Annotated in this window: 65 protein-coding genes (1 of these 65 running past the window's edge); 27 read left to right on the forward strand and 38 right to left on the reverse strand. The window is 32.0% G+C overall.

Going from position 1 to position 57,671, the window contains the following annotated elements; genetic code table 11:
- Positions 1-68: 68 nt before the first annotated feature.
- The 5 genes from GBO31_RS08460 (at position 69) to GBO31_RS08480 (ending at position 3,025) form a co-directional block, all read left to right on the forward strand.
- Entirely contained in the window at positions 69-242 is a 174-nt protein-coding gene (locus tag GBO31_RS08460) for a hypothetical protein (RefSeq protein ID WP_219007901.1), read from the forward strand.
- Between the two features lie 46 nt (positions 243-288).
- Positions 289-447, forward strand: coding sequence for a hypothetical protein (locus tag GBO31_RS08465; RefSeq protein WP_219007902.1), 159 nt, complete (start codon positions 289-291; stop codon positions 445-447).
- 215 nt (positions 448-662) lie between these two features.
- Positions 663-1,574, forward strand: coding sequence for a helix-turn-helix domain-containing protein (locus tag GBO31_RS08470; protein WP_246615815.1), 912 nt, complete (start codon positions 663-665; stop codon positions 1,572-1,574).
- Between the two features lie 96 nt (positions 1,575-1,670).
- A complete protein-coding gene (locus GBO31_RS08475) occupies positions 1,671-2,384 on the forward strand; it encodes a pirin family protein (RefSeq protein ID WP_219007903.1) in 714 nt (237 codons plus the stop codon).
- An 11-nt stretch (positions 2,385-2,395) separates the two neighbouring features.
- Positions 2,396-3,025: an NAD(P)H-dependent oxidoreductase gene (locus GBO31_RS08480; protein ID WP_219007904.1), complete on the forward strand. Its 630-nt coding sequence runs from the start codon at positions 2,396-2,398 to the stop codon at positions 3,023-3,025.
- A gap of 612 nt (positions 3,026-3,637) precedes the next feature.
- Here GBO31_RS08480 and rimO read toward each other — a convergent pair.
- Positions 3,638-4,939, reverse strand: coding sequence for a 30S ribosomal protein S12 methylthiotransferase RimO (gene rimO, locus GBO31_RS08485; RefSeq protein WP_219007905.1), 1,302 nt, complete (start codon positions 4,937-4,939; stop codon positions 3,638-3,640).
- Positions 4,940-5,104: 165 nt separating this feature from the next.
- Between rimO and GBO31_RS08490 the strand changes: the two genes are divergently transcribed.
- On the forward strand, positions 5,105-6,208 hold the full coding sequence (locus tag GBO31_RS08490) for a serine hydrolase domain-containing protein (protein WP_246615816.1): 1,104 nt from the start codon (positions 5,105-5,107) through the stop codon (positions 6,206-6,208).
- On the opposite strand, the gene GBO31_RS08495 is transcribed toward GBO31_RS08490, so the two are convergent.
- The 5 genes from GBO31_RS08495 to rpmB form a co-directional block, all read right to left on the reverse strand.
- Positions 6,205-7,869 carry an amidase family protein gene (locus tag GBO31_RS08495; RefSeq protein ID WP_219007906.1) on the reverse strand — a complete coding sequence of 555 codons (1,665 nt, stop codon included), beginning with the start codon at positions 7,867-7,869 and terminating at the stop codon, positions 6,205-6,207. The two genes, GBO31_RS08490 and GBO31_RS08495, sit on opposite strands and share 4 nt — an antisense overlap.
- 100 nt (positions 7,870-7,969) lie before the next feature.
- Positions 7,970-8,923: a signal recognition particle-docking protein FtsY gene (gene ftsY, locus GBO31_RS08500; protein WP_219007907.1), complete on the reverse strand. Its 954-nt coding sequence runs from the start codon at positions 8,921-8,923 to the stop codon at positions 7,970-7,972.
- 125 nt (positions 8,924-9,048) lie between these two features.
- Positions 9,049-9,201 (reverse strand): DUF4295 domain-containing protein, encoded by a 153-nt coding sequence (locus GBO31_RS08505; protein WP_219007908.1) that lies wholly within the window; start codon positions 9,199-9,201, stop codon positions 9,049-9,051.
- 4 nt (positions 9,202-9,205) lie between these two features.
- Positions 9,206-9,388 (reverse strand): 50S ribosomal protein L33, encoded by a 183-nt coding sequence (rpmG, locus tag GBO31_RS08510; RefSeq protein ID WP_069675060.1) that lies wholly within the window; start codon positions 9,386-9,388, stop codon positions 9,206-9,208.
- Positions 9,389-9,412: 24 nt separating this feature from the next.
- Positions 9,413-9,652, reverse strand: coding sequence for a 50S ribosomal protein L28 (gene rpmB, locus GBO31_RS08515; RefSeq protein WP_118461811.1), 240 nt, complete (start codon positions 9,650-9,652; stop codon positions 9,413-9,415).
- Positions 9,653-10,087: 435 nt separating this feature from the next.
- Between rpmB and GBO31_RS08520 the strand changes: the two genes are divergently transcribed.
- From GBO31_RS08520 to GBO31_RS08530, 3 genes are all read left to right on the forward strand, one after another.
- Positions 10,088-10,495 carry a hypothetical protein gene (locus GBO31_RS08520; protein WP_219007909.1) on the forward strand — a complete coding sequence of 136 codons (408 nt, stop codon included), beginning with the start codon at positions 10,088-10,090 and terminating at the stop codon, positions 10,493-10,495.
- Positions 10,496-10,587: 92 nt separating this feature from the next.
- Positions 10,588-10,992 carry a hypothetical protein gene (locus GBO31_RS08525; RefSeq protein ID WP_219007910.1) on the forward strand — a complete coding sequence of 135 codons (405 nt, stop codon included), beginning with the start codon at positions 10,588-10,590 and terminating at the stop codon, positions 10,990-10,992.
- Positions 10,993-11,179: 187 nt separating this feature from the next.
- A complete protein-coding gene (locus tag GBO31_RS08530) occupies positions 11,180-11,584 on the forward strand; it encodes a hypothetical protein (RefSeq protein ID WP_219007911.1) in 405 nt (134 codons plus the stop codon).
- A gap of 2 nt (positions 11,585-11,586) precedes the next feature.
- On the opposite strand, the gene GBO31_RS08535 is transcribed toward GBO31_RS08530, so the two are convergent.
- Both GBO31_RS08535 and GBO31_RS08540 read right to left on the reverse strand, forming a co-directional pair.
- Positions 11,587-12,828, reverse strand: a complete 1,242-nt coding sequence (locus GBO31_RS08535; RefSeq protein ID WP_219007912.1) for a CinA family nicotinamide mononucleotide deamidase-related protein — start codon at positions 12,826-12,828, stop codon at positions 11,587-11,589.
- A 2-nt stretch (positions 12,829-12,830) separates the two neighbouring features.
- Positions 12,831-13,169 carry an Hpt domain-containing protein gene (locus GBO31_RS08540; protein ID WP_219007913.1) on the reverse strand — a complete coding sequence of 113 codons (339 nt, stop codon included), beginning with the start codon at positions 13,167-13,169 and terminating at the stop codon, positions 12,831-12,833.
- A 316-nt stretch (positions 13,170-13,485) separates the two neighbouring features.
- Here GBO31_RS08540 and GBO31_RS08545 point away from each other — a divergent pair, with 316 nt between their 5' ends.
- Both GBO31_RS08545 and GBO31_RS08550 read left to right on the forward strand, forming a co-directional pair.
- A complete protein-coding gene (locus GBO31_RS08545) occupies positions 13,486-15,846 on the forward strand; it encodes a TonB-dependent receptor (protein ID WP_219007914.1) in 2,361 nt (786 codons plus the stop codon).
- Positions 15,847-15,848: 2 nt separating this feature from the next.
- Entirely contained in the window at positions 15,849-16,322 is a 474-nt protein-coding gene (locus GBO31_RS08550) for a thioredoxin family protein (protein WP_219007915.1), read from the forward strand.
- 12 nt (positions 16,323-16,334) lie between these two features.
- On the opposite strand, the gene GBO31_RS08555 is transcribed toward GBO31_RS08550, so the two are convergent.
- From GBO31_RS08555 to GBO31_RS08565, 3 genes are all read right to left on the reverse strand, one after another.
- Entirely contained in the window at positions 16,335-16,946 is a 612-nt protein-coding gene (locus GBO31_RS08555) for a fumarylacetoacetate hydrolase family protein (RefSeq protein WP_219007916.1), read from the reverse strand.
- Between the two features lie 14 nt (positions 16,947-16,960).
- Positions 16,961-17,740, reverse strand: a complete 780-nt coding sequence (locus GBO31_RS08560; protein WP_219007917.1) for a 3'-5' exonuclease — start codon at positions 17,738-17,740, stop codon at positions 16,961-16,963.
- 80 nt (positions 17,741-17,820) lie between these two features.
- Entirely contained in the window at positions 17,821-18,504 is a 684-nt protein-coding gene (locus tag GBO31_RS08565; RefSeq protein WP_219007918.1) for a metal-dependent transcriptional regulator, read from the reverse strand.
- Positions 18,505-18,677: 173 nt separating this feature from the next.
- Between GBO31_RS08565 and GBO31_RS08570 the strand changes: the two genes are divergently transcribed.
- The 5 genes from GBO31_RS08570 to GBO31_RS08590 all read left to right on the forward strand — a co-directional run bounded on the left by GBO31_RS08570 (position 18,678) and on the right by GBO31_RS08590 (position 23,092).
- Positions 18,678-19,595, forward strand: a complete 918-nt coding sequence (locus tag GBO31_RS08570) for a metal ABC transporter solute-binding protein, Zn/Mn family (RefSeq protein WP_219007919.1) — start codon at positions 18,678-18,680, stop codon at positions 19,593-19,595.
- A complete protein-coding gene (locus GBO31_RS08575) occupies positions 19,595-20,332 on the forward strand; it encodes a metal ABC transporter ATP-binding protein (protein ID WP_219007920.1) in 738 nt (245 codons plus the stop codon). The genes GBO31_RS08570 and GBO31_RS08575 overlap by 1 nt, the downstream gene beginning before the upstream one ends.
- A 32-nt stretch (positions 20,333-20,364) precedes the next feature.
- Positions 20,365-21,495 carry a metal ABC transporter permease gene (locus tag GBO31_RS08580; RefSeq protein ID WP_219007921.1) on the forward strand — a complete coding sequence of 377 codons (1,131 nt, stop codon included), beginning with the start codon at positions 20,365-20,367 and terminating at the stop codon, positions 21,493-21,495.
- Complete coding sequence (locus tag GBO31_RS08585) at positions 21,488-22,651, forward strand: metal ABC transporter permease (RefSeq protein ID WP_219008001.1); 1,164 nt, start codon at positions 21,488-21,490, stop codon at positions 22,649-22,651. Before GBO31_RS08580 ends, GBO31_RS08585 begins: the two co-directional genes overlap by 8 nt.
- A 78-nt stretch (positions 22,652-22,729) precedes the next feature.
- Positions 22,730-23,092: a hypothetical protein gene (locus GBO31_RS08590; protein ID WP_219007922.1), complete on the forward strand. Its 363-nt coding sequence runs from the start codon at positions 22,730-22,732 to the stop codon at positions 23,090-23,092.
- Positions 23,093-23,137: 45 nt separating this feature from the next.
- Here GBO31_RS08590 and GBO31_RS08595 read toward each other — a convergent pair whose 3' ends face one another.
- From GBO31_RS08595 to recR, 8 genes are all read right to left on the reverse strand, one after another.
- Positions 23,138-23,845, reverse strand: coding sequence for a metallophosphoesterase family protein (locus GBO31_RS08595; protein WP_219007923.1), 708 nt, complete (start codon positions 23,843-23,845; stop codon positions 23,138-23,140).
- A 66-nt stretch (positions 23,846-23,911) separates the two neighbouring features.
- Positions 23,912-24,880: a hypothetical protein gene (locus tag GBO31_RS08600; protein WP_219007924.1), complete on the reverse strand. Its 969-nt coding sequence runs from the start codon at positions 24,878-24,880 to the stop codon at positions 23,912-23,914.
- 80 nt (positions 24,881-24,960) lie between these two features.
- Positions 24,961-25,464: a hypothetical protein gene (locus tag GBO31_RS08605; protein WP_219007925.1), complete on the reverse strand. Its 504-nt coding sequence runs from the start codon at positions 25,462-25,464 to the stop codon at positions 24,961-24,963.
- A 129-nt stretch (positions 25,465-25,593) separates the two neighbouring features.
- Positions 25,594-26,388: a hypothetical protein gene (locus GBO31_RS08610; RefSeq protein WP_219007926.1), complete on the reverse strand. Its 795-nt coding sequence runs from the start codon at positions 26,386-26,388 to the stop codon at positions 25,594-25,596.
- Positions 26,389-26,577: 189 nt separating this feature from the next.
- Positions 26,578-27,681, reverse strand: a complete 1,104-nt coding sequence (locus tag GBO31_RS08615) for a T9SS type A sorting domain-containing protein (protein WP_219007927.1) — start codon at positions 27,679-27,681, stop codon at positions 26,578-26,580.
- A gap of 122 nt (positions 27,682-27,803) precedes the next feature.
- Positions 27,804-29,147: a dihydrolipoamide acetyltransferase family protein gene (locus GBO31_RS08620; RefSeq protein ID WP_219007928.1), complete on the reverse strand. Its 1,344-nt coding sequence runs from the start codon at positions 29,145-29,147 to the stop codon at positions 27,804-27,806.
- A 90-nt stretch (positions 29,148-29,237) separates the two neighbouring features.
- Complete coding sequence (locus tag GBO31_RS08625) at positions 29,238-30,383, reverse strand: glycosyltransferase family 2 protein (RefSeq protein ID WP_343211295.1); 1,146 nt, start codon at positions 30,381-30,383, stop codon at positions 29,238-29,240.
- Between the two features lie 11 nt (positions 30,384-30,394).
- The gene (gene recR, locus GBO31_RS08630) at positions 30,395-31,015 is read right to left on the reverse strand and encodes a recombination mediator RecR (RefSeq protein WP_219007929.1); all 621 of its coding nucleotides are present in this window, start codon (positions 31,013-31,015) and stop codon (positions 30,395-30,397) included.
- Positions 31,016-31,231: 216 nt separating this feature from the next.
- Between recR and GBO31_RS08635 the strand changes: the two genes are divergently transcribed.
- The 4 genes from GBO31_RS08635 to secA all read left to right on the forward strand — a co-directional run bounded on the left by GBO31_RS08635 (position 31,232) and on the right by secA (position 35,995).
- Complete coding sequence (locus GBO31_RS08635) at positions 31,232-31,396, forward strand: hypothetical protein (RefSeq protein ID WP_219007930.1); 165 nt, start codon at positions 31,232-31,234, stop codon at positions 31,394-31,396.
- 70 nt (positions 31,397-31,466) lie between these two features.
- Complete coding sequence (locus tag GBO31_RS08640; RefSeq protein WP_219007931.1) at positions 31,467-32,042, forward strand: cob(I)yrinic acid a,c-diamide adenosyltransferase; 576 nt, start codon at positions 31,467-31,469, stop codon at positions 32,040-32,042.
- Positions 32,043-32,184: 142 nt separating this feature from the next.
- Positions 32,185-32,406, forward strand: a complete 222-nt coding sequence (locus tag GBO31_RS08645) for a DUF2795 domain-containing protein (protein ID WP_006989959.1) — start codon at positions 32,185-32,187, stop codon at positions 32,404-32,406.
- A 232-nt stretch (positions 32,407-32,638) separates the two neighbouring features.
- On the forward strand, positions 32,639-35,995 hold the full coding sequence (gene secA, locus GBO31_RS08650) for a preprotein translocase subunit SecA (protein WP_219007932.1): 3,357 nt from the start codon (positions 32,639-32,641) through the stop codon (positions 35,993-35,995).
- Positions 35,996-36,064: 69 nt separating this feature from the next.
- Here the strand turns inward: secA and GBO31_RS08655 are convergent, their stop codons facing one another.
- From GBO31_RS08655 to GBO31_RS08665, 3 genes are read right to left on the reverse strand one after another with little or no spacing between them, the layout of a single operon-like run.
- Positions 36,065-36,916, reverse strand: coding sequence for a PIG-L deacetylase family protein (locus tag GBO31_RS08655; protein WP_219007933.1), 852 nt, complete (start codon positions 36,914-36,916; stop codon positions 36,065-36,067).
- Complete coding sequence (locus GBO31_RS08660) at positions 36,909-37,517, reverse strand: hypothetical protein (RefSeq protein ID WP_219007934.1); 609 nt, start codon at positions 37,515-37,517, stop codon at positions 36,909-36,911. The genes GBO31_RS08655 and GBO31_RS08660 overlap by 8 nt, the downstream gene beginning before the upstream one ends.
- Positions 37,514-37,852, reverse strand: coding sequence for a PadR family transcriptional regulator (locus GBO31_RS08665; RefSeq protein WP_219007935.1), 339 nt, complete (start codon positions 37,850-37,852; stop codon positions 37,514-37,516). The genes GBO31_RS08660 and GBO31_RS08665 overlap by 4 nt, the downstream gene beginning before the upstream one ends.
- A 122-nt stretch (positions 37,853-37,974) precedes the next feature.
- On the opposite strand from GBO31_RS08665, the gene GBO31_RS08670 reads away from it, so the two are divergent.
- Complete coding sequence (locus GBO31_RS08670; protein ID WP_219007936.1) at positions 37,975-38,553, forward strand: DUF4377 domain-containing protein; 579 nt, start codon at positions 37,975-37,977, stop codon at positions 38,551-38,553.
- Between the two features lie 107 nt (positions 38,554-38,660).
- On the opposite strand, the gene GBO31_RS08675 is transcribed toward GBO31_RS08670, so the two are convergent.
- From GBO31_RS08675 to GBO31_RS08695, 5 genes are all read right to left on the reverse strand, one after another.
- Positions 38,661-39,299 carry a hypothetical protein gene (locus GBO31_RS08675; protein ID WP_219007937.1) on the reverse strand — a complete coding sequence of 213 codons (639 nt, stop codon included), beginning with the start codon at positions 39,297-39,299 and terminating at the stop codon, positions 38,661-38,663.
- Between the two features lie 357 nt (positions 39,300-39,656).
- Positions 39,657-40,346: a peptidoglycan DD-metalloendopeptidase family protein gene (locus tag GBO31_RS08680; RefSeq protein ID WP_219007938.1), complete on the reverse strand. Its 690-nt coding sequence runs from the start codon at positions 40,344-40,346 to the stop codon at positions 39,657-39,659.
- A complete protein-coding gene (locus GBO31_RS08685; RefSeq protein ID WP_219007939.1) occupies positions 40,346-41,674 on the reverse strand; it encodes a flavin-containing monooxygenase in 1,329 nt (442 codons plus the stop codon). The genes GBO31_RS08680 and GBO31_RS08685 overlap by 1 nt, the downstream gene beginning before the upstream one ends.
- Before the next feature lie 83 nt (positions 41,675-41,757).
- The gene (locus GBO31_RS08690) at positions 41,758-42,177 is read right to left on the reverse strand and encodes a hypothetical protein (RefSeq protein ID WP_219007940.1); all 420 of its coding nucleotides are present in this window, start codon (positions 42,175-42,177) and stop codon (positions 41,758-41,760) included.
- Complete coding sequence (locus GBO31_RS08695; RefSeq protein ID WP_219007941.1) at positions 42,134-42,721, reverse strand: RNA polymerase sigma factor; 588 nt, start codon at positions 42,719-42,721, stop codon at positions 42,134-42,136. Before GBO31_RS08695 ends, GBO31_RS08690 begins: the two co-directional genes overlap by 44 nt.
- A gap of 153 nt (positions 42,722-42,874) precedes the next feature.
- Here GBO31_RS08695 and GBO31_RS08700 point away from each other — a divergent pair, with 153 nt between their 5' ends.
- Positions 42,875-43,234, forward strand: a complete 360-nt coding sequence (locus GBO31_RS08700) for a DUF6249 domain-containing protein (protein ID WP_219007942.1) — start codon at positions 42,875-42,877, stop codon at positions 43,232-43,234.
- Between the two features lie 82 nt (positions 43,235-43,316).
- Here the strand turns inward: GBO31_RS08700 and GBO31_RS08705 are convergent, their stop codons facing one another.
- The 5 genes from GBO31_RS08705 to GBO31_RS08725 form a co-directional block, all read right to left on the reverse strand.
- Positions 43,317-43,949, reverse strand: a complete 633-nt coding sequence (locus GBO31_RS08705; RefSeq protein ID WP_219007943.1) for a hypothetical protein — start codon at positions 43,947-43,949, stop codon at positions 43,317-43,319.
- A gap of 364 nt (positions 43,950-44,313) precedes the next feature.
- Positions 44,314-44,613, reverse strand: coding sequence for a hypothetical protein (locus GBO31_RS08710; protein WP_219007944.1), 300 nt, complete (start codon positions 44,611-44,613; stop codon positions 44,314-44,316).
- 263 nt (positions 44,614-44,876) lie between these two features.
- Entirely contained in the window at positions 44,877-46,256 is a 1,380-nt protein-coding gene (locus GBO31_RS08715; protein ID WP_219007945.1) for a hypothetical protein, read from the reverse strand.
- Complete coding sequence (locus GBO31_RS08720) at positions 46,228-46,842, reverse strand: hypothetical protein (protein WP_219007946.1); 615 nt, start codon at positions 46,840-46,842, stop codon at positions 46,228-46,230. Before GBO31_RS08720 ends, GBO31_RS08715 begins: the two co-directional genes overlap by 29 nt.
- Complete coding sequence (locus tag GBO31_RS08725; RefSeq protein ID WP_219007947.1) at positions 46,826-47,317, reverse strand: RNA polymerase sigma factor; 492 nt, start codon at positions 47,315-47,317, stop codon at positions 46,826-46,828. The genes GBO31_RS08720 and GBO31_RS08725 overlap by 17 nt, the downstream gene beginning before the upstream one ends.
- 290 nt (positions 47,318-47,607) lie before the next feature.
- On the opposite strand from GBO31_RS08725, the gene GBO31_RS08730 reads away from it, so the two are divergent.
- Positions 47,608-47,832 carry a hypothetical protein gene (locus tag GBO31_RS08730; protein ID WP_219007948.1) on the forward strand — a complete coding sequence of 75 codons (225 nt, stop codon included), beginning with the start codon at positions 47,608-47,610 and terminating at the stop codon, positions 47,830-47,832.
- Positions 47,833-47,836: 4 nt separating this feature from the next.
- Here the strand turns inward: GBO31_RS08730 and GBO31_RS08735 are convergent, their stop codons facing one another.
- On the reverse strand, positions 47,837-49,456 hold the full coding sequence (locus GBO31_RS08735; RefSeq protein WP_246615817.1) for a phytoene desaturase family protein: 1,620 nt from the start codon (positions 49,454-49,456) through the stop codon (positions 47,837-47,839).
- A gap of 63 nt (positions 49,457-49,519) precedes the next feature.
- Here GBO31_RS08735 and GBO31_RS08740 point away from each other — a divergent pair, with 63 nt between their 5' ends.
- Positions 49,520-50,083, forward strand: a complete 564-nt coding sequence (locus GBO31_RS08740) for a DUF2911 domain-containing protein (protein WP_219007949.1) — start codon at positions 49,520-49,522, stop codon at positions 50,081-50,083.
- Between the two features lie 76 nt (positions 50,084-50,159).
- Positions 50,160-51,221, forward strand: coding sequence for a methylmalonyl Co-A mutase-associated GTPase MeaB (gene meaB, locus GBO31_RS08745; RefSeq protein ID WP_219007950.1), 1,062 nt, complete (start codon positions 50,160-50,162; stop codon positions 51,219-51,221).
- Positions 51,222-51,252: 31 nt separating this feature from the next.
- On the opposite strand, the gene GBO31_RS08750 is transcribed toward meaB, so the two are convergent.
- Positions 51,253-51,543 (reverse strand): hypothetical protein, encoded by a 291-nt coding sequence (locus GBO31_RS08750; RefSeq protein ID WP_219007951.1) that lies wholly within the window; start codon positions 51,541-51,543, stop codon positions 51,253-51,255.
- Between the two features lie 276 nt (positions 51,544-51,819).
- Between GBO31_RS08750 and GBO31_RS08755 the strand changes: the two genes are divergently transcribed.
- Together GBO31_RS08755 and GBO31_RS08760 are read left to right on the forward strand one after the other, a co-directional pair.
- On the forward strand, positions 51,820-53,331 hold the full coding sequence (locus tag GBO31_RS08755; protein ID WP_219007952.1) for a BCCT family transporter: 1,512 nt from the start codon (positions 51,820-51,822) through the stop codon (positions 53,329-53,331).
- Between the two features lie 104 nt (positions 53,332-53,435).
- Entirely contained in the window at positions 53,436-54,362 is a 927-nt protein-coding gene (locus GBO31_RS08760) for an expansin EXLX1 family cellulose-binding protein (RefSeq protein ID WP_219007953.1), read from the forward strand.
- A 23-nt stretch (positions 54,363-54,385) separates the two neighbouring features.
- Here GBO31_RS08760 and GBO31_RS08765 read toward each other — a convergent pair whose 3' ends face one another.
- The 4 genes from GBO31_RS08765 to GBO31_RS08780 form a co-directional block, all read right to left on the reverse strand.
- A complete protein-coding gene (locus tag GBO31_RS08765) occupies positions 54,386-54,955 on the reverse strand; it encodes a phosphatase PAP2 family protein (RefSeq protein ID WP_219007954.1) in 570 nt (189 codons plus the stop codon).
- A 42-nt stretch (positions 54,956-54,997) separates the two neighbouring features.
- Positions 54,998-55,225: a hypothetical protein gene (locus GBO31_RS08770; RefSeq protein WP_219007955.1), complete on the reverse strand. Its 228-nt coding sequence runs from the start codon at positions 55,223-55,225 to the stop codon at positions 54,998-55,000.
- A gap of 115 nt (positions 55,226-55,340) precedes the next feature.
- Entirely contained in the window at positions 55,341-56,417 is a 1,077-nt protein-coding gene (locus tag GBO31_RS08775; RefSeq protein WP_219007956.1) for an OmpA family protein, read from the reverse strand.
- A gap of 150 nt (positions 56,418-56,567) precedes the next feature.
- On the reverse strand, positions 56,568-57,671 hold the 3' portion of the coding sequence (locus tag GBO31_RS08780) for an MATE family efflux transporter (protein ID WP_219007957.1). The gene runs 276 nt beyond the window's last position; the window shows 1,104 of its 1,380 coding nt (coding positions 277-1,380); its start codon lies off the right edge, out of view; the stop codon is at positions 56,568-56,570.

The following is a 57,671-nucleotide window of genomic DNA, read 5'->3' on the forward strand; positions in this document are numbered from 1 at the left end:
TACATTTGCCCCGGTTTTTAAAAAAGCAGATAACAACATATCACAAAACATAAATAACTTTTATTAAAATGATCAAAAAATTCCCATTTCTAGTTATGATAGCTTTAGCTACATTATCATGCGAAAGCTCATCTGTTGAAGACGAAGTATTCAATGCAGAAAATGAAATTGAAGTTTCTGAAAATGAAGATATCGAGATCATCGATATTCACAATGATAACAGACACGGATTAGGAAACTAACAACCGAATAAAATAAACCAAAATAAAATACAAAAAATCAGAAAACATGAAAAAATTATCAATCTTAGTAGTATTAGCTTCAATGTTTGTTGCTTGTGAAAACGAATCTTTTGAAGATGCTGTATTTAACGAAGATATAACTGTAGATACAGAAGAAACTAATGATAATGAAGGAGAAGACGAAATCATAGTTGGAGACGAATAATCCATAGATTCTCATTTTATCAATTTAGAATTATCCAAAAAAACAAAAAGTAGTTATACTTTTGATTGGGAAAGCAGTAAAAGCTTTCCCTTTTTTTATTCCCAAACCAAAACAAGTATTATACGGGACAAAACTCTTCTTCAAAGATTATCCTAAATATTACATAAGTATAAAGGAAAAGAAAAGTAAAACACCTATCTTCAATCTTAGAAATTTTGAATTTAAGGGTAAGATCACTAAATATTTTTTCTAATTACAAATTGGATTCCATAAAAACATATCAACTTACAGATGCTGAAAATCATCAAGTGACTTTTGATATTAGAAAAATGGAAGATATTTACGATAAAAAAAATGGTATCCCAGATCTTCCTCACAGACACGATTTTTATATTGTTATATTGGTTGCAAAAGCAAAAGGATCTCACATTATTGATTTCAATGAATTTACATTAGAAGAACATCAAGTCTTTTTTTTAAGTCCAGGTCAAGTTCATCAAATTATTGAAGAAAAAAAATCCTTTGGATGGGTTCTTACTTTTTCAAGGCAATTTATGTTAAAAAACAATATAGATTATCGTTTCATCGAGGATATTAATTTATTTCAGGATTATGGGTATACACCTCCACTTCAGTTAAATGAAATTCAATTTAACACACTAAACACCTATAGTACAGAAATTTTTGAAACCTATCACTCGACATCTAAATTTAGGATAGAAGCTATTGGAGCATTGATAAAATTATTTTTAATATTTAGCAATAATATTTGTACTATTCACTCAAAAGATCCTCAACAGCTACAAGCTGGCTCATTGATTCTCACCGCATATAAAGATTTAGTAGAGCATCATTTTTCTGAATGGCATAAAGTACAGCAGTATGCTGAGGCTTTGCATGTAACTCCAGATCACCTTAATAGAACCATAAAAGCACTCATTGGAAAAACAGCAAAAGAATACCTCCAATCCAGAATTATTATTGCAGCAAAAAGATTATTAACGTTTTCAGAGAAAACTGCAAAAGAGATTGGATATGATCTTGGTTTTTCAGAACCCGCCAATTTTAGTAATTTTTTCAAGAAATGTACCGGTCAGTCACCAACAAACTTTAAAAAAAATATATAAGGTCGGATTTTTATAACCTTCTCACGTATTCTCATATTTTAAATACATCATTAATAGATGAAATTTGTATGGAATAAAAAAACGAAAGGATATATTATGAAAACAATCATGCATACATCAGAAACAAGAGGAACTGCTAATTTAGGATGGTTAAACTCTTATCATTCCTTCAGTTTCGGAAATTATTATAATCCTGAAAGAATGAGTTTTGGTGCATTAAGAGTACTTAATGATGATACTGTATCTGCCGGAATGGGATTTGGAAAACATCCTCATGATAATATGGAAATCATTTCTATTCCTTTAGAAGGAGATCTAGAACACAAAGATAGCATGGGAAATACTACTGTAATTAAACAAGGTGACATACAAGTCATGAGTGCCGGGACAGGAGTTTTTCATAGTGAGTATAACAAAAATTCTGATAAAGAAGTGAAATTCCTTCAGATTTGGGTTATCCCAAATAAAAAGAACGTTACTCCAAGATATGATCAAATTACCATAGACGATGATAATTTGGAAAACAACTTATATCAAATTCTGTCTCCGAATAAAGATGATAATGGGATTTGGATATACCAAGATGCTTGGTTTCATATGGGACAATTTGAGAAAGGACATACACAACATTACTCTGTTAAAAACAAAAACAATGGTGTTTACATTTTTGTTTTAGAAGGAAATGTTACGGTTGAAAATAATGAATTGAAAAAAAGAGATGGATTAGGCATTTGGGATACCAATGAAATTAAAATAGAATCAAACAGTACTTCCAAAATATTAGTTATGGAAGTACCTATCACTCAATAAATCATACATCTATGCAACTATTACAAAATTTAGAGTGGCGATATGCTACCAAAAAATTTGATTCCGAAAAAAAAATTTCGAACTCTGATCTTGAAAGTATTAAAACAGCAATTTCATTAGCTGCTACTTCTTATGGTTTACAAGCTTACAAGGTGTTAATTATAGAAGATCCGGAAATTCGTAAAAAGTTACAACCAGAATCCTGGGGACAATCACAGATTGTAGATGCATCACAACTTGTTGTCTTTTGTAATTATACAAAAGTGGATGAAAAAGTAATCGATGATTACCTAAAATTAAAAGCAGATATACAGGAATTAAACTTTGATGATCTAAAAGGGTATGGAGATTTTATGAAATCAAAACTTACCGAATTACCTGATGATGTTGTCAAGGCATGGACGGCGAAACAAACATATATAGGATTAGGCAATCTCTTAGCAGCTTGTGCAGAACTAAAGATTGATGCCTGTCCTATGGAAGGCTTTGAACCAGAAGGATATGACAATATTTTAAACTTATCAGAAAAAGGATTATCAGCTGCAGTAATTGCTACTATTGGATATCGCTCTGAGGAAGATATGACACAACATAGCAAAAAGGTAAGAAAACCAATGGATGAACTATTTGAAACTATTTAGGATTTAAATCCGTTTCATAAATATAAAAAAGGAGATTTGGCATTTAACTTCAAATCTCCTTTTATTAATTATAAGATTTATTAGAATCGAAAAAAATAATTACGTAAATATTAACCTTCAATATTATCAAATTGTTAATTGTACTCTATTTTTAAGGAAAAAGCATACTGTTTTTTTTGCAAAGAAATTCTAAAAATAATGTACTGAAATCAAAACTTCCTTTGTTTTATTAACAATATTCCACCGCTGATAATCAATAAGTTGCAAAAAACTCAGCTCATGAATTTTAGAATTCATTTAAACATTCTTGTTACCATCTGAAATACAATATTTTATACTTCTTTTTTAAATATTTTTGCGGTCGAAATAAAATTAGAAATACAGCGTTTAATATAAAACTTTGTTACGTAATAAGATAAACATATAAAGTTCTCTTTTACATTTGAATTAGCCAAAAAAAATATAAAGAGTATTTACGCAATAAAATCGAGGAACTAGGTCGTCCTCGATTTTTTTTTAACTAGGCTATTAGCCCTATATTATAGATGATAATGATACACTCAATAAAGTAAGAGAAATAAATTTTGTAGCACTGTACAATTTCATAGAATCTTAAACTACTTCACCATATAAATCAAAATCTTCAGCTTCGTATATTTTTACATTGGTATACTCACCTGTTTTTAAATAAAACTTAGAAGCATCTATCAAGACTTCATTATCAACATCTGGAGAGTCAAATTCGGTTCTACCTATAAAATATTTTCCTTCTTTTCTATCTATAACCACCTTAAATTCCTGTCCAATCTTTGCTTGGTTAAGTTCCCAAGATATTTGAGACTGGATCTCCATAATTTCATTAGCGCGATCCATTTTTACTTCTTCAGGCACATCATCTTCTAAATTATATGCATGTGTATTTTCTTCATGAGAATAGGTAAAGCATCCTAAACGTTCAAAACGCATTTCTTTTACCCAATCTCTTAATGTCTCAAAATCTTCTTGAGTTTCACCTGGATATCCGACAATTAAGGTTGTTCTAATTGCCATTTCGGGTACTGCTTCTCTAAATTCTTTTAGGAGTTTTGTAGTTTTAGCTTTAGTAGTACCTCTTCGCATAGATTTCAGAATTGGATCTGCAATATGTTGCAAAGGAATATCGATATAATTACAGATTTTAGGTTCTTGTCGCATCACTTCTAAAACTTCCATAGGAAAACCAGTTGGGAACGCATAGTGTAAACGTATCCACTCTATTCCTTCTACTTTAACCAATTCCCGAAGTAGATCTGCTAATTTTCTTTCTTTATAAAGATCTAATCCATAGTATGTCAAATCCTGTGCGATTAATACTAATTCTTTTACTCCATCAGCAGCCAACTTCTCAGCTTCGACAACTAATTCTTCAATAGGAGTCGATTTATGCTTTCCTCTCATTAAAGGAATTGCACAAAAAGAACACGGACGATCGCATCCTTCTGCAATTTTTAGATATGCATAGTTTTTAGGAGTAGTAGTCAATCTTTCTCCTATCAATTCATGTTTATAATCTGCTCCTAACGCCTTTAATAATCCTGGAAGTTCAGTTGTTCCAAAATATTGATCCACATCCGGAATTTCTTCCTCCAAATCAGGCTTATATCTTTCTGACAAACAACCTGTCACAAAAACTTTATCTACAATACCCTGATCTTTCTTTTGCACATACTCTAAAATAGTATTCACAGATTCTTCTTTGGCATTTGCAATAAAACCACATGTATTAATTACAACAACATTTCCTTCTTCTTCATGAACAACTTCCTTATTATTTGCTTTAAGTTGCCCCATCAGAACTTCGCTGTCGTAAACGTTTTTACTACATCCTAATGTAACTACATTGATTTTATTTTTCTTTAAAGTCTTTGTTCTCATATCGTTTAGATCAGTCTACCTGGTTCTATTAAGGGTCTGCAAAGATACAATGAATAACTAAAGTTTAGCCTATAAATGCAAACAACTCTTTATTGAAAATCATAAATACTTTAAACCTTTTGTATATTGTATAGTCTAAATCTACAGATATAACCCAAATAAGCTATGCAAAAAGAGATGTTCCCTATACTATTACTATTGCTTTTCGGCATGTTTTCATGTTCTAATGATTCAGAAGAAGTTATTGTTGAAGAGCCAGAGCCAGATTCAGATCAAAATTCTTTATATTTTCCTCCTATAGATTCAGAAGAATGGGAGACCTTATCTATTGCAGATCTAAGTTGGAATTCTACTGCTGAAACTGAACTTTATAATTTTCTTGAGGAGAAAAACACGAAGGCCTTTATCATATTAAAAGATGGTAAAATAGTTATTGAAAAGTACTTTAATGGTTCAAATGTTTCAGATAATAACCCTTGGTATTCTGCAGGTAAAACTCTAATGTCATTTATGATAGGTATAGCACAGCAAGAAGAACTATTAAATATCAACCAACCCTCCAATACATATTTAGGAACACAATGGGCAGATATCACTATCAATCAGGAAAATGCTATAACAGTAAAAAATCATCTAAGCATGACTACTGGTTTGGATTACAATGTAGCTAATCAGAACTGTACTGATTTTGAGTGCCTGACGTATCTAAATACACCGAACTCCTTTTGGTACTATCATAACGGAGCATACACTCTATTATCAGATATCATCACAGGAGCTACAGGAATGGAGTATACGGATTATTTTGATGTTAAAATCAAAAATAAAATCGGAATGAACGGCGCTTGGCTGAGTCTTGGATATGCCAATGTATATTACAGCACTGCACGAAGTATGGCTCGTTTTGGTTTACTTAATCTTAATAGAGGAAGTTGGGATGACACCCCAATTCTTATAGATCAAAATTATTTTACAGAAATGACAACTAGTTCTCAAAATCTTAATCCAGCTTACGGATATTTATGGTGGCTTAATGGAGAAACTAGTTTTCGAGCTCCTTCATTTGAAACAGAATTCCAAGGAGAACTTATGCCTGATRCTCCAGATGACCTTATTGCAGGTCTAGGGAAGGACGATCAAAAGTTATACATCGTTCCTAGTCAAAATCTAGTAATAGTTAGAATGGGAGAGGATACTGGCGAAGCTTTGTTAGGTCCTTCTAGTTTTGATAATGATTTATGGATTAAGATGAATGAACTGATGAATTAGTTATAGTTTGACGGTGCTTGGCGTTTTTTAGAAACTTGTTCATAAGCAAAAGCCAATTCTAATAATTTAGTTTCAGAAAATGATTTTGCAATAAAAGTCAAGCCTTTAGGTTCTCCTTTGTCTGTATACCCCATAGGAACTGTAATTGCCGGATATTTTGCTACTGCTGCATATCCAGCATGGTAATTATTAATGGATAAAATAGCGTCCAAATCGTGCGCATCTAAATGAATATCAAAATAATTCCTAGAAATTGTTTGCAAATCTCCCTTAATCTTATCTAATTCTTTAACCGTAGTACTATCGATTACTACACCTTCTAATAATGCTTGCCCATAGGGCATTCTTACTAAAGAATCTTGAAGGTTGAACGCTATAATATCTTCAATACTTCTAGTTGTTACATCATCATTAGTATGAGAAGCTAAATATCGTGGTAGATCATGTTTCATATCAACATTAAGTATTGTCAAAAAACCAGGAAGTCTAGTAGTCTTTGGCTCTAATTCAAAGATTTCTGCTCCAGAACTTCTAATATTTTCAACCGCATTGGCATAGAGTGAATCTTTAAGATATTCTTTAAGCACTCCAAACTTTTTTCCTTTTAAATCTGATTTCATAATTTTCGGATACGGAATTCTTAATGAAGGAACAGATGCAATATCCTTTGCATCTTGACCTATAAGAACATTATATAAAATCACATTATCAATTACAGATTTCGTCATAGGACCTGGAGTATCTAATGTACTTGAAATAGGTACAATACCGCTCCGGCTAAAAACTCCAACTGTAGGTTTTAAGCCGACAACAGCATTCTGGCTGGAAGGGGACAATATAGAGCCGCTAGTTTCTGTTCCAATAGCTGCTACACAAAAATTCGCTGCAACAGTAACTCCACTTCCGGAGCTAGAACCTCCAGATTCAAAGATCATTCTACCGTATGGATTTAATGTTTGTCCTCCTATTGCACTATATCCTACTGGGCATCCAGAACAGAAAAAATAAGCCCACTCACTCAGATTTGCTTTTCCTAATATTAATGCCTTTTTTTTCACTAATCGATCTGTTATAAAAGCATTCTTTGCCATATTGTTCTGCAAAACAACCGCCCCTGCAGTCGTTGCCATCCCTTCTGCATTGATATTATCCTTGAGTAAAATTGGCATGCCGTAAATAGAATAGATATCTATTTTAGCTGTGTCAATTTTGTCCAATTCTCTAGCTTGTTTTACAACCTCGGGATTCAATGAAATAATTCCATTAAGTGAAAGTTTATTATCACTTTCATATTTTCGAATACGATACAAATAAAACAGCACTAATTTTTCATAGGTCAGCATACCTTGTTTAATGCTATTTTGTAGAGAAGGAATATCTTTTTCTAAAATAAGTGGTTTAACAGCATTATAATCTTCCTCTGAGAAGTAATTCAACTCTGATTCTACTACTTCCCAGATCTGATTTTTATCCAATACTTTAGAGTTAATCAGCTTTAAATGCATTCTGGGTTGCTCTAATTCCAACGTCGCTTTCAGATCTTCTGATTCATCATAAGATTGCCACACTACGGTAGGTTGTTTTGTAGCAACTTCCTGAGTAATTTCTTTTTTACAAGAAGAAAAAATTAAAATAAAAATAAGAACTGCTCTATATATCATGAGTTTCCTTGTTTATAAAATACACTCTTAAAATAACAAAAAGAGATATTGTTATTGATTACAATATCCCTTTTAACTATTTTGTAACAAGTCTACTATCTTATTTAAAGAAAGAATCTACAAATTCATATTTATTAAATACCTGAAGATCTTCAATGCCTTCACCTACTCCAATGTACTTTACAGGAATCTGGAATTGATCACTAATTCCTATTACAACACCACCCTTAGCAGTACCATCTAATTTTGTGACCGCTAACGAAGTTACCTCTGTAGCAGCAGTAAATTGTTTTGCTTGTTCGAAAGCATTTTGTCCTGTAGAACCATCCAAAACCAGCAAAACATCATGCGGTGCATCTCCAACCACTTTTTGCATTACTCGCTTTACTTTTGTCAATTCGTTCATCAGGTTTATTTTGTTATGCAATCTTCCAGCAGTATCAATAATGATCACATCTGCATCTTGATTTACTCCAGATTGTAGTGTATCGAAGGCAACAGAAGCCGGATCACTTCCCATCTCTTGTTTTACAATAGGCACATCTACCCGATCTGCCCAGACTTGTAATTGATCAATAGCCGCAGCTCTAAAAGTATCTGCTGCACCTAAAACTACTTTTAAGCCTTTTTTATTAAACTGATAAGCTAATTTTCCGATAGTAGTTGTTTTACCTACTCCATTAACTCCTACCACCATCAAAACATAAGGTTTCTTAACTTTAGGAATTTCAAAATCAGAATCTTCTCCAGAATTTGTTTCAGAAAGTAATCCTGCAATTTCTTCTCTTAAAATTTTATTTAACTCTTCTGTACCTAAATATTTATCTCTGGAAACCCTATCTTCAATTCTTTCTATAACTTTGATTGTTGTTTTTACACCAACATCACTAGTTACTAATACTTCCTCTAAATTATCTAAAACATCGTCATCTACTTTAGATTTACCTGCTACAGCTTTGCTTAATTTAGAAAAAAAACTGGTTTTAGATTTTTCTAATCCTTTATCGAGGGTTTCTTTTTTCTCTGAAGAGAATATTTTTTTAAATAAACTCATGTATTGTTCTCAAAATGCTAATAAGTTAAAAAATATGACCTTGTCATTAACTTTTATAAATATAAAAAGAAAGAGCCATTCCAATTAAATTGAAACGGCTTCTTTTTAAAATATTTTCTTGCAAATTACTTTTTCTTAAAAAAGTCATTTACTGCATCAGGTGCCATAATTGACTCTACGAAAGTATAAGCTCCTGTTTTTGGAGATTTAACCATTTTTATAGCCTTAGTTAATCTCTTAGATCCTGTCTGTAACGATGCTACTGATTTCTTTGCCATTTTATTATTTTATTTCTTTATGAACAGTCATTCTCTTTAGAATAGGGTTAAATTTCTTTATTTCCATTCTATCAGGAGTATTCTTTTTATTCTTTGTAGTTATATATCTTGACGTACCTGGCTGACCAGAAGCTTTATGCTCTGTACATTCTAAGATTACCTGAACTCTATTACCTTTCTTTGCCATTATAGTATTTTTTTAAAAGCTGAATTACTTTGTTAAGAAACCTTTAGCTCTTGCTTCTTTTAAAACAGCAGCAATACCGTTTTTATTTATATTTTTCAAAGCTGCAGTAGACACTTTAAGTGTTACCCATCTATCCTCTTCTGGAATATAAAAACGCTTCTTAATTAAATTCGCGTTGAATTTACGTTTTGTTTTATTCATAGCGTGAGAAACATTATTCCCCACCATTGCTTTTTTACCTGTAAGCTCGCAAACTCTTGACATCTCTTCTTAATTTTGGTATTATTTCAAAACAGGGTGCAAATTAACGAATTATTTACCGAACCACCAATAATAGTTTTGTGTTTTTTTCTCTTTTTTTAAAATTAATTATCAATATCCTTTAAACCTATCGCTTACCATATAATTTATCTTTCAAAAATAGCATAAAACCAGGTACTACAACTAATTCAATTTAGCAAAAATCAAAAACGGGTGTTTTTACGTATATAGTAAATCCTTAATAGCTATTACTTTTACACCAGTTAGTTTTCATAACTGTAACTAACTACTTGATATGGGGTAATTGAGTAGTAAACAAGCGGATCTAAGGATCCGCTTTTTTTATATCTTTTAATTGATAAGAAATACAAACAACTAAAAATAAGTTTTTTTTGATCTTGTGTTGTATATTTAGTTATCCATTTGATTTAGATAATTATGCACGATTCTTTGAAAAATAGACTTCTTCAAAAACATATTGTTAATGGTGTTGGAGTTTTTTACTACTATGATAGTTTTATGATTTCAGAAATTGATGAAGGTGTTAAAGTAGAACTAGATATCGTATTAAAAATATCTGATGAATTCACAAAAAAATATTACTCATTCGACAATCCGTTCGTGTATATTGCAAATAGAATAAATTCGTATTCCTTACAACCAACGGTACATTTTGAAGCTAAAAAACAGCTGCCCTATGTAAAAGGATATGCAGTAGTTACCTATGATGCTATTAATACAAAAATAGCAACCCTTGAACAATCCTTTCTTGAAGTACCAACAAAAGTTTTTGACAATTTGGAAGATGCCATATTTTGGAGTGATCAACTTCTTTTAGATAAATAATAGTTATTAAACTAGTTGGTCAGAACAAAAGTTGTCTTTTTCCTACAAAAAAAGTATATTCAGATTGTAATTGGAAAACTCAACAATAAAACATGACGTACGATTTTAACAAAGAGCTTATTCATAAGCATGAGCTTGATATTGGTCTATTTTATTTTTACAAGAACCATATCATATCAGAAATAAAAGAAGGTGTTACCTTAACATTTGAAAATTGTTCAGGCCTATTTCAACTGATTCATTCATATTATGGAACCACAGTTCCTTTTGTATATATCTCAAATAGAAAAAACTCTTTTTCTTTTGTTCCCACTGGACATTTTAAGTCATCTAAGCTTTTTCCTAACTTTATAGGATATGGAGTTGTAACCTATAACGCCATCAACACAAAAATAGCTACCCTTGAACAATCCTTTTTAGATAATGAAACAGCTATTTTTAATGATCTGGAAGACGCTTTACGCTGGAAAGACTCCCTTATTAAGCCATTGATCTAAAAAGTATTGTAGCAGCAATTAAAAATTTCATCACTAGTAGCTCATCCTCCATCCTTAATATTAATATTTTCATAATCTATGGTAACTATAAGGTTTGAAATTCTTAAAGACATCACAAAATATTGATAAGCAGGTAATTAAACCCAAAACATCACGACAAACTTGCAACTAACAAAAAAACAAAGTCATGGAAATTCAGTCCAAAGATGTTTTGATAGAAAGGCTCGACCATCCACTAGGAACCTATTTCTTTTATGAAGAATATATTATTGCAGAAATAAAGGAAGGTGTAACAATTACACTAGGAAAACTTCAAGATTTAATCCCTATTATAAGAAAACATTATGGCGATGGAAAACCATTTACATATATCTCCAATAGAATAAATTCACATTCAATTATACCAACTGATTATTTAGAATGTCCTTTTACTTATATGGAAAACTTCAAAGGATATGCAGTAGTTATTTATAATGAAGTGAACGAAATATCAACAGAAATAGAAAAGTACTTTGCTAAAAAACCCTTTTACAATTTCAGCAACCTAAAAGATGCCATAAATTGGAGTAAAAAAGAAAATTTAAAAAAATAGAATTATTCCAACTCTTTTAATACCAATTCTAAAGCCTTATTCACTGCTTTTCCAATAGTACGTTCTCTAAGATTACTAAAAACAAATTTCTCAGAAAAAGTACGATTAGGAGTTGAAATAGCAATAAAAACTGTACCTACCTCAACATCACCATCACCTTTGGATGGCCCTGCATTTCCCGTAGTTGCAATACCATAATCCGCTTTAAATTTATTTTTAACACCAATCGCCATAGCTTCTGCAACTTCATGACTAGTCACCGTAAATTTTTCAATTAAAGTTTCACTTACCCCTAAGACATCAGATTTGGAATCTGTTGCATAGGTAACCGCAGCCCCTTTAAAAAAAGCTGAAGCACCCGCACCTGCAGTTAAAGACTGTGCAATTTTACCACCAGTACAACTTTCAGCAACTGCTAGAAATTTACCTTTTTCCACAAGCTTTTTACCAATAAGAGTCTCTATAGATTCTTCGCTTTCGTAGCCAACGATAATATCTCCTATTAGCTTATTCAAACCTTTGATATTGTCTTCTATAGTATCTAAAAGCAATTGCTCATTCGTACCACGAGCCGAAAGACGAAGTCGTACTCTACCTAAATTAGGAAGATAAGCTAGTTTGATAAAAGACGGTAAAGCTTCTTCCCATTGTTCAATTTTCTCTGCTATAGCACTTTCCCCTAAACCATAAGTGAGTACGGTTTTATGTATAATATAAGGTCTATCAAATTTTTCCTGAAGCATTGGCAGCACACGATCCTTCATTAAATTTTTCATCTCAAAAGGAACTCCAGGCATAGATACAAATACCGTATTATCTTTTTCCAACCACATTCCAGGTGCCGTACCAAAGTTGTTCATTAGTACAGTTGATGTACTAGGAACCAATGCTTGCATTCTATTAACATCGCTAATTGGAGTATTTATATATTTAGCAAAAAGTGCTTCGACATGAAGTAAAACATCCTCATTTTGTACCAAAGTATCCTCAAAATATTCACAGATAGTATGCTTGGTTATATCATCTTTAGTAGGACCTAAACCACCAGTAACTAGCACAACATCTACCCTATTTTTTGCTTCTTCAAATGCATTAAGAATATGCTGTTTATCATCCTGTATCGAAGTGATTTGATAAACATCTATACCTATTTTATTTAGTTCTTTTCCTATAAAAGCGGAATTAGAATCTATTATTTGACCGATGAGAATTTCATCACCAATCGTAATTATTTCTGCAAGCATAGTTATTGAAAATCAGCTTTCAGATCATTAATAGCTTTATTTACAGTAGCAACGATATGACTCAATATGGATTCAATTTCGGATTTTTCCATACCCGACTTAGACCAAGCCTCGACTTGTTTAATTTCTTTTAAAAGATCGATACCAAACAACTGAAGATTAGGTTTCATTTTATGAGCAAATTGATACGCTGTAGTAGGATCATTATTCTGCACAGCTTGCCCCATACCTTCTAGATCTGGTGGTATCTCTTCTAAAAATGTTTGTACTAATACTGTTATAAACTCATCATCTCCACCGGACAATTCATTTACACTTTCTAAGCTATAACCTTTGCTCATGTATTTAAGTCTTATTGATAATAATTACTGTTCTTATTCAAAACCAGTTAACAACATATTGTTTTTCCACCACAAAACCAACTGGTATTCTCGTAAAGATAATATCTCCAATCTTTAAAGTAAAATATTTCAATGATTATTCTGAAATCAAAACAAACTAAATCTTCTTTTAGTCTTATTTACAAGGATTTTCCTTAAAAAACAATCAAATTTAAACTAAACTAAAAAACTGTTTAATATTCGTTAAATCAATTTGTTAGTCTAAGCTAACTTTTTATATTTGCCAAATCTAATAAAACATTGTTTAATTTACAATATGAAACCTTTTTTATTGTTTTTAATCTTATTAAAAACTTCCTTTGTATTAGCTCAAACAGGAAACTTGCAAGGTCAAGTTTATAACGACAAAACCCCATTACCTTTTGTAACTATAGAAATATCTGGTGCTTCGTTTACAACTACCGTTTATTCAGATCAAAATGGTTCTTTCGAAATAAAACAAATTCCATTTGGTAATTACGCTATAAAAACTAGTCTTCTTGGGTATCAAACCTTAACTGAAAGCATTTCTATAACATCTAATAATCAAACTAAAAATATCACACTAACAGAAGACCGGTTAAACCTTGATCAAGTTGTAGTAAGTGCTACCAGAAATCGGGTAAATAGAAAAAAAGCTCCTGTTGTTGTGAATGTTTTAAGCCCTAAACTTTTGGAAGCTACACAATCTATATCTATATCAGAAGGATTGAATTTCTCTCCTGGTGTTAGGGTCGAGAACAATTGTCAAAATTGTGGATTTACTCAGGTAAGATTGAATGGTTTAGATGGTAGTTACACGCAAGTACTCATAAATAGCAGAGCTGTATTTAGTGCACTAAATAGCGTATATGGTCTGGAACAAATACCTACCAACATTGTTGATCGAATTGAAGTGATAAGAAGTGGAGGATCTGCCCTTTATGGCTCTAATGCTATTGCAGGAACAATAAATATTATAACCAAAGATCCCATTTTAAATACTTGGGAAGTTGGAACCTATCTTGGTCTTATCGATGGAGACACACCAGACAGATCTCTTAATTTTAATGCTTCTTTGGTTAGTGATGATTTAATGTCTGGGATTACAGTTTTTGGACTTAACAGAGATAGAGAAGAATTTGATGCTAATGAAGATGGTTTTACAGAACTAACTACGTTACAAAACACAACATTTGGCTTAAAAACATTCTTAAAGACTAGTGAAAGAAGTAAAATTGCGCTAGACCTTACCACCATACAAGAGTATCGTCGTGGTGGAGATCGTCTAGATCTTGCTCCTCACTTCACAGATATTACAGAGGAGTTAGATCATAACACTTTCATTGGAGGGATTACTTATGAATTAAAAAATAAAAAGGAAACGAATAATCTTTCTATATATAGTTCTGGTCAGTATACAGAAAGAGACAGTTATTATGGTGGATTAGGAGGATCTCGCACTAGAYAAGATAGTATCCTAGCACTGAATTCGTATGGAATAACTAAAGATATTGCATTACTTACAGGGGTTCAGTTTACTCAGAACTTGAAAAACAATGATATTATCACTACTGGTTTAGAATACAATATTAGTGACACAGAAGATATTATTGCAGGATATAACCGGCTTATAGATCAGCAAGTACATACTATAGGATCTTACCTTCAATATGAATGGAAACCTAATGACAGGTTAACCGCTTTAATCGGAACTAGATTGGATCATGTAAATGTGGATGGCGATTACAATATTGGCGGAATTTCAAGAAATGTATCTATTGAACAAACTGTTTTAAGTCCACGAGTTACAATTTCTTACAATATTCTTAATTCTTTAAAATTTCGAGGTGGTTATGCTCGTGGATTTAGAGCACCTCAAGCTTTTAATGAAGACTTACATATTTCTTCTGTGGGAGGAGAACCACAATTTGTTATTCTATCCGAGAATTTAGATACAGAATTTTCAAATGCTTTTACAGCCTCTTTAAACTACACCAAGAACTTTAATAAGATGCAAACTGATTTTCTTTTAGAAGGGTTTTATACGGATCTTAAAGACCCTTTTACTTTGGTTAGTACTGGTTCTGTATTGGAAAATGGTTCTATTCTTGAAGAAGTAAGAAATGGATCAGGAGCAAAAGTATTTGGAGCAAATTTTGAAATTGGCATATCTCCTTCTTCAAAATGGCAATTTCAATTAGGTGGAACCATCCAAAGATCTGTATATGACGAAGATCAAGTACTTTTTGAAGCTGATGGCACTGTTATTGGTGAAGAAAACGTAGTAGTGGATGAATTTGTAAGAAACCCCAATTCTTATGGCTATCTAAACACTTCTTGGATTCCAAGTAAAAAATTCAATATGGACTTAACAGGAACCTACACTAGCGGTATGATCGTTCCAAGAGTTATAAGTGACTCTGGGTTTCTTAATCTTGTAGATACCGATTCTTTTTTAGATATGAACCTAAAATTAGAGTATCATGCTGATTTTTCTGAAAGCTTTCATATGACGTTTAGCGGTGGTGTTAAAAATATTTTCAACAGCTATCAAGATGATTTTGATACAGGACCTTTACGTGATTCAGATTATATTTATGGTCCAGGAAACCCAAGAACATTTTTTATCGGAATAAAATTTGGAAACCTTCATTGATCATGAAACAATCTAGAATACTTTCTTTTCTATTCATATTACTGGCGAATTTTAGTATTTCTGCTCAAGAAAACACAGCAATTAATTGGATTCCTTTTGACCAATTAGATGATTCTCTACATGTAAAACCTAAAAAGGTACTGGTTAATTTTTATGCGGATTGGTGTTTGTATTGTAAAAAAATGGACAGAGTCGCATTTAAAAAGTCAGCTATTATACAAAAGATAAACAAAGAGTATTACGCTGTTAAAATGAATGCAGAAAGTAAAGATACCATCGTTTTTGACGGCGCAATTTTTATTAACAAAGATCAACCGACTAAAAGAAACTCAATCCACGAAATACCATTGCTTTTAGCCTCCAGAAAAAATACTCCTTTCTCCTTACCTGCTATCATATTTTTAGACGAAGAATTTAAGGTTAGAAAACGGTATTTTGAATACATGAGTCCTAAAAAATTACTTTCTGAGCTCTAGATAATAAGCATATTATTTCACTTTTACAGAAAACATTTTCTCATCCTCGATAAAACCACTCAACTGGTCATTCGTTTTTACAGATCCTACACCTGCGGGTGTGCCTGTAAAAATAATATCCCCTATTTTCAAGGTGAAAAACTGAGAAACGTATGCTATCAATTCATCTATTTTCCAAAGCATTAGTTTTGTATTTCCTTCTTGCACAATTTCTTCATTCTTTTCTAAACGAAAATTGATATCATTGACATCAGGAAATTTATCTTTAGAAAGCCATTGACCAATAACCGCCGCTCCATCAAAGGCTTTTGATTTTTCCCATGGCAAACCTTTAGCCTTTAATTGGCTTTGTAAATCTCTAGCAGTAAAATCAATCCCCAAGCCAATTTCATCATAATACTTATGAGCAAATTTTTTATCAATATATTTCCCTAGTTTTTTAATTTTTACCAAAACCTCTACTTCATGATGAATATCATTTGAAAAGTCGGGAATAAAAAAAGGCTGTTTTTTTAAAAGAATAGAAGTATCTGGTTTCAAAAAAATCACAGGATCTGTTGGTTTTTCATTCTCTAACTCTTCTATATGATCTGTGTAATTTCGACCTATGCAAATTAGCTTCATAAATTGATAGGATATTATAATTTAAGACTATTATTTAGTTTACGAAGTCTTACGGCGGTTAGTACTTTCTTTGTATACAATGGAAAATCTGCATTTTGCAACCATCCAAAATAACCAGGCTCATCTTCCRTTACTTTTTCAACTAATTTACCTTTATGCTTGCCAAAAGAAAATATTTCTCTGCCTTCTTTATCATACGCAATAAAACCTGCAAAATCCGCAAACTGTTTTCTAGCACTAAACTCCGCTAAAAACTTAGTATCATTTTCGAGCTCAGGATACTTGTCCAATTGCGCTTTCAAAACCTCATACGTAGCATTGGTATCCGCTTCAGCAGAATGCGCATCCTTCAACTCTTTATCACAATAAAATTTATATGCAGCTTCCAAAGTTCTTTTTTCCATTTTATGAAAAATGGTTTGCACATCTACAGCTACTGTATTTTTCATATCAAAATCCACATCAGCCCTTAATAGTTCTTCTGCTAATAGTGGAATATCAAAACGATTAGAATTAAAACCTCCTAAATCACATCCTTTAATCATTTCACTTACTTTACTAGCTAATTGCTTAAAAGTAGGCTCATTTGCGACCTTCTCATTAGTGATACCATGAACTTCTGTAGTTTCCGGGGGAATTGGCATTTCTGGATTAACCAGCCAAGTTTTACTTTCCTTATTACCGTTAGGAAAGATTTTTAGAATAGAAATTTCTACGATTCGATCTTTAGATATATTTACACCGGTTGTTTCCAGATCAAAAAAACAGATCGGTTTCTTTAATTTAAGCTCCATAAATTGATTGTGTACCCCAAAGATAATAGGTATAACCTATAATCTATCGTAGTCTTCTTTTTTTAACATTTATTATTACTCTAGATGACCTTTACAAAGACATTATCTGCAAACTTACGAGTAACAGTTTCTACCGTCTCATTGAATTGAATACGAATAGACTTATCAAATTCTCTCACTTCAAGAACCTTTATCTCGCTGCTTAAGGCTAAACCTATTTCCGAAACAAATCTTAAAAAATTCACAGAACCGTCATTTACTGCAACCAACCTACAAACATCCCCTTCTTTCAATGATGATAGTGTAATTTTAGGAATCACCTTGTATTCTCCACTTGAAGTAGGAATTAGCTCCCCATGAGGATCTTTCTCAGGAAAATCCATAAATCGATCCAACTCATCTATAAGTTTATATGATTTGATATGTTCTAACTGTTCGGCAACTTCGTGTACCTCATCCCAACTAAAATTTAAGTAATTGTATAAAAAGGTTTCCCAAAGTCTATGTTTTCGGATCAGCCTAACGGCAATAGCACGACCTTCATTAGTAAGTTCTAGTTTTCCGTACTTTTCGCTTACCACATAATGCTTCGCTTTCAATTTCTTGACCATATTATTAGTAGAAGCCGGAGAAACTTTGAGATATTCAGCTAATTGATTATTTCCAACCTTTTCTGAACTCTCTTCTATTAATAATTGAAAAAGAGCCTTTAAATAATCCTCTTCGCTTTTTGTTAAATTATTCAAATTTGATTTGTTAGTCATAGCTAACTTTTTTAGTTTTGCTAATATAATTAAACAAAAATACTAAACCTAACAGATAAAATAGCCTAAACCTTATTCATATTATTTTCGATATGAAATCTGTTTTACTTTTAGGAATACTATTTCGTTGTTATCTAAGAAGTAAAGCCCTAGATAAAATCAAAATTATAAAAATGAGGAAACATATTGCAATTCTTCTTGTTGCGTTATTAACTTTTTTTTCTTGCAAAAAAGAAACAAAAAAAGAGTCCGAAAAATTACAGATTGTAACGACTACAACGATGATTACGGATCTCGTTAAAAATATTGGCAAAGATCTTATTTCAGTTGAAGGTCTTATGGGATCTGGAGTTGATCCTCACTTATATAAAGCAAGTGAAGGAGATGTTAGCAAATTAGTAAATGCGGATGCTGTTTTCTATAATGGTTTGCATTTGGAGGGAAAGTTAGTAGAAGTATTTGAGAAAATGGGGACTCAAAATATCAAAACTGTTGCTCTTGGAGAAATTTTGGACAAAAGCAAATTGATTGGATCTGATTATTTTGCTTCTAACTATGACCCACATATTTGGTTTAGCATTGACAATTGGAAACAGGTAACTTCTTTTACTATTAAGAAATTAATAGAATTAGACCCAAAAAATGCAGAAGCTTTTGAAATCAATGGACAGGAATACCTTGAGCAACTCGATAAACTATCACAAACAATAAAGAAGGTGGTCGATTCATTACCCGAAGAAAAACGAATCTTAGTGACGGCACATGATGCTTTCAGTTACTTTGGGAAAGCATATAAATTTAATGTTGTAGGCTTACAAGGTTTATCTACTACTACAGAAGCAGGTGTGCAGGACGTACAAAAACTCGCTAATTTTATTATTGAAAATAAGTTAAAGGCTATTTTTATCGAAAGTTCTGTCCCTAAGCGAACCATTGAAGCATTGCAAGCTGCTGTGAAATCTAAAAATCATGATGTTACTATCGGAGGAACTCTTTATTCTGATGCTTTAGGAACTAAGGGAACAGTCGAAGGCACCTATATCGGAATGTTTGAACATAACGTAAACACTATTGTTAATGCACTAAAATAATGGAAAACAAAATTGCTGTACAAATAGATGACCTTACGGTAGCATACAATTATAAACCCGTATTATGGGATATTGATCTTGCGATACCAGAAGGTGTACTTATGGCAATTGTAGGACCTAATGGAGCAGGAAAATCAACATTAATAAAGTCAGTCTTAGATATTATAAAACCCATTGCTGGTAGCGTTAAGATATACAATAAACCTTATACAAAACAACGATCTCTAGTTGCTTATGTTCCTCAAAAAGGAAGTGTTGATTGGGACTTTCCCACAACGGCGTTGGATGTTGTAATGATGGGAACTTATGGAAGTCTAGGTTGGATCAAGCGACCTGGACAAAAACAAAAGAAAGCCGCTTTAGAAGCATTGGAAAAAGTAGGAATGCTTGCATTTAAAGGAAGACAGATTAGCCAACTTTCTGGAGGTCAACAACAACGTATTTTTTTAGCAAGAGCATTAGTTCAAAATGCATCTATCTATTTTATGGATGAACCTTTTCAAGGCGTTGATGCTACTACGGAAAAAGCAATTATAAATATCCTCAAAGAATTAAGAAAAGCTGGAAAAACAGTAATAGTAGTTCACCATGATTTACAAACTGTTCCAGAATATTTTGATTGGGTAACCTTTCTGAATGTAAAGAAAATTGCAACTGGACCTGTAAAAGATATTTTTAACGATGATAATCTTACCAAAACTTATGGTATCAATTACAAAGTAAGTGTGCAACAATAACAACTAAATAGTTTTAACTATGGATTTTTAAAATGGATGTTTTAGAATACATACAACTTGTTTTTACTGATTATACGCTAAGAACCATTACTCTTGGCACTGCAGTATTAGGAGCTATTTGTGGTATGTTAGGAAGTTTTGCTGTATTACGAAAACAAAGCTTACTAGGAGACGCCATTTCGCATGCTGCTTTACCAGGTATCGCTATCGCTTTTTTAATTATTGAGACCAAAGACAGTAGTATATTTTTAATAGGTGCATTAATTAGTGGTCTGATAGGTAGTTTTTGGATACGCGGAATTATAAAAAAGACACATCTTAAATCTGATACAGCTCTTGGGCTGATTCTTTCATTATTTTTTGGTTTTGGTATGTTACTATTAACATTCATTCAAAAGTTACCAAATGCGAATCAAGCAGGACTAGAGAATTACCTTTTTGGCCAAGCTGCAACATTGTTAGAACGCGATGTTTGGGTAATGTCTTTGGTTACCGGAATATGTTTGATCATTTTATTTCTTTTTTGGAAAGAACTTAAGTTATCACTTTTTGATGCTGATTATACCAAAACTTTAGGATTCAATACTAAGTTCTTAGATATCTTAATAACTACATTTATTGTTATAGCCATTGTTTTAGGTTTGCAAACAGTTGGAGTAGTATTAATGAGTGCAATGATCCTTGCTCCTGCAGCAGCGGCTAGACAATGGACTAATAGCTTATCTATAATGGTAATTTTAGCCGCTATTTTTGGGGCCTCTTCTGGAGTAATTGGAACTGCTATAAGTGCTAGCCACAATAATTTATCTACAGGACCGGTTATTGTTTTGGTAGCAGCAGTATTTGTATTAGTTTCTTTTATATTTTCTCCAGGTCGTGGCTTATTATTCAGAGAAATTCGATTTAGAAAAAACAGAAATGATTTGCAATTACATAAGACACTTTCTTTCATGTATAATATTGCCAAAGATCACGAAGATATCTCACACCCTCATGCTATCAAAATATTGAATAATTTCCAAGGTTTCACCAAGCGATCTTTACAAAAATTAGAAAATAAAAATCTAGTTAAAATTGATGGAAACATGTGGTCTTTGACTACTTCTGGATATGAAACGGCAGCAAATTTATATAATCAATTAACGCAAATTAATGATGAGTAGCGCACAAATTGAAATACAATTAATTGCCAGCTTGGTAGCTATTGCTTGTGCTATTCCAGGAACATTTTTAGTATTGCGAAAAATGGCGCTAATCACAGATGCTATTAGTCACTCGATTTTACCAGGAATTGTAATCGGTTTTTTTATAACTCAAGATTTATCTTCTCCTCTTTTAATACTTCTAGCTGCCTTGAGTGGGGTTTTCACTGTTATTCTAGTGGAATTTATTCAAAAAACAGGATTGGTTAAGGAAGATACCGCCATCGGATTAGTTTTTCCGGCGTTGTTTAGCATTGGAGTGATCATGATTGCCCAAAATGCAAATGATATTCATCTGGATATAGATTCAGTACTTTTAGGAGAACTGGCTTTTGCTCCTTTTGACAGATTAACAATCCAAGGAATAGATTTAGGTCCTAAATCTCTTTGGATTATTGGCACCATTCTCGTAAGTACTTGTGGGCTGCTTTTTGCTTTTTTTAAAGAGTTAAAAGTTAGTACATTCGATGCTGGGCTTGCTGCAGCCATTGGACTATCTCCAGCTATAATGCATTATGGACTCATGACTGTTGCATCTATCACAACCGTTGGGGCTTTTGATGCGGTTGGAGCAATATTGGTTATAGCATTTATGATTGCACCTGCCGCTACTGCTTATTTGCTTACAAATAATCTAAAGAAAATGATCTTGCTAGCTTGTGTTTTTGGAGTAATCGCCGCAATTTCTGGATATTGGTTGGCACATGGATTAGACGCTTCTATTTCAGGATCTATGACCACAGTATTAGGAATTATCTTTTTAGTAGTGTATTTATTCGCTCCCAATAGAGGATATTTTTCAGTATTATATCGTCAAAAACAACAAAGAATTGAAGTTTCTTTACTTACTTTTTTATTGCATTTAGGCAATCACGTAGATGATGAAAACGAAAGACATGTTAAACACTTAAATGATCATATTAACTGGCAAAAAGTGAAATCAAAATCAGTATTAGACCTAGCGCTAAAAAACAATATGATTAGTATTGAAAATGATATTGTTTCTTTAACTGAAAAAGGCCAACATTTTACAACAGAAGCAATTGATTATATCATAACCAATAAGAATTCTGAAATTGAAAAAATGAAAGATCGATTCTTCTTATTTAGGGGATAGTATTATTTTCTTGCTACAAAACAGATAATTTGATAACCTACCATTTCTAAATCTTATTATCTTTATGTAAAAAGACATATGTGGTCAACTCTTAAAACACCTATCTTCCTTTTTATTTATTTGAACAGCCTACTATTTACGGTAAGTTTCGCTCAGAAAAAATCTGTATATTTAATAGAAGTTGTACAAAAAAAACGTACCATTATTTATGTAAAAAACGATACAGATTCTGACAAAAGTGTTTTTCTAAAAATTAATCCGATTGGATATCGAAAAAGTGCTCAGAAACCTATTATCAAAAATATCCCTGCCAATAGTAAGATACAAATGACAATTCTTATTCCTTTGACAGATCAAGAATCCTCTTACACTTATAATCTCATTGTAAATGAACAATTGGAAAACATTTCTGCAAAACGAAAAAAGCAAAAACCAAATTAAATCTTGTCAAAAACCCTTATAAACAATTAAATATCAAATATTTATCTAAAATAAAACAACTTCAGTAAATAACTGATCCTTTTGTAATTCAATGATTCTATATCCAAATGAATTACTATGAACTTTTATTTCATCTAAATCCTTTTCTACTTGATAAGATACTGCTGGCGTAACATATTGATGGATATTTTTATAGATTTGATGATTGTTCATATGGTAATGACCAGAAAATATCGTAATATCATTATGATATTCCTCTAATATAGATTGGATCTTCTCTTTCCCTTTCAGAAAAAATTTCTTATCCATAAGGACTGGAATCGGTATAATCGGATGATGGATAAAAAGCAGTATCCTCTTCTGAGTAATTAATTCTTTTCCAAGCCATTCTAGTTGTTTTTGATCTACTACTTCCTTACTAGAGTCAAAAAAAATAAATTTAAAAAAATCAGTTTCCCATCTATAATAAGGAGTATCTATGTTAGGACGCAGTATCTTCTGACAAGGATAAACTATGGAAAAATCATCATGATTTCCTAAAGAAATTGACCAATCATACGGCTCTAATGATTCAAAAAACCATGGCAAAGAAGCGTTTTCTCCAATGTCTCCTCCAATAATAATTTGCTTGATGTTTCTTTTAGATATGTCATCTAAAATTTTCTCCCAGTTTTCTCTCGCATTTACTCCAACAGTTTTAGGAAACGGTTCATCTAAATGTATATCTGTAACATATGCTATTCTCTTACTCACACACCCAAATTAAGGATTTAATGATGAATAATTGTTAGAAATAGTATAACAACTATAACTTCTCCTCTAACCTACTTGTTGTATAACACTTAAAGTTTGAGAAAATACTTTTTGAAAGTCTGTTTCAGGAGTGTAATGTGTATATACCGCTGCTATTGGAGTCAAAATATTAAAATCACTTTTTTCCATATCTCCAGACATTAATGCAAAACAAGCCAATGCATCTTCATAATTTTCCGAAATTCCAAAAATCACACCTTTATATAAATTTATAAAGGATGTTGAATATGAATCTGAAAATCTATCTAATCCTTGAGTACACAATTGCATTGCCATATCATATTCTGAGGAAAGTAACTTAAATTTAATTCGATTTAAAAAAGCATTTCTACAAAAAATACCATTACAAGCCAATTCTAACATATTCATAGCTTCATCGAACTGTTCAAGATTATAATGAGAACAGGCTACTATGTTCAGCGCTTCCGGTATTTGCTTCATAAAAGGTCCTGGAACGCCAGGATCCATAGGATATTTATCAAAAAAGTCACCCAATAACGTTATAACCTTTTCATCATCATTCTCAAAAAAGGCGACCTTAGCTTTTTCATATAATGTTGGAAAAAGCTCCATTGGATTTACATCCTCACTATCTAAGTACTGTAAAAAATTATCAAGGGTTTTATAAATCATTTGAAAACCTCCAGTTTCATGATTTCCAAAATATATCGGACAGTTTTCATTCGTTATATTAACCGCAAGAAAATCCGTTTCATCATCCAAACTCGAAAAAGCAATATATTGGCACTGATCACTTTCAGAAGCTGTTTGAATCCAATCCGAATGCCTATCCATTAATTCCGATATAGTATCCAGAGAAAAGTCTAAATCAAACTCACAGCTAGGATCCCAACCAGGCAAATTAGCAATAGTATGATCCTCATAGGTTTCGATTTCTGAAAGATAAAAAGTTTTAAGACGTTCGGGAATTGAAATTTCACTCCAGGATTCTACAGTATTCAATAAGTTTGACATTTGAATTAGCTTTTACAATTAACAGCAATCAAATATCTATTGTCATAGCTTATTTCCCTACACTGTTTTCAGTGAAATATTTATTTCTTAAGGTAATCCAATTTGGTATCTAAAACTCTACCCTCTTTTTTGGCTTTTAAATCCATTGCCGCACCAATTGCTAAACCTATTGACATTCCGATAGGCATTCCAAATGACATTCCGTATACTAGACTTTTTGATTGATCAGTATTAGCCCCAAAAACAACTCCGAAAATCATTCCAACACTCATACCTAAACACATTCCTATACTCATACCAATGGTCATGTAATGCTCGCTTGAAAGTAAAGAAAGTTCTTTTCTAATATAGCTACAAAACTCCGAAAGTTTTCCTTTGAAGTATTTCTTTCTTTCTTCCCTTTTTACATCAATACTAACATCATCTAATTTATTTTGAATTCCATCCAATTGTTCTTCAGAAAGATCTCTATTTTCTAATTGAGATAATATATTTACAAACTTTTTATATATTTTTTCTTCAGACCTATCTTCAGTTTCTGTGATCAAATTTTTGAAAAATTTCGAAGCTTCATTAATATCCATAAAGTCAAAAATTAATATTATAAAATACTTTCTATTAAATTAGTACCTTTTAATAAGGTTTTGTTACATCTTAATTAGCAAAAGAGTTCTCATAAAAGATCTTTCTAGATCATTCTCCCAATAATAAAACTAGGCTGAACAGTCGCAATCATCTATTAAAACAAGCCTCCATTTATTGTCTGCAATCATAAAATACATGGTTTTAATGATATGTTTTTCTTTCAAGACATCTACTTTAATTTTCATATTATTCCGATAGTTTGCAGGAATATAAATTTGTTTAGAAGTTCCATTTACAACATCAGCATAGGTTGGTAGTTTATCTACTTTTATATAATACACTCCATCTGCATCTTTACTTTCTTCACAAAAACCACCTTCAGGAGATCGGTTTTCATAAAGAGTAAGAGGATCTACTTTGGGAAATATCGGTATATAACCTTCAAAATTATCGCATAATACGCATGCAGAACCAGGATTAAACAATCGATGAACACCTATATCTTTTTTTACAAACCGAGTTACTTTAGGCGACTTATCTCTAATAAGGTTATTGATATATTCTCCAAAAAAAGTGGTATTCATAAAGTATTTCAAAAAAGGTTCGAAATTATGCAAGGAAGCTTTTTGCTTTATTGAAGTTTGCGAACCAAAAACCCAACCTTTTTCACCTTTAAAATCAATATAATACCAGAAATCTTCTTGTCCTCTAATTATTTGCATATCTGATTTCTTGAGAACCGAACAAGTATCTCCAGTATTTAATTTCATTACAACTCTACCAGTTTTTGGAGTTTCCCGAACCCAGATATCTTTACCTTCAATTACCAATACATCTTGACCTAAAAGCACATTAGAACAGAGCACAAGCATTATAATTGCTACTAGCTGTTGTATTGATCTAATTAGGACTTTGTTTAACATTGCAGTTTCTATCTATTCATATATAACAATACAAATTTGAATAAAATACTATTTTGGCACCACACCGTTTTCCGTGAAATAAAAAACCACGATAACGAAAATCGTGGTTTTTTATATCTTATGACGAATGAGGTATACAATCTATAATTTTATATACTATTGAATATTTTAGTAAACTCAATAAGCTTGTTATCTTTTTACAAATCGCAATGTTGTTTCTTTCGTATCAGATTTCACTTTCATAAAATATAACCCTTGTGGTATGGAGCTCACATTGACACTTTCTGAAACCACATTTGAACGATTCAAGATTTTTTTTCCTTGCATCGTATAAATTTCGATCTCCTGATTTTTCGAATCAAAGTTGTCTATAAACAAATTATCTTTTACAGGGTTTGGATATATCCGTATTGGGTTTTGAACAGAAAAATCTCCTACACTTAATGTTTGATCTTGAAAAGTAACAATTACTTGAGTCCCTAAAGTACCATAAAATGTATTACCCAAATTCACTATTCCTAACATAGCTCCTGAATAACCTGACAGAACTGTTGTAAAATCTGCAATAGGAAGTACTGCATCTTTTAAATTTATTCTTCCCAATAGATGTCCTCCAGGAGCCTCTACAGAAAGATACATAAAGTCATCAACAACGTGCATTTTCTGAATAGTTCCTCCCGTAACTCCAGTGTCAATTACTAATTCTTGACTCAAACTAGATGCTGACAAATCTATCTTATATATCGCATTTCGAACACCAGAACCATCCGTATCACTAGCATAATACAATTCATTATTATAAAATGTAAGATCTCCCATATTACCAGTAGCATCAGTATAAATAGAAGTATAACTTGCTGGACCAACACTCAAATCAATAGTATGAAGAGATCCATTAGTAGCTTTATACAATATATTATTATTAATAGTTAGACCTTCCGAAATCCCTGTAGCAGAAAAGGCTTCAGACACCATTGGTACTGATGCATCAAGATCTACCTTTCTAACTTCAGTAAAACTACCTACATAAATATCATTATTTTGTTCATCATATATCATTTTCCAAGGACCTTGCGCTACCGTCCAACCGGTAGCTACAGTTTCTGGAACAGGATTACTATCAGTCAAATCTATTCTAGATACTTCTCCTGAACTAAATTCTCCGACATAAAGGTAATTATCTATTAACACTATTGATATTGGAAAATCACCAACATATACATCAGTATATACTGTTTGGGCTTTCAATAAATTGACTATGAAAATAAATGTAAAGAAAATAGTACGTTTCATTGTTCTCGTTTTTTGATGATTGCTCGGCAAATATAACAGAGAATTTTGATTATTAACAATTAAAAAACCACGACAATACATGTCGTGGTTCTATTGTATTATACTTTTAAAAAAGACTTAACTTAAAACTCTCTATTTACGTCAAAAGCTTCTAGGTAATCTTTTACTCTTTGCACAAATTGTCCTCCTAATGCTCCGTTTACCACTCTATGATCATATGAATGCGATAAGAACATTTTATAACGGATACCAATAAAGTCGCCATCAGGTGTCTCGATTACAGCTGGCACTTTACGAATTGCTCCTAATGCTAAAATAGCTACTTGAGGTTGATTGATAATAGGTGTTCCCATAATACTCCCGAAAGTACCTACATTCGTTACTGTATACGTACCACCTTGAATATCATCAGGTTTTAACGCATTATTACGCGCTCGATTGGCTAAGTCATTTACCGCCTTAGTCATACCTACTAGATTTAATTGATCTGCATTTTTTATCACTGGAACAATTAAATTACCATCAGGTAACGCAGCTGCCATACCTAAATTAATATTTTTCTTTTTAATTATGGAATCTCCAGAAACTGAAATATTAATCAATGGGAAATCTCGTATTGCCTTAGCAACAGCTTCCATGAATATAGGAGTAAAAGTCAGTTTCTCTCCTTCTCTTTTCATGAAATCACCTTTTACCTTATTTCTCCAATTCCAGATATTAGTAACATCTGCTTCTATAAAAGATTGTACATGAGCAGAAGTCTGTACGGATTCTACCATATGGTGAGAGATCAGTTTCCCCATTCTCGTCATCTCTATGATTTCATCATCTCCAGAAGCTACAACTGGTGTTGCCTTAGGTGTTTCTTTCTTTGCAATTGGTGCAGAGGTAGCTACTTTTGGAGTTGCAACTTCCGGTGCAGCAACTACTTTAGCGGTTTTTCCAGCTTTGCGATCCTCTACATATTGTAAAATGTCATTTTTCGTAACTCTTCCATCTTTTCCTGTTCCTGAGATACTTTCTAATTCGGTTAGAGATACTCCTTCTGCAGAAGCTATATTTTTAACCAAAGGAGAATAAAACTTAGAACTTTCTGCATAATCAGTCTTTGACACCACAGTTTCGGTAACTGCCGCCATATCATTTTCTATAACTGCAGCTGTTTCTGGAACAGCCTCAACTTTCTGAGTTGTATCGGCAGGAGACGCATCAACAACTCCTTCACCTTCTGTCTCAATAATAGCAATGGTTTGACCAACTTTTACTACATCATCAACTTCAAAAAGTTTTTCTACCAATACTCCTTCGACTTCACAAGGGACTTCGCTATCAACTTTGTCAGTTGCAATTTCTAATACTGCATCATCCATTTCGATAGTATCCCCAACTTCTTTTAGCCAAGTTGTTATCGTTGCTTCTGCAACACTCTCACCCATCTTCGGAAGTTTAAGCTCAAATTTTGCCATATTCTTAATCAAAGGTATTTATTAGTTATGTTTTTTGCGAAATTAATAAAATTTAAGCTCTTAGATTATTTTTCCTTTATTAAAGTTTCTTTAAAAAGCGATTACTTCTCCTTTTCCATCACTAAAATCGCTACCTAACATAAAATTACATCCTGTTGGTATGATCTTAAATGTGATGCCTAAATTCTTTAATTCTTGCATTTTTTTTATAATCTCTCCAAAGCTCATCATATCATTGTCAAAGATAAGCTCGTTATTACGATATGCCAAATCACGAGCAGATTCTACAGAAGTAAATTCCACTTCTTTTTGTAAAACACTACTAAGTCGCTGTCTAATTTCTTCATTCTCTGACACTAAATAGTAGTTCTCAGTTATTTCTTTTTCTTTTTGATGATTCTTAAAAGACTGTATTACTGAAATAAAACGAATTCCAACAGAAACAATAGCATCTAAGAACCAATTGCTTTTAAAGTGTTTACGATAAAACAATCGCATAGCGCCATAAAATCGTTTAATGTATTCTGAGTTCCGATCTGTACTCTCACCTTTATAATGAATAACAGGAATAGAGCCAATATAATAATTCTCCAGCCCCTTTCTTTTCATTTTATACGAAAGGTCAATGTCTTCTCCGTACATGAAATAGTCTTCATCAAAACCAAATACAGATTCATAAGCTGTTTTTTTGACTAAAATAAAAGCACCCACTAAGATATCCACATCACCAATAGCTGTTTCTGAAATATGATCTGCATAATAGTTTTTTACCTTCCTTAATTTGATTCCGAACAAACGTCTGAATGAAGTTAATGGAGAAGGTACATTACGTTTACTTTCAGGTAAAAAATTGCCTGTACCATCAATCAATCTAGGTCCAACCATTCCCATATGAAACAGCTTTTTTGAAGCTGCTAGAATTTTGATAAATGTATCTTCGGCCACAACGGTATCAGGATTAAGAATACAAATATATTCTCCTTTAGCCATAGCTACTCCTTGATTGTTTGCCTTAGCAAAACCTACATTCTCTTTATTTTCAATAAGTGAGACATTTGGAAAACGCTCTTTTACCATTTTACAACTATCATCAAGAGAGTTATTATCTATAACAATAATCTCTGCATTCAAGTTTTTTGTAGCTTTTTGAACACTAAGTATACAAAGCTCTAAAAAATAACGTACGTTGTAATTAAGAATAATGACGGATAATTCCAGGAGATCGTGTTTTAAAATTAGGTACTAAGTTAAGAGCTTTTCAATGCATTTTCAAAGGGAATTCTATTGATAATACTTCTACCTAGTGTTACTTCATCTGCATATTCCAATTCATCATTAACACCAATTCCTCGAGCAATAGTAGCTATTTTCACTTCTACATCTTCTAATTGTTTATAGATATAAAAGTTTGTAGTATCTCCTTCCATCGTAGCGCTAAGTGCAAAAATTAATTCGCTCACCTGCCCAGATTTAACCTTTTCTACCAACGAGGTAATTTTAAGATCCTGAGGACCAATACCATCCATAGGACTAATTTTCCCTCCTAATACATGATATAATCCTCTATACTGTCCTGTACTTTCTATAGCCATTACATCTCGGATATCCTCTACAACACATACAATATCCTGAATTCTATTCGGATTACTACAAATATCACATATTTCTACATCACTAATACTATGACATTTTTTGCAGAACTTTACATCTTTTCGTAAGGTACCTAATGCATTTACAAGATGTTGGGTTTGCGTTTCAGGCTGTCTTAGTAGATGTAAGACCAATCTCAAAGCGGTTCGTTTCCCTATACCAGGTAACTGGGACATTTCGTATACCGCATTTTCCAATAGTTTTGATGAGAATTCCATAGCTGTACAAATGTAAGAAATCGTGATGAGTAAATAAGTCTTAGAATAAGAAAGGTTTTACTTGAATGAAATGAATACTGGATACTATTTCTATAAAGAATAACTTCAATGATGTTATATGCTTGTAATTTGATTTCTGTCTTAATTACTCTTAAAAAAAACTAGAACCGAAAAACTAACATACTATTTACTACTTTTACCACAAAACAACACATCATGCTTGAATCACTTTCTGAAGAAACACAGCTAATACTACTTGTTATCGGAATAGCAATTCTATTTTTTATAGTTCGCTGGAATTCTGCAAGAAACAAAAGAAAGCTATACCAAAGAGACTCTAGAGATTTTAGGAAGAACTACTTTAAAAAAAAGAAAAAATAAGTTTTCCTTGGTTTTGAATTACCATCAGTATTGAAGCTATGGTTATTATTTTAATATAAAGAAAAAACAGATGAAGATATATACAAAAACTGGAGATAAAGGAACCACTGCATTATTTGGTGGAACCAGAGTTCCTAAACACCATATTCGTATTGATAGTTATGGTACAGTGGACGAGCTCAACTCTTATATAGGTCTTATCAGAGACCAGAAAATCGATGAACTTAGTAAAAAGATTTTGATAAATGTTCAAGATAAATTGTTCACCGTTGGAGCGGTTTTAGCAACGGATCCAGATAAAGCTGTCTTAAAAAGTGGAAAAAAACGCTTAAATATCCCTACTATTTCTACAGAAGATATTACATTGTTAGAAACAGAAATGGATCGTATGAATGATTCATTACCACCTATGACACATTTCGTATTACCTGGAGGACATCAAACTGTGTCATTCTGTCACATTGCCCGTTGTGTATGCAGGAGAGCCGAGCGTTTAGCTACTGCCTTATACGAAATAGCACCTTTTGAAGAGACAACTTTACAATACTTAAACCGACTATCTGACTATCTATTTGTACTGGCACGAAAGTTGTCACACGATTTACAAGCTGAAGAGATAAAATGGATTCCTCAGAAAAATTCTTAAATTCTCTAAAGGTTTTAAAAACAAATTAAGGGTAATACCCAAAAAATCACGTTCTTATAATTATTGTTTAAATAATTAATTTTTTACTTGACTTTTTAAACTAAAAAATTATTTTTGCAAAAAAATTAATACCAGCAAGCATATGTATTGGACTTTAGAATTAGCATCCTATTTGAGTGATGCACCTTGGCCAGCAACCAAAGATGAGTTAATTGACTATGCAATTCGTACGGGAGCACCGCTGGAGGTTGTGGAAAACCTACAATCTATTGAAGATGAGGGAGATTCGTATGATTCTATAGAAGAGATATGGCCAGATTATCCTACTGACGAAGATTATCTTTGGAATGAGGATGAATATTAAAAAAATATTTAAATAGTACTAAAAGTCTCGCAAGAGGCTTTTTTTTTGCGTAAATTACGCCACTTTCCTAGGCTTTAGAAAGCTTGGTGAAGCATTGTATAATATTGCCTTAACGGCATGGAGATTACTACAAATTCAACAAAATAAGAGGTTACCAAAAACAATCATTTGGTGAAACAATAAATTGAATATTATTGTAGATCTCAAATAAACACATAACCATAAATTAATCATGGGAGTTTTAGATTCTGTATTAAAAGTATTCGTTGGAGATAAATCCAAAAAAGATATAAAAGAAATTCAACCCAAAGTTGAATTGATTAAGAAAGCTTCAAAAAGCATTGAGGTACTTTCTGACAATGAACTTCGAGAAAAAACAGTAGAGTTCAAAAAATTTATTAACGATGCACGTGCAGATATTAATGCGAAAATAGATTCTTTAAAAGAGGAAGCAGATGCAACCGAGGATATTGACAGAAAAGAGGATATCTATGGAGAGATCGATAAATTAAAAAAAGATGCTTATGACGCTACAGAAAAAGCTTTGAATACTATTTTACCTGAAGCTTTTGCAGTAGTTAAAGAAACAGCTAAAAGATTTGCTGAAAACGAAACGATCGCTGTAGAAGCTACGGCTTATGACAGAGAATTATCTGGCTCTAGAGATCATATCACTTTAGATGGAGATCAAGCTATTTGGTCTACAAGCTGGGATGCAGCAGGAAAAGAGGTGAAATGGGATATGATTCACTATGATGTACAGTTGATTGGTGGTATTGCATTACATGAAGGAAAAGTTGCTGAAATGCAAACGGGAGAAGGTAAAACTTTAGTTGCTACCTTACCTGTTTATTTGAATGCATTATCTGGTAACGGAGTACATTTGGTTACCGTTAATGATTATCTGGCAAGACGTGATAGTGAATGGATGGCTCCTATTTTCCAATTCCATGGACTAACAGTGGATTGTATTGACAATCACAAACCTAATTCTGCAGAACGAAGAGCGGCATACAACGCTGATATTACTTATGGAACCAATAATGAATTTGGTTTTGACTACTTAAGAGATAATATGTCACATGCTCCAGAAGATTTGGTACAACGCCCTCACAATTATGCAATTATTGACGAGGTAGATTCTGTACTAATTGATGATGCTCGTACACCACTAATTATTTCTGGTCCTATTCCAAAAGGAGACATTCATGAATTCAATGAATTAAAGCCAAAAATCGCTGATATTGTATCGGTACAACAAAAATACTTAACATCGGTTCTTGCTGAAGCAAAAAAGCTTATCAAAGAAGGAAATACCAAAGATGGTGGTTTTAAACTATTACAAGTATATAGAGGTATCCCAAAAAATAAAGCATTGATTAAATTCTTAAGTGAAGAAGGAGTAAAAATGTTACTTCAGAAAACAGAGAATTTCTACATGCAAGATAACAATAGAGAAATGCATAAAATTGATGCAGATCTTTATTATGTAATCGAAGAAAAAAATAATCAAATAGATCTTACCGATAAAGGTGTTGAGTACCTTTCTGGTAAGGATGATCCAGATTTCTTTGTACTTCCACAGATTGGAATGGAAATCGCTAAAATTGAGAATCTAGGATTATCTAAAGAAGAGGAAGCTGAGAAAAAAGAAGATCTGTTTAGAGACTACAGCGTAAAAAGTGAACGTATCCATACTTTACGACAATTATTAAAAGCATATTCATTATTCGAAAAAGATGTAGAATATGTGGTTATGGACAATAAAGTAAAAATTGTTGATGAGCAAACAGGTCGTATTATGGATGGACGTCGCTATAGCGATGGATTACATCAAGCGATTGAAGCAAAGGAAAATGTAAAAATTGAAGATGCTACACAAACCTTTGCTACCGTTACACTACAGAACTATTTCAGAATGTATGGCAAGTTATCTGGTATGACGGGTACAGCAGTAACTGAAGCTGGAGAGCTTTGGGAAATTTACAAACTGGATGTAGTAGAAATTCCGACCAATAGACCAATCGCAAGAAAAGATAAAGAAGATTTAGTATATAAAACGAAACGTGAAAAATACAATGCTGTAATTGATGAAGTTACAGAATTAGCAAGAGCAGGAARACCTGTATTGATCGGTACTACTTCAGTAGAAATTTCTGAATTATTAGGTAGAATGCTTACTATTCGTAAAGTTCCTCATAATGTATTGAATGCGAAACTACACAAAAAAGAAGCTGATATCGTTGCGGAAGCTGGAAATCCTGGAGTTGTAACTATCGCAACAAATATGGCAGGTCGTGGTACGGATATCAAATTAACAGATGATGTAAAAGCTGCTGGAGGTTTAGCAATTATCGGTACAGAGCGTCATGATTCTCGACGAGTAGACCGACAGTTACGTGGACGTGCTGGTCGTCAGGGAGATCCAGGAAGTTCTCAATTCTATGTTTCTTTAGAAGACAACCTAATGCGTTTATTTGGATCTGAGCGTATTGCTAAAATGATGGATCGAATGGGATTAAAAGAAGGTGAAGTAATTCAGCATTCTATGATTTCTAAATCTATCGAAAGAGCGCAGAAAAAAGTAGAAGAAAACAATTTTGGTGTTCGTAAAAGATTATTAGAATATGATGATGTGATGAATGCGCAACGTGAGGTGGTTTACAAAAGACGCTATCATGCTTTATTTGGAGAACGTCTTCGTGTAGATCTTGCCAATATGATCTATGATACAGCCGAGGTAATTACAGAATCTAATAAGAATGCTCAGGACTTTAAAAACTTTGAATTCGAATTGATTCGTTATTTCTCTATGAGTAGCCCTATTAGCGCTGAAGAGTTTGAAAAAATGGATGCTCAAAAAATTGCAGGTGAAGTATACAAGTCCGCTTATGAACATTATCAAGACAAAATGAAGCGTAATGCAGAAACTGCATATCCTGTTATCAAACAAGTATATGAAGATCCTTCAAGTAATTACGAACGTATTTTAGTTCCTTTTACTGATGGAGTAAAAAGCTTGAATGTAGCTACTAATCTGCAAAAAGCTTATGAAAGTGAAGGAAAGCAATTAATTACTGATTTCGAGAAAAATATCACTTTGGCTATCATCGATGACGCTTGGAAAACGCATCTTCGTAAAATGGATGAATTAAAACAAAGTGTTCAATTAGCGGTTCATGAACAAAAAGATCCATTACTTATCTATAAGTTTGAGGCCTTTGAATTGTTTAAAGCGATGATTGAAGATGTAAATAAAGATGTGATCTCATTCTTATTTAAAGGAGAATTACCAACTGGTAATACACAAGATATTTCTGAAGCTCGCCAGACACGTAAAAAAGAAAAATTAGAAACTTCAAAAGAAGAAATTCCTAATATGGATGAACGTGCAGCGCAAAATAGAGCAGCTGGACAAACACAACAACGTCAGCAAGTAACTGAAACTATTGTACGTGATCAACCTAAAATAGGGCGTAACGATAAAGTTACTATTAAACACGTAATGAGTGGCGAAAACAAAACTGTAAAATACAAGCAAGCAATTCCCTTAATCGAAAAAGGAGAATGGGTGCTTGTAAATGATTAGAAATATATTGACAACTCAATTATAAAAAACCTGCAGTTTCTACCTGCAGGTTTTTTTATTTATAAACTTTTATTTATTTTCCAACAACCTATAATACTCTTTACTAAAAGTCTTCGGATGTAACTTCTTATAAGACTTATCATATATTAAATAGGCCCTCTTTAAAGCATTTAATTGTGATTTATGACAAAAACCCGCTAAGTTTTTAACATCCCAATATTTTTCTATATTGATTGCCACATTCGGAGATGGCATTCTATCTACTTTTTTAATTTGTTTTGTTTGCCTATACATATTGGTTTTAGCAACTAAAAAATCTTCCAACTTCGGAGGTAAGGAAATTTGAAATAAATATCTAGGTCTGAAATTAACAAGATTATTATTTCCTTTAAATAAATATTCGATAATCTCTGCAGATATTAGATGTTCTGGATGTCCAGTTGCACCAATTGAAGAATCATATGTAACCAAAGCTTCTGGCTGAAAACTATTTATTTTTTGTTGTATTACATCCTTTATTTTGTCTTTATTCTCTTTCCAAAAGAGGATTTTATTCTCTATAATATCTTCCCACTTGTTATTTATAAATCCTCCATTTTCATATTTATCAAAGCCAATTTTTTCAGCAGAACATTTTAATTCACTTTGACGAGGCTCTCCATGATCACAAAGCGTTAATAAATGAGCAATTGCTCCTCTTTCCTTTAAATACAGGACTAATCCCGCTGCTACCAACTCATCATCAGCATGAGGAACTACAACAAGTACCCTAGAAATATTTTTAATTCTATTTTTTAAATCAGGAATACCATTATCCTGAAGCATTTCTAGTCTTCTATATTCCTCTTCCTTATCGGAGCAAGCTAATAAAACTAGGAAAAGAAATATTATCGATGCTATATTTGACTTCTTATTAAACAAGGGATTTTTTATACATTGTAAAGAATAAAAATGGCAAGTATCCAACTGCGAAAATAAGTCCTCCAGCCAATAACAAGAACTCAGCTCCCATCCAATGCATTACCTTAAACAATCCTGCTAGACCGACAATAACAGCAGATATACAACCCAAAATAATTTTTAATCGCTCTGATAAGTTTTTTGCAATGGCTACCTTATACCTATCTATTGTCACCATAGGAACAAAAAGTAATAATAATATCAGAAAACCAGTCATAAGCAACATATTAGCACCCGGATACCATAATATTTTAAACACAACACCGGTAGTTAACGCAAGCGCTCCAATAAATCCGATTAAATACATCAGTTTTTTCATCATAAGAATTCGTTTTGAGTTTAATAAAAAAAATGTTTTTCTTTCTAAATCGATCAATCCATTTGGCGCTAGATCAAGCACAGCATCCTTTAATGATTGATCAAAAGTTTTTCCTGTTTTGAGATCACTTTCTACCACACAACACAAATGATCAAGAATATCATCTCGTAAAGAAGTTAATTTGAGACCTTGCTCATCCACAAATGTCTCTATCCTATTTTCTTGTTCTTCATTTAATTTCATATGACATCAAGTTTTGGAAAAATAACCTTGTTTAATGTCTCCATGAAATCCTGTAGTTCTTCTAAATAGCTTACTTTCTCCTTTTCTCCCTTTGTAGTCAGCAAATAATACTTTCGCACTCTTTTCCCTACATATTCCTCTTCACAGGATAATAAACCATCTTTTTTCATTTTTTGTAGTGCTGGATACAATGATCCATCCTTTAACAATATTTTACCGTCTGATCTTTCTTTTACTTGTTGAAAAATCTCGTAACCATACATCCTTCCTTTTTCTGACAAAAGGTTCAGTATAATTACAGAAAGGGTTCCTTTTAAAAGTTCTTTTGAATACATAGTTCAAATATACATAAAAAAACAATACATCATAATTCTATGTATTGTTTTTTTATGTTTTTTTTTCCAGCAAGCTCCGCAACCATTTAAACAAAATTTGATCTAATAATAAACGATCAACCATGAAAAGAGCGCCACTTATACTAATATTACTCTTACTTATTATTTCCTGTAACGATGACGATGATGTTATAGAAATCACCTCGATTCGAGTAAATCACTATCTAGACACTGGTTTTATCACTTTTTTTGGAAATCTTGGAGTTATCAATACAATACAAGAAGGCAATCAAATTGGACAAGAAGAATTTTTAAATAGTTATTCGGAAATTCAGGGTTTTGAATATGAATTGGGTTTTATACATGATCTTTTGGTAAAGAAAATCCAAATATCCGATCCTCCTCAAGACGGTTCAAGTATCAAACTAGAGCTACTTGAGGTATTATCAAAGCAAGCTGCACCTTTAGACACTGAATTTAAAATACAATTAACTCTTAACACTAATGAAGATACTTTTTTAAATTGGGTAATTGTAGATCAAGAAAATAATTTTTCTTTGATCAACTCATCTATATCTATAGAATGCGGAAGTTTATGTTTGGAATTATTAACAAGAATAAATAATCAAGAACAAATAACCGGTGTATTCACTCATGGAGAGAACAACACATATATTTTACAAAATATTCTCGACGAATAGAATTACTAGCTATTATTTTGAAGTATATAAAAAATCAAAGCGGATTCAAAATGAACCCGCTTTAATTGTTGGACCTAGATCCTGTTTCCCCCCACTTTCACAGATTTCTATAAATCTGTAAGTGTATTTTGGTTTTCTATAAACTTTTCAACGATTACAGAATCTCCTTTGCTATTTTCTAAAACGTATAAACCTACAGGTAATTGACTTAAATCTATCACGTTTGTTGTTTTTGATAATACGTGAACTGTATCTTTTACTTCAAATAACTTTAGCTTATCACCATCTTCAAAATCCAATACTTCAATGATATCCCCAACTCTTTCTATTGCTAATAAGTTATCGTTCTTGTTTACGTAGTTATTAATAAACTCTTCTTCTACAGCTKTATTTTCATCATCCCCTAATAATTCACTATCGTTCTCTACAATGAATTCTTCTTCTTGTGTAATAACCGCTCCGTCGATTATCAACTCCTCTGCTTGACGATCAATGATGATTGACTTTCCTGCGTTATTTTCTAATAAATATGATCCAACAGGTAATTGACTAAGATCTATTAAAGAATATGATTTAGATAAGATATGATCTCCAGATTCTAATTCGAATAATTTAAGCTTATCTCCTTCTTCGAAATCAACTACTTCTACAGTCATACCATCTTGACTAACTGTAAGCTTATTATCTTCGTTTGCAAAAATTGTAAGAGATAAAAATAGACTGAATATTAGGGCTGTAACTTTCATTTTATTTGGGGGCTTTAAAGTTAAGTTATTACGGCTTTACCATACAAGTATAGTTCAAAATACTTATGCCACCAACTAGAAATCAGACTTTTAGACCAAATTGCTCGTATTTTCGTTCAAATACAAAAATATTGTTAAAAAAAATACAAATAACTGATTTTCAGTGAATTGAAAATTAAAAAAACAAAAAAAACTGCTAAACGACATTATTTAGCCGTTCAAAAACACAAAAATTCCCTTACAAACAATAAGTTTATCTCAAAATTTTAAGAATTAATAACAAGAAAAATATTACTAAAAATATTCTTTCTTACTCAAATTCTACCAAAAAAGCAGATATCAATCAGAAGAGATCTTTTATATTTTTAATAGTAAATTAGGATCTGGGCAATTCTCTAAATAGAAATCAAGATGTATCTTATTAGACACTCCAGGATAATCTCCTTGATTGCCTTGCATATCTTTTATGATTTGGAAATGTAAATGGGGTGCGTAATCTCCATTCACTTCAGCAGTACCTAACTCAGCAATAACATCTCCTTTTACGAAACTTTTGCCTTCATGTAGATTTTTTATAGAGTTTTCACTTAGATGACCATATAAAGTAAAGAAGGTTATATCCTGAATACTGTGTTCCAATATAATTGTTGGTCCATAATCACCAAAATTCTTATTATTCTTAAAACTATGCACCTTTCCTGCTAATGGAGCAAGCACTGCAGTTCCAGAATCACACCAAACATCTAATCCTAAATGAATGTTTCTTTCGGTTTCAGGATCTTGTTGATTAAAATGTTCACTGCGATTGTATATGCCCCTTTTCTCATTATATCCTCCATATGCGACTAATGCATCATGAGTATGGAGATAATTATTAATATATGCTTCAAATGCGTTTGAAGAAGAAACATCAATTGATTTTAAAAGAGCATTATTTAGAGACAAGTCTATAAATTTATAGTTCTCTTTAGAAAATTTAGTATCAACTACAGGTATAAAACTTTGTGAAAGGTTTTTTATAAATTCTGAAAATGATGTGTGCGTCATTATATATTTGTTGAGATTATTCTTGGTATTTTACTAATCCAATTTTTAGGTAATTGTTTTAATAGTGCTTTTCTAAACTTATGGTAATCAACGGTGATCGTATGCCTTGGTGTATCAATCTGTTTATAATGAGGGTTTGTCACCTCTTTCTCGCAGCGTTTTTTAATATTTGATGGCATTTTCCATTCTCCTGTAAGGTAATTTGCTAATAATTTACTTTGTAACTCTGATCCTGGCCAAATACATCCCAAAGGTTGAAACATTCCAACGAAAAATAAATTATGATACGTTTCATGAAACATTTTGAGATATAATGGTACAGAGCCATTACTATAATCAATAAATAAAGGGTCAAAAAATGAATGCTTCAATATATATCCCGTACAAGCTATGACAACATCGAAATCCTCTTCTGTACCATCTTTAAAATACACTGTTTGTCCATCCATTCTCTTGATATCGACTTTTGGATGTACTTTACCATGTCTTAACTTGTATAATAGCTCATCATTAATGGTAGGATGCGTTTCACCAAACTTTGTTTTTACTTCTTGAAGACCATATAATTTATTTTTACCCAGCATGATGCGGAGTAATACATCATTGAACCAACTTCTAAGTTTTACAGGAAGCCAAGCCGATCTTGCCCCCACGATATCAGAAGGTAATCCAAAAAAGAATTTAGGTATTATTCTATATCCCCTTCTCCAGCTAATCGCAGTTCTTTTACTTACTCTGCTTGTTTCGACCGCTACATCGCAGGCAGAATTTCCTCCTCCAATTACCAATACTCGTTTATTAGCAAAAGGAGCTGATTTTTTATACGCATGAGAATGTATAAAATCTCCTGAAAAATTTCCTGGATATTCAGGAATTCGAGGCACTGAATGATGTCCGTTACAGACTACTAAATCTGTAAATTTTTCTACCCTATTCTTCCCATTTTGAACGATTGAAATATTCCATTCCGTAGCGCTTATTCTTTCACAATGCTCTACTTTGGTTTCAAACTGAATAAATGGATAAAGCTTAAAATGTTTAGCATATGCCTGAAAATAACGTCTTAATTCATCATGGGAAGGGTAATCTGCTACTGTAGTATCAAAATCATCGAAAGTAAAGTCTTCATATTGTGATAAAGTTTTAGAACTTATGATATGAGTAGTTTCAAAAACGCTAGAATGACTCATATCTTCTGAATAGATCCAATTTCCACCAACATCGAGGTTACGATCATAAACAATTACCTCAAGATCTTTATCTATCAAATTTTTTAATGCTGTAATCCCACTTGGTCCAGCACCAATAATACATATTCTTTTTTTCATACTTCTGCCAACTAAAGCTGGAGGTAAATTAAAGAATGTATTGATTTTTAAAAAATATTTTTGATTTACAACACTAAAAAGATCTAAACAGAATATGTTTTATCCATTCTTCTTTTGATTACTGTTATTTGTATAGCAAACAAAATAGCTAGAAAAATGATTCCGTACATTGTAGTATTATGAAATTTAAAATCTGAAAATGGGTTTTCGAACTTAGATACATTCGGAAAATACATATTCACATTATCAAAAATTGATTTACTCTCAGACAAATACAATAACGTAATCAATATACTGATCACGCATATTCCAATAATAACCCAAGCTCTTTTTGAAATCAGTGGTTGATATTCTATCGACTTGTGTTTAGGAATAGCACTTACCTCGTGCATTACATTTTGCAAAAAATCCATGGAAGGAGATTCATTACCTGCTTCCTTTACTAATCCTCTGATGTCATTATATGGCTCTTCCATTCCTAGCATTGATTTCTGGTGAAACATAATGTTTAAGTATCGAATATAACTTTTTTCTACTTCGATACAGTTTTATTTTTATATTATCTTCTGTTAATCCGACAATATCCTTAATTTCTTTTACGCTTTTTTCGTCGAAATAATACAAGGTAACTATAGCCGCATCTTCTTCTGGTAACTTAAGAATACTATCTGTTATTATTTGTTTCCTTTCCTTGCTTTGCAAATAATTTAATGCATCATTCACAATTCCTATTTCTCCTTCACTGATATCCTCTATCAACTCACTAGACAAAAAGCGTTTTTTCGTTTTGATTGCATCAAGACTTTTACGGTATGCTATTGTATACAACCAAGTAGAAAACTTTGCATCACCTCTATAATTAATTAAAGATTTATAGGCCTTTACAAAAGTATCTTGAGCAATTTCTTCTGCCTCTTCTTTATTTTTAACCATCCTATACGTAACGGTATATACCAGACTTTGATAACGCTCCACTAGAGTTGCAAAAGAATTTGCATCTCCTTTGAGCACCTGCTCTATATAATATTGATCTGATTGATGGTTCATTTCTTCATAAGACGATGCATTTTCTTTTTCGGTTACAATTTATTTTAAAAAAGATACGAAATATTTTTTTTCAATTTTTTGTAACCGAATTCCATTAACATACGTCATAGAGAAAAACGAACAGTTAAGTTAAACCTATTAAATCTTAAAATTATGAGTTTTGTCGAAGCATTAATACCACTATCTATCTTTGGATGCATTTTTGGTATTTTCTATTTATTTATTACTGCGAGAAACAAAGAGCGCATGTCGTTAATCGACAAAGGAGCTGATGCCTCTATTTTTTATAGTAGCAAAGCAAAAAGAGTGACGCCAGTATGGAAAGTCTTTATTCTCAACTTTTCATTATTACTAATGGGTATTGGATCAGGTATTTTTATTGCTGGTATTTTACACTACTCTTTGGGAGTTCACGGAGAAGTTGCATATCCTGGTACGATATTCTTTATGGCAGGTATCGGATTGTTTACGGGGTTCACGATGACCAAAAATCTGGACAAACAAGAAGCCTAAGGTTCTTAGAAATTATAAAGACCTATCATTTCTGATAGGTCTTCCCCCAAATTCTACTTATTCTATGTAAATAAAATAAATCTTAATTGTAAGCAACAATGTCTGTATATTCCATCTCGATATCAAATTTCTCGATGATCACAGATTGCCCTCTATTATTTTCTAATATATATTTTCCTACTGATAATTGAGTAAGGTCAACCACTTTAGTAGTTTTCGTTAATACATGTATTTTATCAACAACCTCAAATAATTTGATTTTATCTCCTTCTTCGAAATCTAACACAGTAAAAACATCTCCGTTTCTTGATACTGCTAATGGATTCACTTCTGATCTGTAATAGATATCTTCTAACTCTTCTTCAACAGTAACTTCACTAATAGGCATTCTATCACTGTCTCTTTCTACCATATATTCAGTACCTAATTCTTCGATTACGATTTCTTCATCCGTTCTCTCGATAACTACAGATTTTCCTTCATTATTCTCTAGTAAATATTTTCCTAGCGGTAAGAATGTTAAATCTACTTGACCTCTTGTTTTTGATAAAATATGATCTCCTGTTTCAACTTCAAACAACTTTATTTTATCACCATCTTGAAAATCAACCACCATTACAATAAATCCATCCTTCTCAATTTGTAAACTTTCGTCATTACGAGCATTTACACTTGTCAAGAAAAAGAAACCTAAAATAAATAGTAAAGTTCTCATTGTCTGGATTTTTTATTGTAACATTTTTACGTGATTACCATACAATAATATCGTTTAATTGTCGTTCTTGGAAAATTTTGAACAACTTTTAGATCAAAGGTTTTTGATTTTCGACCAATGACACAAAAAAGATAACATAAGCAAATTTTAAACACTAAAATATTGAATATCAAATATTTATATTTTTAAAAAATGTCAGAAAAGCCGATTAAGTGCAGATAAAAAAGATAAACAAACAAAAATCCCACATTTCAGCGTTATCAATTTCTTAAAAAAAGATTAATAAACGAATGATTAAATGGATTAATTTAACATTAATTTAAACAAAAATTATCCAAAGCAATCGCTCTGTTTTGACAACCAGCTACTTAGAATAGCTTGACATATCTATTCGTTTTTCAACGATTACCTTACGTCCATCTCGATTAATTAACAGGTATTTTCCCTCAGGAAGTTGACTAAGATCAAAAATCCCTCTTTTAGTTTTATAGGTGATTATTTTTCCCGTTCGTAATTCAAATAATTTTACTTTGTCCCCATCTTTAAAATTAACTACAGTTATAATGTTTCCATTACGCTTGACGATGAGGCTTTCGTCATTTCCATTATTTCCAAACAAAACTGTAGCATACATTAAAGAAAAAATTAGTACTAATTTTTTCATAAGCTACTGAAATTAAATTAATTATGCTCTGTATTTTCCCGTAATAAATGTACTATAAAAAGAAAAAGACAAAAAGTATTCTATGAATTATTGGATAAAATATTTTAATTCTAGGACGAATGGTACAAACGGCACCATTTATTTCTTTATTTGTAGCTTTATGTTTACATCTTTATTATTTCTTACTGGTAAAATAAGCCAACAAAAAAGCCCTACTAAACTGATTAGCAGAGCCTTTAAACAATTAACACATTATAATAAAATTATTGTAGTATGATATCGCTATATTTTGAATTTATGGTTATAACTTTATCAGTATCTCTCGTTTTATTGAAGCCGTTTACAAATATGTTTCCAAAATTTCTTCTGGCATTTACCTCTACTGTTTTCGGTAATGATATTCTACTTTGCACACCGCTATAAGCTATATTAAAAGCTGTATCAGGTAATTTTAATTTAAAATCGCTATTCTCTACGGCTAGATCTAAAGTTGAAAAAGAATCTAAAAGATTCGCTATAGTTATCGCTCCAAAACTACCTGATATCGCTGCATTATCTTCTAATTCTTGGATAAATAAGTTACTAGAATCTGCATYCACTCTCAGGTTTTTAGCCTTTTGAATTCTGCAGTTCTTTACATAATTAACAGCTAACCTTCCATTGTTCCATTGTTTAATTGCAATTGGAGAATATGATGTTCTTATAAAAGTACGGTCTCCATCTATAACATCACCTTGTAAACTGGTATGAGAAAGTGACGCGATCATATTGACTGTTTTTTCCGCTAATTGCACATTACCGTGTCTGATATTTAACTTTAATAATACTTTTTTAGGCATTTTTACCTTTACTATTCGATGTACTGTTCCTGAAGAGTTATTCATTCTAGAGCTATATCGATAAACAGTTACGTTTGAACCATTACGCTGTGTAATTTCTAAATCTCCCGAGAATTGAGAAGCCCATGCTTGCATTCTTCTGGCAAACTCTTCTCCAGCCCAATCTTGTGAATTCAAGTTAGCATTTGGTTGAATTTGTTGAGCATTTTTGTTTAATTCATTGGTCCAACTTTTTACAACATTCTCATAATTATCTCCAAATTTCTCTTTGATTTGATCTCCCCACTGTTGGATATATTTCTCTTCATTTTCTTTAAACTTATTTGTATCGAAATTCATACTTGCCAAGTTTTCCGAAAGAGCGCTAGGCATTGGATTATTTTCAATATTTTTCAGAATAGGTCTTAACATATCTGAAATTACTGGTTCTAACCTATTATACTCTGGTTGAGCATCAGCATTGTTTGCAGAAGATATAGTTCCGGACCAAAAATTTCCTGTTAACGAATTGATCTTAATTTCTCTGCTATTCCCTAAAGCCTCTATCTTCCAGTTTTGTAGAAAACGTTCTTTATTATTCTCATTAATATTATCTCCTTCGATATAAGCCTCGACTTCAACCGTGTTTTTATTCCAGCTTTCGAAAACAATTTCCGTATGGCTAGTATTTAATTGGATGGTAACATCCTCATTTACAACAAACTTTTCACTTAACTTTTGTAGTCTATCTTGAGCAAATACTCCAGAACAACATGCCACGCTAAGTGCAAGAATATTAAGCTTGTATATCAATGTAATTTTCATTCTCAATTTTTTCTAATTCTTTTAGTTTGTCTTTTAGTCTATTTAAGAGAGATAATCTAAGTGTCAAATTTTCTATCATTGCCTCGGCACTTTGCACATTAGGACCTACTTCTATCAATTCCTTATTAAGGTCTAGATACTCTTTGTTAAGTTTTTCTAATCGTTTCATAAAACTTTCTACCAACTCTCTGTTAGAATCATCTACATTAATCTGAGATAGTTGAAACTTTATTCCTGTTAGCAAATAATTCTCTGTTTTTTCATACTCAGGAAACATCTCGGCTAGTGACGATGTTTGCTTGCTCAAAACCACGGTAGCATTTTTAACATCTGATGTATTGGCATCCACAACCTGTGTATTGTTGTTTATTCCATTATTTCCAAACTCATTAAATGCTAACATAGAAATGGACAATATTACGACGACACTGGCTGCAATTCTTAACCAACCGTAATTAAATTTTCTTGCCTTTTTAGGAAGTTCTTCTTCCAATCTCGCTAAAAAACGATCCTGATGCCCCTCTGTTAAACGTTCAGAAGGAATCCGATTATCTTGCTTCAGCAATTCTCTAATATCCTGTCCCATCTCTTAAATGTTTTAATTGATCTTGAAGTTGTTTCTTTCCTCTGTGCACTAAGGTTCGAGAAGCAACTGGTGTAATATCTAATATCTCGCTTATTTCTTTATGATCGTATCCCTCTATTAAAAATAGCATTACGGCATACTTATATTTTTCAGGCAATCTTTCAATTGCATTTTTCACTTCTTCAACAGTAGTAGAATCTGAAACAGACCAATCGTCTTGCTCTTCTACTGTAGACATCACTTGCTCATTAATAGCAACCATATTCATTTTTTTCGCTTTGAGCATATCGATACTCTTATTAATCACTATTCGTTTTAGCCACGCACCAAACGTTACATCACCCGTAAACTGATGTAATTTTAAAAAGGCTTTAATAAAAGATTCCTGCATCGCTTCTTCTGCCTCAAAAGGATCTTTAAGAAATCGTAATGCAACATAATACATACCATCACAGTACTTATTATAAAGCTTCATCTGTGCTTTACGATCGTTAGCCCTACACTGTTCTATTAGCTCGCTCTGTAACAAACTGACTTAAATTTAGGTTAGTGATTACTTCTTTAAAACTGTTCTAATTACTATTCTCTTCTAAAGACGAGATTGTATATTAAGGTGTTGCAAAATTAAAGATAAAAAAAACGAAAAAAACAAAATCAACTGGTTTTCAGAATATTAATAAAAAATAAATAAAACTTAGTAAGTTTTTGTAAAAAGCAAAGACTATTAAAAACATAAGTATAATCTCAATCACAAATCCTCAAAACATGTATAATTCAGTTAACTTTAATAGCACCAACTCTAAAGAATTAGAAAGCGTAAAAAATCTAATGAAGAATAATGTAGATCACACAAAAGATATTATTAAGCAAATTGATAATTTTTTAGAATCAAAACCACTACCAAAATCTGTGTTAGATATGTTAGTTAATCAGCGAAATGCTTATGCTGTTAATGTGATGAATTTTATGAAAGTTATGAAAATGATATAAAAAACTAATAGTTAGCTGCAATCTCTTTAAATTGTTTACTCATATTCCATTTTATAATGGTGGTCGAAGTAAGAATTCCACTTCCCATCGCGCCACCAACTCCAACTAACGTAATATCCTGCCCCGTAAGATACAACCCTTTAATATGTGTTCTTGGTCTTAAAACTCTTGTTTTATAGCGCTCTGGAGCATGAGTAACTCCATAAATCTCTCCTTCTTGATATTTACTAAATTTTCTAGTAGAAACTGGAGTTGAAACTTCAGCATGAATGATATGTCCCTCTAATTGTGGAAAAAGTTGATATAACAATTGTAATCCTTTCCGTTTAAAATCTTCTTTAATTTGATCATATGTATCACCTCGATTTAACCAAGGTTCATCTTCATACTCTTTAAAATCCGGATACCAAGCTCTTCCTATCAATTGGATGGTAGACTGATCAGAATGTTCTTTTGACCACATACTATCTTTGGCAGATGGAAATGATATATAAGCAAATGATAAATGATCTTGAGTCAGATTATCTCTATCATTCAAAATACTATCGGTGTCTTTATCTTCATACCACCAGATATTATACTTTGGTAAGTTCAAATCCAAATCACTTTTATTCATCCCTACATATAAACACAAGTGGCAAGTAGAAGATTTCACTTTTTTAAAATCAATGTGTTTTTTCTTAATTACTGATGGATCCAACAAGTTTAAAAAAGTATTTCGAGCTCCTGCATTACTAATAACCTTTTTACAACTGTACTCTTTTCCATTAATCATTAAAGCTTTAACGGACTTTCCTTTAGTGACTATCTTTTCTACATTGGCCTTTATATAAACTGGAACTCCTAATGTTTCTAAATTTTCTATTATGGTTTCATGAATACGATTAGCTCCTCCTCTTGGATAATAACCTCCTTCCATAAAGTGATTAATAACAATGCAATGCGAAGCAAAACTACTTTCTTTAGGAGATAATCCATAATTACCACACTGAGCACACAAAACAGCAATCAACTCTTGATTATCAGTAATACTGCTTAGTACTTCGTATGTTGTTTTATTAGAAATAGGACGTTGTATTCTTCTAAATATAGGCCCCAAAGTTATACTAAGTAAACCAGGAAATGCCTTCTGGGCAAAATACAAAAGGTTTTTCTTGGTACTTTTTTCTAATAATTCTAAATACTTAGCAATTGCGGGCTTATCATTAGGAAAATATTCATAGAACTTTTCTCTAAAATTTTCCTTTCCAGCTACAAATTCAAATCTACGGTCACCAATGTAAGCTACATCATAAGGATCTCCCATAGCATCCCACTCTAACCTGTTTCCTGATAGATAATTAAAGATTCTTCGTAGTCCTGAACCTTCCTTCATATTCCCTACATAGTGTACTCCTACATCCCATACTAAACCTTTTCTTCTTTTAAAAGTATGTGTAAACCCTCCTGGTGTATAATGCTGTTCTAACACAACAACTTTCTTTCCTGCCTTGGCTAAAAAAACTGCAGTAGTTAAACCTCCAACTCCAGAACCAATAATTACATAAGTATCATCTTCAAATACAATATCTTCAGTAAATTTTTTATAGGATTTTTCTACCATATGTAAGAAATAAGAGCTCAAAAGTAAGAAATATATGTATCTTCATATAGTAAAAGAGATATCTTTAAAATTTAAAAAACTCCTATGTCTGCACTTCTGAAAAGATCGTTATTTTTTTTAATTGGGTTTATAATTATATGTATTGCAAGCTTTTTTGTTCTCAAAAACAACACTAAAAAACACAGTCCAGAAGAAACTGTCACCCATGTTAGCAATGAAGCAACATTTACGGTATTTTATAATCGGCCTTTTAAAAAAGGAAGAGAGATTTTTGGGGCACTCGTTCCTTTTGATCAAGTATGGAGAACTGGAGCGAATGAAGCAACAACTTTTACTACAGATAAAAAAATTTTAGTAGATGGATCTGAATTAAATGCAGGAACTTACACTTTATGGACTATACCCGGCAAACAGTCCTGGAAGGTGATTTTTAATGAAGAACAATATAACTGGGGTGTAAGCTTAACAAATGGAGAACCTGCAAGGAATCCCGAAAAAGATGTTTTAATCATTGAAGTTCCAGTGCAACATTTATTGAATGTCATAGAACAATTTTCTATTTATTTTCAAGAAGCAAATAACTTTACTATCATGTTTCTGGCTTGGGATCAAACGGGTATCGCTATTCCGATAAAATCTAACTTGTAATATTGCAAATAATAAGGGTATTTTACTGAAATGAATTTATAAATTTGCCAATCCACTGCTTTTTAAATTAGATGAAATGGAACACCGAGATAAGTCTTCAAAACTACCTGCTAACACTAATCCAAGTGCCATTAATCGTTTCAAAAAACTACAACAAAAGGAGATATCCATTCCAGAAATTTTTAAAGGAATTATTGCTCAAAATACGACCGCTCTTAGCAAAGGAATAACCTTAGTTGAAAGCACACAACAAAAACATAGCGAAAAAACACAGCAGCTCATTGAAAAATGCCTTCCGTATGCAAATAATTCTATTCGAATAGGTATTACAGGAGTTCCTGGTGTTGGGAAAAGTACATTTATCGAAGCTTTGGGAAATGTACTCATTAAAAAAGGGAAAAAAGTGGCAGTATTAGCGGTAGATCCAAGTAGTACTATTTCTGGTGGTAGTATTCTAGGAGACAAAACTAGAATGGAATCTTTGGTAAGATCTACAGAAGCATTTATCAGACCTTCTCCTTCTGGAAGTTCATTAGGTGGTGTGGCACAAAAAACGCGTGAATCTATTATTTTATGTGAAGCAGCTGGATATGATGTAATTATTATTGAAACTGTTGGTGTTGGTCAAAGCGAAACAGTAGTTCATAGCATGGTTGATTTCTTTTTGTTACTAAAACTTGCTGGAGCTGGTGATGAACTACAAGGAATCAAACGCGGTATTATCGAAATGGCTGATGCAATTGTAATAAACAAAGCAGATGGAGATAATGTAAAACGTGCTAGAGAGGCTAAAAATCAATTTAGAAAAGCATTACACTTATATCCGATTGGAGAAAATAAATGGACTCCAGAAGTTCGAACTTGCAGTGCGTTGACCCAAACAGGGGTTGAAGAAATATGGGAATTAATTGTACGATATGTAGAGATTTCTTCAAACAATGGATATTTTGAAAGAAATAGAACTGAGCAAAACAAATTTTGGTTATTACAAACTATCGAAGAACAGTTAAAAAATTCTTTTTACAATCATCCTGAAATCAAAAAGATATTATCTGAACAAATTACCGCTGTTCAACAACATAAAGTTACACCTTTTACCGCAGCAAAATATTTACTGGACAAACATAAAAATTCTTAAATAGGAAACGCTCTAACTAAAATTAGAAAAATTAATCCTCCAGATCAACTTCACCCACCTGCTCTTTTGTTACTGATGTTGGAATTTCAGAATCTGAGGGATTATCTTCTTCATAGTCCTGCATAACACCAGCCAAACGCGCACTGATTTTAACTAAATAGATAGTGTCGTTTGTTTTTACTTCTACGGCTTCTATGGTATCATTATGATGATTTTTAAAAGAGATAATATCTTTATCTGAATAGCCATCCGGAAATTTATCCACTAAAAGATTCAAAATATCTTTATTTAGCTTTTTGTAGTCAACAATTACTCTTCTCATAATTACAGAATTAGTTGGTTACTTTACTATTGATATACTTTATCCTTTCTATAATTTAAAATACCCAACGACAAGCTTTATATCCTAAAGTATTTCAAATGATTTCTCTCATTATTTTGATGTGTAAATGACTACTACAATTTAAAATAAAAAAATTAAAATCTTTGCAAATAATCTTCAAAAAAAGAGGGGGTTTACCTCAAACTTTCTATTTATAAAAATTAAAACCTGTACATTTAGAACAATAATTAAATTCAAACCTTAATTAATCCTCTGATGTCAAAGTTTACCTCAAGTAGTTTATTATATATTTCCCTTGGTATTCTTTTATTTTTTTCGTTTTTCTTATATGCATTTACATTAGAAACATACACCTATATCGAGTCCCTTTCTATTACAATAAGGAAGTGGTTCGGTCAATTTTATCTCTGGTTGGGTCTCATAACCGTATTATCGTTAATTATAGTCGCATTATCTCCTTGGGGTAAACGAAAGTTAGGAAAGAGTTCGGATCAGCCGGAATTTTCAAGACTCGCGTGGATATCTATGTTATATAGTGCTGGAATGGGTGCTGGTATACTGCTTAGAGCAGTTCAAGAACCTGTTTTTATGAGATGTTATTCTCCTATTTATACAAACAATACTGTAGAAAGTATCGCTTTAGAATATACTTTTTATCAATGGGGTTTCACTGCATGGGCATTTTATGCAATTTTTGCAATTGTTATAGGCTATTACCTTTTTGTGCGATCTAAAAAAGTACTATCCAGTAGTGCTTTTAGTTCTTTAGAAACTATAATTACTTCCAAAAGAATACAAAATCTTATGTTCAATGGAATTGATATTCTTGCAATTCTAACAACTGTTTTTGGATTAGTAGCTGCTATTGGATTAGGCACTACTCAAATAGAAGGTGGGCTTAGTCATTTATTACAGGTAAATTTCGATGTGAGAATAACCATATTTTTATTAATTCTAATCTCTGTTTTAGCTTTTATCTCAGTTTTTAAAGGAGTAAATAAAGGAATCAAGGTAATTTCGACCTGGAATATTTATATCACTTTAGCGTTGTTATTTTTTGTTTTCATACAAAGTGATATTCTTGCAATAGTATCACAATTTGGCTCCTCACTTTTGCATTATGTTATAGATTTTATTCCGTTGAGCATAGCGTATGGGGTTTATAATCCCGGAGAAGTTTTTTTAACCGATTGGACATATTATTATTGGGCATTTTGGTTAGCTTGGGCTCCTTTTACTGGAATTTTTATTGCTAGAATTTCTCGAGGTAGAACACTTAGAGAGTTGATTACTGGTGTTCTTATTGTTCCATCATTAGGAACTTTTTTCTGGTTTACCGTATTTGGCGAATCTGCATTTCAAATTGTAGATAATTTGAGCATCTATCAAGGTGAATTCGATAATGTTTTTACGTCAATTTTTATTTTTTTTGAAAACTATCCATTTCAAGGTTTAATAAATACCGTAGTAATACTCTTGCTTATTAGTTTCCTAATTACTTCTTTAGATTCTGCCATTTTTGTGTTAAGTATGTTTACAGATCATGGAAAACAACATCCTTCTAAAAAACATCGCCTATTATGGAGTATTGTGCTTACCATCTTTGCTATTGGAATTCTTTTACTTGGAAATGCGAAAGAAGATATTAATGTCTTGACAGCAATGCAAAAACTATTAATTATTACCTCACTACCATTTTCATTGTTAATGGTTGTAATGATGGTGTTATTTTTTCTAGACTTTAGAAAAACAAGGGTTGAGCAATAATGTATCTGAATTAAAAATTAACAATCAAAATAATACCAGATTTATACTAATCGTCAATTTTCTGCGTATAGATAAATGAATATACCAACTTAAAACCCAAAATTATGAAACCCAATATTTACCTTCTGTATAGCATCGCTTTTTTCTTCTTGTTTACATTATCTGCACAGAACTGTAATGATGCTGTTCATACTGGTGAAGGTACCTATTATGATGGTGTTGATGGAGGAGTTTTCGGGAATTGCTCTTTACCTGTTGCAGATGGAGATCATATGCATTGTGCTCTAAACAATATTGATTATGATGGCAGTAATGCTTGCGGAGCTTGTATTGAAGTCACAGGACCTAAAGGCAGTGTTAGACTCAAAGTTGTGGATAGATGCCCAGAATGTGCAGAGGGAGATGTAGACATGACAGAACAAGCTTTTGCTATGATGGCAGATGTTATCGATGGAAGAGTTCCTATATCCTGGAAGTTCGTGCCTTGTGATAGTGCTTCCAATAATGAATCCATTAAAATTAACTTTAAAGAAGGTTCTAGTATATATTGGACAGCTATACAATTTCGAAATATTAAACATGCTATTGCCAAAATGGAATATCAATTATCTGATAATACTTGGAAACCTGTGGATCGTGTGTTATTTAATTTTTTTATTGAAACTGATGGTATTGCTTCTCCAATGAACTTAAGAATTACTTCAATTTTGGGAGAAGAATTAATTTTTGAAAATATTCCTATTAATCTGAATGAAGATTATAATACAGGTAAACAATTCACCACTCCTTCAGAATGCTCGGAAACACTTTCTGTAGATGATATAGAGGTTACCAAACTTTCTTATTACCCCAATCCTTCTTCAGAAATATTATACATAATTAATGATGCTAAAAACTGGATACTGACTGACAGTAATGGAAAAAAAATAAAAAAAGGGAATGCTAGTTTTATCGACACATCTATACTAAAGTCTGGTCTTTACTTTTTATCTGTTGAAAATAAAAAAGCAGAGAAAATCATTATTAAGTAGATTTTTTTACATCACAAAATGCGTTACTGCGTCACATACTTCTTAATCAAAAACATATGTAACTTATAAGCTCCTACTCCTAAAAGTATTCCGATAGCCATTCCTGTAATGATATCTCCTGGATAATGAACGCCTACATAAATTCTACTATAACTCACAACAATTGACCAAAACACCATAAAAGGAAAGATATATTTCAATCTTTTTTGCAAAGCTAATCCCGTAAAAAATGCCAATGCCATAGAACTTGCAGCATGCGCAGAAAAATATCCATGTCGACCACATCTTTCTGCAATAAATCGAGTAAACTCTCCAATACCTTCTGCTCTACAAGGTCTTGGTCTCATAAATAATACGTTTTTAAACAAATTAGATAACTGATCTGAAGCAGTAATCAAAGCTGCTACAATCACAAGAGTGAATATTGTTCCCTTTATTCCAAAATATTTATAGAAAAAATATAGGAGTACTACATATAATGGGATTTGATAAAACTTTTCGGTCATAAACAGCCAAAACCCATCCCAAGCAGGAGATCCTAAATTATTTAAATATAAAAAGAGATCTTTATCTAATTGTATAATTTCTTCCATAAACTAATAGTTTTATACTATTCTATTTGAAATCGTATGATATTATTCTTCGTAACGTTCGATTTCTCGATCATAAAAATCATTTGCTGCCTGAAATAAATTCTCAGCTTCGCTTTCTAATTCTTTCTCATCACTTTTATCGAATTCTTCAAACCATTCTACCTCGTCATTTTCTAAATTAATCACAAACCTTGGAAACTCGGTATGGATAACAAAAATTGCATTTGGGTAATCTGTATTATCGCCTAATAAGAATTTTGGAAAACTCATATACTTATAAATTATGTTAGACAAAACTACAAAGTTTACTAGTAAAGTCACAAAAAGAAAAAGAGGTAAACCTATAAATTAGAACTTACCTCTTTTAAAAAAAATTTTTTAGGATCTATTCTTCAATAATTATTTGAACTCTAGCATTAGAGCCTAATTCATTATTATCAACTCCTTCTTCCTCTCGAGGTTGTGTATTACTAACTCCTTCGAATGTTATTAAGGATTCATCGATTCCGTTTTCGATTAAATAATCTTTGACAAAACCTGCTCGAGCAGATGATAATATTTCATTTTCGAATTGAATTTCAGAATCATTTGCATGACCTACAACTCTGATACTTTTAAACTTGAATACTTTTAGGTATTGCAGATACGAATCTAGTGCAGCTTTTATTTCTTCATATACTTCACTTTCTCCAATCAAATATTCAATATCAGAAAAATCTAACGCCATACTACAAATGGCTTCTACATTAATTCCTTGTACATCTTGCATTTCTCGAAGCTCTACATCATCTATATAATAATATGCATCGCTAAATGTTCCTCCAGATCTCAATGATTTTCCATTGGGATTATCCGAAAAATATCCTAGCGAAATATATTTTTCAGTTCCTTTTGCTCTGTAAACACCACATACTTTGGTCCAATTTTTTGTGTCGCAAATCATTTCTGAAGACTCTATATGTAACTTATATTGTGATGTTTCAGTGAATCTAGGCATTCTTGCCGTAAAATAAGATCCAATAGAAGACGTACAAGAATTTGTTATTTTACCTTCTCCCAACGAAACATACATGTGGAAATAATAATACTTACCAGCTTTTAAAGGACTTTTTAGTTTGGCCACTATCGATTCCTTCGTGTTGTTACTAGTGATATATAAACCTACTTTAGATTCTCCTGTTCTTGGTTCTTGTGGTCCAAACTGTTTTAAAAAATTAGGTGCTTTATGAGTAAAATTCACATTTTCTACTGCAGGATGATGTGCATCTGGAGTATTTGTTAATGTTTTCCAATCTTTTAGAATACCAAAATTCCTCATCGCATGTTGCATTTTCTTCACAGAGGTATTGGTTTCCTCGAAACTTGGATTTGGAATCAAATTTTGAGCTATTATGCTGGAATTAAATCCAATAATAGCTATCATAATTAATAAAAGGTAAAGGTTAGATTTTGGGCTGTTCATCTCTTTTCTTTTCAGGTTTAGATACACTCGAAATATAGTTAAATATTTCTTAATATGAAATATACTTTGACAAGTAACAAAAACTAGTCCAAAAAAAGAAACGAAGCAAAACTATCTATATTGTAAGTAGCAAAAAAGAATACAAAACTGTTATAAATTATCCTTCTTTATTACTAAATCTTTACTTAAATAATTGAAACGTACATAAAGTAATAAGGCTGATGTAGTTAACCCTGCTAATAGTCCTATCCAAATCCCAAGACTTTTATATTTTGTATATAATCCTAGATAAAAACTAATTGGAAAACCAACCACCCAATATGCGAAAAATGTAATAGCTGTAGGTATTTTTACATCTTGTAATCCTCGGAGCGCCCCAAGAACTGCTACTTGTATACCATCAGATATTTGAAACAATGCCGCTATGATCAGAAGTTTTGCAGCAATAGTAAGTACTTCAGTATTGTCAGCTAAATTTTCTACATCGCCAACATCTAAATAAATCTCTGGCAACATATTATTAAAAATAATAAAACACATAGCAAAAACAATCTCTATAAAAAGTGTTAGTAAAAATATTGAAAAAGCTATTCTTCTTAACTCTCTGTATTGTTTTAATCCTTTTTGATTACCAACTCTTACCATAGCTGCTACACTTAATCCCATAGCAACCATAAAAGTCATGGCGGATAGATTTAAAGCTATTTGATTTGCCGCTTGCGGATTCTTGCCCAATATTCCAGAAATCCAAATAGCAGAAGTAAAAATTCCGACTTCAAAAAACATTTGTAAAGCAGATGGAAAACCTAGAGTTATTATTTTTTTTAGCATACTGCTTTGTAAAACGAAAAGTTTGATATTGGATATATAGGACTTAGACTTTTCTTTCGCCTTCAAGAATACCCATAAAAAAACAACCATAATTATTCTAGAAACCAAGGTTCCTACAGCTGCTCCAACAATACCCATTTGAGGAAAACCAAACTTACCAAATATCAAAAGGTAATTTAAAAGCACGTTTACAATATTGGCTATTAACGTAGCATACATTGGATATTTGGTCAATGACAATCCATCTGAAAACTGTTTAAATGCCTGAAAAACAATTAAAGGAATTAAGGAAACTGCAACTAAATCTAGATATGGTATTGCCAATTCAACCACTTCCACGGGTTGTTTCATGTGGTACATTAAAGGTTTTGCAATAAGTATTCCCAAAAATAGAATGATTCCTAAGGTGGTACATAAAAACAA

This window comes from Aquimarina litoralis (genome assembly GCF_019295435.1).
GTDB lineage: Bacteria > Bacteroidota > Bacteroidia > Flavobacteriales > Flavobacteriaceae > Aquimarina > Aquimarina litoralis_A.

Excerpts from the sequence above, each read along its gene's own strand:
- GBO31_RS08475 (WP_219007903.1), top strand. The coding sequence starts at position 1,671 with ATGAAAACAATCATGCATACATCAGAAACAAGAGGAACTGCTAATTTA.
- GBO31_RS08750 (WP_219007951.1), bottom strand. The coding sequence starts at position 51,543 with ATGAGAAGAGTAATTGTTGACTACAAAAAGCTAAATAAAGATATTTTG.
- GBO31_RS08460 (WP_219007901.1), top strand. The coding sequence starts at position 69 with ATGATCAAAAAATTCCCATTTCTAGTTATGATAGCTTTAGCTACATTA.
- GBO31_RS08660 (WP_219007934.1), bottom strand. The coding sequence starts at position 37,517 with ATGAAATTAAATGAAGAACAAGAAAATAGGATAGAGACATTTGTGGAT.
- GBO31_RS08695 (WP_219007941.1), bottom strand. The coding sequence starts at position 42,721 with ATGAACCATCAATCAGATCAATATTATATAGAGCAGGTGCTCAAAGGA.
- GBO31_RS08580 (WP_219007921.1), top strand. The coding sequence starts at position 20,365 with ATGGATGTTTTAGAATACATACAACTTGTTTTTACTGATTATACGCTA.
- rpmB (WP_118461811.1), bottom strand. The coding sequence starts at position 9,652 with ATGTCAAGAGTTTGCGAGCTTACAGGTAAAAAAGCAATGGTGGGGAAT.
- GBO31_RS08700 (WP_219007942.1), top strand. The coding sequence starts at position 42,875 with ATGAGTTTTGTCGAAGCATTAATACCACTATCTATCTTTGGATGCATT.
- GBO31_RS08525 (WP_219007910.1), top strand. The coding sequence starts at position 10,588 with ATGACGTACGATTTTAACAAAGAGCTTATTCATAAGCATGAGCTTGAT.
- GBO31_RS08480 (WP_219007904.1), top strand. The coding sequence starts at position 2,396 with ATGCAACTATTACAAAATTTAGAGTGGCGATATGCTACCAAAAAATTT.
- GBO31_RS08725 (WP_219007947.1), bottom strand. The coding sequence starts at position 47,317 with ATGAAGCTTTATAATAAGTACTGTGATGGTATGTATTATGTTGCATTA.
- GBO31_RS08670 (WP_219007936.1), top strand. The coding sequence starts at position 37,975 with ATGAAAAGAGCGCCACTTATACTAATATTACTCTTACTTATTATTTCC.
- GBO31_RS08590 (WP_219007922.1), top strand. The coding sequence starts at position 22,730 with ATGTGGTCAACTCTTAAAACACCTATCTTCCTTTTTATTTATTTGAAC.
- GBO31_RS08520 (WP_219007909.1), top strand. The coding sequence starts at position 10,088 with ATGCACGATTCTTTGAAAAATAGACTTCTTCAAAAACATATTGTTAAT.
- GBO31_RS08665 (WP_219007935.1), bottom strand. The coding sequence starts at position 37,852 with ATGTATTCAAAAGAACTTTTAAAAGGAACCCTTTCTGTAATTATACTG.
- GBO31_RS08690 (WP_219007940.1), bottom strand. The coding sequence starts at position 42,177 with ATGTTTCACCAGAAATCAATGCTAGGAATGGAAGAGCCATATAATGAC.
- GBO31_RS08495 (WP_219007906.1), bottom strand. The coding sequence starts at position 7,869 with ATGATATATAGAGCAGTTCTTATTTTTATTTTAATTTTTTCTTCTTGT.
- GBO31_RS08765 (WP_219007954.1), bottom strand. The coding sequence starts at position 54,955 with ATGGAAGAAATTATACAATTAGATAAAGATCTCTTTTTATATTTAAAT.
- GBO31_RS08600 (WP_219007924.1), bottom strand. The coding sequence starts at position 24,880 with ATGTCAAACTTATTGAATACTGTAGAATCCTGGAGTGAAATTTCAATT.
- recR (WP_219007929.1), bottom strand. The coding sequence starts at position 31,015 with ATGGAATTCTCATCAAAACTATTGGAAAATGCGGTATACGAAATGTCC.
- GBO31_RS08535 (WP_219007912.1), bottom strand. The coding sequence starts at position 12,828 with ATGCTTGCAGAAATAATTACGATTGGTGATGAAATTCTCATCGGTCAA.
- GBO31_RS08720 (WP_219007946.1), bottom strand. The coding sequence starts at position 46,842 with ATGGGACAGGATATTAGAGAATTGCTGAAGCAAGATAATCGGATTCCT.
- GBO31_RS08615 (WP_219007927.1), bottom strand. The coding sequence starts at position 27,681 with ATGAAACGTACTATTTTCTTTACATTTATTTTCATAGTCAATTTATTG.
- GBO31_RS08730 (WP_219007948.1), top strand. The coding sequence starts at position 47,608 with ATGTATAATTCAGTTAACTTTAATAGCACCAACTCTAAAGAATTAGAA.
- GBO31_RS08640 (WP_219007931.1), top strand. The coding sequence starts at position 31,467 with ATGAAGATATATACAAAAACTGGAGATAAAGGAACCACTGCATTATTT.
- GBO31_RS08540 (WP_219007913.1), bottom strand. The coding sequence starts at position 13,169 with ATGAGCAAAGGTTATAGCTTAGAAAGTGTAAATGAATTGTCCGGTGGA.
- GBO31_RS08565 (WP_219007918.1), bottom strand. The coding sequence starts at position 18,504 with ATGACTAACAAATCAAATTTGAATAATTTAACAAAAAGCGAAGAGGAT.
- GBO31_RS08575 (WP_219007920.1), top strand. The coding sequence starts at position 19,595 with ATGGAAAACAAAATTGCTGTACAAATAGATGACCTTACGGTAGCATAC.
- GBO31_RS08770 (WP_219007955.1), bottom strand. The coding sequence starts at position 55,225 with ATGAGTTTTCCAAAATTCTTATTAGGCGATAATACAGATTACCCAAAT.
- GBO31_RS08685 (WP_219007939.1), bottom strand. The coding sequence starts at position 41,674 with ATGAAAAAAAGAATATGTATTATTGGTGCTGGACCAAGTGGGATTACA.
- GBO31_RS08585 (WP_219008001.1), top strand. The coding sequence starts at position 21,488 with ATGAGTAGCGCACAAATTGAAATACAATTAATTGCCAGCTTGGTAGCT.
- GBO31_RS08680 (WP_219007938.1), bottom strand. The coding sequence starts at position 40,346 with ATGACGCACACATCATTTTCAGAATTTATAAAAAACCTTTCACAAAGT.
- GBO31_RS08775 (WP_219007956.1), bottom strand. The coding sequence starts at position 56,417 with ATGAACAGCCCAAAATCTAACCTTTACCTTTTATTAATTATGATAGCT.
- rimO (WP_219007905.1), bottom strand. The coding sequence starts at position 4,939 with ATGAGAACAAAGACTTTAAAGAAAAATAAAATCAATGTAGTTACATTA.
- GBO31_RS08555 (WP_219007916.1), bottom strand. The coding sequence starts at position 16,946 with ATGAAGCTAATTTGCATAGGTCGAAATTACACAGATCATATAGAAGAG.
- GBO31_RS08740 (WP_219007949.1), top strand. The coding sequence starts at position 49,520 with ATGTCTGCACTTCTGAAAAGATCGTTATTTTTTTTAATTGGGTTTATA.
- GBO31_RS08710 (WP_219007944.1), bottom strand. The coding sequence starts at position 44,613 with ATGAAAAAATTAGTACTAATTTTTTCTTTAATGTATGCTACAGTTTTG.
- GBO31_RS08645 (WP_006989959.1), top strand. The coding sequence starts at position 32,185 with ATGTATTGGACTTTAGAATTAGCATCCTATTTGAGTGATGCACCTTGG.
- GBO31_RS08530 (WP_219007911.1), top strand. The coding sequence starts at position 11,180 with ATGGAAATTCAGTCCAAAGATGTTTTGATAGAAAGGCTCGACCATCCA.
- GBO31_RS08570 (WP_219007919.1), top strand. The coding sequence starts at position 18,678 with ATGAGGAAACATATTGCAATTCTTCTTGTTGCGTTATTAACTTTTTTT.
- GBO31_RS08465 (WP_219007902.1), top strand. The coding sequence starts at position 289 with ATGAAAAAATTATCAATCTTAGTAGTATTAGCTTCAATGTTTGTTGCT.
- GBO31_RS08505 (WP_219007908.1), bottom strand. The coding sequence starts at position 9,201 with ATGGCAAAGAAATCAGTAGCATCGTTACAGACAGGATCTAAGAGATTA.
- GBO31_RS08760 (WP_219007953.1), top strand. The coding sequence starts at position 53,436 with ATGAAACCCAATATTTACCTTCTGTATAGCATCGCTTTTTTCTTCTTG.
- GBO31_RS08635 (WP_219007930.1), top strand. The coding sequence starts at position 31,232 with ATGCTTGAATCACTTTCTGAAGAAACACAGCTAATACTACTTGTTATC.
- rpmG (WP_069675060.1), bottom strand. The coding sequence starts at position 9,388 with ATGGCAAAGAAAGGTAATAGAGTTCAGGTAATCTTAGAATGTACAGAG.
- meaB (WP_219007950.1), top strand. The coding sequence starts at position 50,160 with ATGGAACACCGAGATAAGTCTTCAAAACTACCTGCTAACACTAATCCA.
- ftsY (WP_219007907.1), bottom strand. The coding sequence starts at position 8,923 with ATGAGTTTATTTAAAAAAATATTCTCTTCAGAGAAAAAAGAAACCCTC.
- GBO31_RS08705 (WP_219007943.1), bottom strand. The coding sequence starts at position 43,949 with ATGAGAACTTTACTATTTATTTTAGGTTTCTTTTTCTTGACAAGTGTA.
- GBO31_RS08550 (WP_219007915.1), top strand. The coding sequence starts at position 15,849 with ATGAAACAATCTAGAATACTTTCTTTTCTATTCATATTACTGGCGAAT.
- GBO31_RS08610 (WP_219007926.1), bottom strand. The coding sequence starts at position 26,388 with ATGTTAAACAAAGTCCTAATTAGATCAATACAACAGCTAGTAGCAATT.
- GBO31_RS08605 (WP_219007925.1), bottom strand. The coding sequence starts at position 25,464 with ATGGATATTAATGAAGCTTCGAAATTTTTCAAAAATTTGATCACAGAA.
- GBO31_RS08755 (WP_219007952.1), top strand. The coding sequence starts at position 51,820 with ATGTCAAAGTTTACCTCAAGTAGTTTATTATATATTTCCCTTGGTATT.
- GBO31_RS08620 (WP_219007928.1), bottom strand. The coding sequence starts at position 29,147 with ATGGCAAAATTTGAGCTTAAACTTCCGAAGATGGGTGAGAGTGTTGCA.